This is a genomic window from Micromonospora sp. NPDC005707 (assembly GCF_040631005.1).
Lineage (GTDB): Bacteria > Actinomycetota > Actinomycetes > Mycobacteriales > Micromonosporaceae > Micromonospora.
Genome location: NZ_JBEXYR010000015.1, coordinates 115,343 through 168,040, shown reverse-complemented (window position 1 = coordinate 168,040; position 52,698 = coordinate 115,343). Strand labels below are relative to the sequence as shown.

General features: G+C 74.7%; 57 protein-coding genes and 1 pseudogene (1 of these 58 running past the window's edge). 31 read left to right on the top strand and 27 right to left on the bottom strand.

Annotated elements, in window-relative coordinates:
* Positions 1 to 242, bottom strand: a pseudogene (locus tag ABZ452_RS26380) (hypothetical protein); the annotation flags it as partial.
* Between the two features lie 146 nt (positions 243 to 388).
* On the opposite strand from ABZ452_RS26380, the gene ABZ452_RS26375 reads away from it, so the two are divergent.
* The 3 genes from ABZ452_RS26375 to ABZ452_RS26365 all read left to right on the top strand — a co-directional run bounded on the left by ABZ452_RS26375 (position 389) and on the right by ABZ452_RS26365 (position 2,715).
* The gene (locus ABZ452_RS26375; protein ID WP_357948153.1) at positions 389 to 835 is read left to right on the top strand and encodes an SRPBCC family protein; all 447 of its coding nucleotides are present in this window, start codon (positions 389 to 391) and stop codon (positions 833 to 835) included.
* Positions 832 to 1,833 (top strand): SDR family oxidoreductase, encoded by a 1,002-nt coding sequence (locus ABZ452_RS26370; RefSeq protein ID WP_357948151.1) that lies wholly within the window; start codon positions 832 to 834, stop codon positions 1,831 to 1,833. Before ABZ452_RS26375 ends, ABZ452_RS26370 begins: the two co-directional genes overlap by 4 nt.
* 114 nt (positions 1,834 to 1,947) lie before the next feature.
* Positions 1,948 to 2,715, top strand: coding sequence for a polyprenol monophosphomannose synthase (locus tag ABZ452_RS26365; protein ID WP_357948150.1), 768 nt, complete (start codon positions 1,948 to 1,950; stop codon positions 2,713 to 2,715).
* A 440-nt stretch (positions 2,716 to 3,155) separates the two neighbouring features.
* Here the strand turns inward: ABZ452_RS26365 and ABZ452_RS26360 are convergent, their stop codons facing one another.
* The gene (locus ABZ452_RS26360) at positions 3,156 to 4,748 is read right to left on the bottom strand and encodes an NAD(P)/FAD-dependent oxidoreductase (protein WP_357948147.1); all 1,593 of its coding nucleotides are present in this window, start codon (positions 4,746 to 4,748) and stop codon (positions 3,156 to 3,158) included.
* A 72-nt stretch (positions 4,749 to 4,820) separates the two neighbouring features.
* Between ABZ452_RS26360 and ABZ452_RS26355 the strand changes: the two genes are divergently transcribed.
* Entirely contained in the window at positions 4,821 to 6,254 is a 1,434-nt protein-coding gene (locus ABZ452_RS26355) for an aldehyde dehydrogenase family protein (protein WP_357948144.1), read from the top strand.
* A gap of 60 nt (positions 6,255 to 6,314) precedes the next feature.
* Here the strand turns inward: ABZ452_RS26355 and ABZ452_RS26350 are convergent, their stop codons facing one another.
* Entirely contained in the window at positions 6,315 to 6,719 is a 405-nt protein-coding gene (locus tag ABZ452_RS26350) for a ChaB family protein (protein ID WP_357948141.1), read from the bottom strand.
* A 143-nt stretch (positions 6,720 to 6,862) separates the two neighbouring features.
* On the opposite strand from ABZ452_RS26350, the gene ABZ452_RS26345 reads away from it, so the two are divergent.
* The 4 genes from ABZ452_RS26345 to ABZ452_RS26330 all read left to right on the top strand — a co-directional run bounded on the left by ABZ452_RS26345 (position 6,863) and on the right by ABZ452_RS26330 (position 9,220).
* Entirely contained in the window at positions 6,863 to 7,837 is a 975-nt protein-coding gene (locus tag ABZ452_RS26345; RefSeq protein ID WP_357948139.1) for a YihY/virulence factor BrkB family protein, read from the top strand.
* 86 nt (positions 7,838 to 7,923) lie between these two features.
* Positions 7,924 to 8,340, top strand: coding sequence for a DUF2795 domain-containing protein (locus ABZ452_RS26340; RefSeq protein WP_357948137.1), 417 nt, complete (start codon positions 7,924 to 7,926; stop codon positions 8,338 to 8,340).
* Positions 8,341 to 8,394: 54 nt separating this feature from the next.
* Positions 8,395 to 8,856: an SRPBCC family protein gene (locus ABZ452_RS26335; protein WP_357948134.1), complete on the top strand. Its 462-nt coding sequence runs from the start codon at positions 8,395 to 8,397 to the stop codon at positions 8,854 to 8,856.
* A gap of 100 nt (positions 8,857 to 8,956) precedes the next feature.
* A complete protein-coding gene (locus ABZ452_RS26330; RefSeq protein ID WP_254331147.1) occupies positions 8,957 to 9,220 on the top strand; it encodes a hypothetical protein in 264 nt (87 codons plus the stop codon).
* A 36-nt stretch (positions 9,221 to 9,256) separates the two neighbouring features.
* Here ABZ452_RS26330 and ABZ452_RS26325 read toward each other — a convergent pair whose 3' ends face one another.
* Complete coding sequence (locus ABZ452_RS26325) at positions 9,257 to 10,492, bottom strand: MFS transporter (RefSeq protein ID WP_357948130.1); 1,236 nt, start codon at positions 10,490 to 10,492, stop codon at positions 9,257 to 9,259.
* A 177-nt stretch (positions 10,493 to 10,669) separates the two neighbouring features.
* Here ABZ452_RS26325 and ABZ452_RS26320 point away from each other — a divergent pair, with 177 nt between their 5' ends.
* Positions 10,670 to 10,879, top strand: a complete 210-nt coding sequence (locus tag ABZ452_RS26320) for a hypothetical protein (RefSeq protein WP_151462117.1) — start codon at positions 10,670 to 10,672, stop codon at positions 10,877 to 10,879.
* Here the strand turns inward: ABZ452_RS26320 and ABZ452_RS26315 are convergent, their stop codons facing one another.
* Entirely contained in the window at positions 10,880 to 11,326 is a 447-nt protein-coding gene (locus ABZ452_RS26315) for a hypothetical protein (RefSeq protein WP_357948127.1), read from the bottom strand. It abuts the gene before it with no gap.
* A 164-nt stretch (positions 11,327 to 11,490) separates the two neighbouring features.
* Here ABZ452_RS26315 and ABZ452_RS26310 point away from each other — a divergent pair, with 164 nt between their 5' ends.
* Positions 11,491 to 11,853: a DUF6401 family natural product biosynthesis protein gene (locus tag ABZ452_RS26310; RefSeq protein WP_357948124.1), complete on the top strand. Its 363-nt coding sequence runs from the start codon at positions 11,491 to 11,493 to the stop codon at positions 11,851 to 11,853.
* Between the two features lie 58 nt (positions 11,854 to 11,911).
* Here the strand turns inward: ABZ452_RS26310 and ABZ452_RS26305 are convergent, their stop codons facing one another.
* Entirely contained in the window at positions 11,912 to 12,775 is an 864-nt protein-coding gene (locus tag ABZ452_RS26305; RefSeq protein ID WP_357948122.1) for a hypothetical protein, read from the bottom strand.
* Positions 12,776 to 12,975: 200 nt separating this feature from the next.
* On the opposite strand from ABZ452_RS26305, the gene ABZ452_RS26300 reads away from it, so the two are divergent.
* The 3 genes from ABZ452_RS26300 (at position 12,976) to ABZ452_RS26290 (ending at position 17,276) form a co-directional block, all read left to right on the top strand.
* On the top strand, positions 12,976 to 15,114 hold the full coding sequence (locus tag ABZ452_RS26300; protein ID WP_357948118.1) for a SpoIIE family protein phosphatase: 2,139 nt from the start codon (positions 12,976 to 12,978) through the stop codon (positions 15,112 to 15,114).
* A gap of 40 nt (positions 15,115 to 15,154) precedes the next feature.
* Positions 15,155 to 15,916: an HAD family hydrolase gene (locus ABZ452_RS26295; RefSeq protein WP_357948114.1), complete on the top strand. Its 762-nt coding sequence runs from the start codon at positions 15,155 to 15,157 to the stop codon at positions 15,914 to 15,916.
* Between the two features lie 64 nt (positions 15,917 to 15,980).
* Positions 15,981 to 17,276, top strand: coding sequence for a cation:proton antiporter (locus tag ABZ452_RS26290; protein ID WP_357948112.1), 1,296 nt, complete (start codon positions 15,981 to 15,983; stop codon positions 17,274 to 17,276).
* Here ABZ452_RS26290 and ABZ452_RS26285 read toward each other — a convergent pair.
* Both ABZ452_RS26285 and ABZ452_RS26280 read right to left on the bottom strand, forming a co-directional pair.
* Positions 17,226 to 18,281, bottom strand: a complete 1,056-nt coding sequence (locus ABZ452_RS26285; RefSeq protein WP_357948109.1) for an anti-sigma factor RsbA family regulatory protein — start codon at positions 18,279 to 18,281, stop codon at positions 17,226 to 17,228. The genes ABZ452_RS26290 and ABZ452_RS26285 overlap by 51 nt on opposite strands.
* A gap of 66 nt (positions 18,282 to 18,347) precedes the next feature.
* Positions 18,348 to 19,295, bottom strand: coding sequence for an FAD-dependent oxidoreductase (locus ABZ452_RS26280; protein ID WP_357948168.1), 948 nt, complete (start codon positions 19,293 to 19,295; stop codon positions 18,348 to 18,350).
* A 103-nt stretch (positions 19,296 to 19,398) separates the two neighbouring features.
* Here ABZ452_RS26280 and ABZ452_RS26275 point away from each other — a divergent pair, with 103 nt between their 5' ends.
* Positions 19,399 to 19,623, top strand: coding sequence for a DUF3072 domain-containing protein (locus ABZ452_RS26275; protein WP_357948105.1), 225 nt, complete (start codon positions 19,399 to 19,401; stop codon positions 19,621 to 19,623).
* 1 nt (position 19,624) lies between these two features.
* Here ABZ452_RS26275 and ABZ452_RS26270 read toward each other — a convergent pair whose 3' ends face one another.
* Both ABZ452_RS26270 and ABZ452_RS26265 read right to left on the bottom strand, forming a co-directional pair.
* Positions 19,625 to 20,125 (bottom strand): metallophosphoesterase, encoded by a 501-nt coding sequence (locus ABZ452_RS26270; protein WP_357948102.1) that lies wholly within the window; start codon positions 20,123 to 20,125, stop codon positions 19,625 to 19,627.
* 66 nt (positions 20,126 to 20,191) lie between these two features.
* Positions 20,192 to 22,027, bottom strand: coding sequence for a glycoside hydrolase family 15 protein (locus tag ABZ452_RS26265; protein WP_357948099.1), 1,836 nt, complete (start codon positions 22,025 to 22,027; stop codon positions 20,192 to 20,194).
* Between the two features lie 108 nt (positions 22,028 to 22,135).
* On the opposite strand from ABZ452_RS26265, the gene ABZ452_RS26260 reads away from it, so the two are divergent.
* A complete protein-coding gene (locus tag ABZ452_RS26260; RefSeq protein ID WP_357948095.1) occupies positions 22,136 to 22,723 on the top strand; it encodes a general stress protein in 588 nt (195 codons plus the stop codon).
* 51 nt (positions 22,724 to 22,774) lie between these two features.
* On the opposite strand, the gene ABZ452_RS26255 is transcribed toward ABZ452_RS26260, so the two are convergent.
* Positions 22,775 to 23,359 carry a DUF1684 domain-containing protein gene (locus ABZ452_RS26255; protein WP_357948093.1) on the bottom strand — a complete coding sequence of 195 codons (585 nt, stop codon included), beginning with the start codon at positions 23,357 to 23,359 and terminating at the stop codon, positions 22,775 to 22,777.
* Between the two features lie 126 nt (positions 23,360 to 23,485).
* Here ABZ452_RS26255 and ABZ452_RS26250 point away from each other — a divergent pair, with 126 nt between their 5' ends.
* Together ABZ452_RS26250 and ABZ452_RS26245 are read left to right on the top strand one after the other, a co-directional pair.
* The gene (locus tag ABZ452_RS26250; protein WP_357948090.1) at positions 23,486 to 23,968 is read left to right on the top strand and encodes a MarR family transcriptional regulator; all 483 of its coding nucleotides are present in this window, start codon (positions 23,486 to 23,488) and stop codon (positions 23,966 to 23,968) included.
* A gap of 11 nt (positions 23,969 to 23,979) precedes the next feature.
* Positions 23,980 to 24,966: a pirin family protein gene (locus ABZ452_RS26245; protein ID WP_357948087.1), complete on the top strand. Its 987-nt coding sequence runs from the start codon at positions 23,980 to 23,982 to the stop codon at positions 24,964 to 24,966.
* Between the two features lie 51 nt (positions 24,967 to 25,017).
* On the opposite strand, the gene ABZ452_RS26240 is transcribed toward ABZ452_RS26245, so the two are convergent.
* Positions 25,018 to 25,146, bottom strand: coding sequence for a hypothetical protein (locus tag ABZ452_RS26240; RefSeq protein WP_255474581.1), 129 nt, complete (start codon positions 25,144 to 25,146; stop codon positions 25,018 to 25,020).
* A gap of 137 nt (positions 25,147 to 25,283) precedes the next feature.
* Between ABZ452_RS26240 and ABZ452_RS26235 the strand changes: the two genes are divergently transcribed.
* Positions 25,284 to 26,873: a phospholipase D-like domain-containing protein gene (locus tag ABZ452_RS26235; protein WP_357948165.1), complete on the top strand. Its 1,590-nt coding sequence runs from the start codon at positions 25,284 to 25,286 to the stop codon at positions 26,871 to 26,873.
* On the opposite strand, the gene ABZ452_RS26230 is transcribed toward ABZ452_RS26235, so the two are convergent.
* A complete protein-coding gene (locus ABZ452_RS26230; protein WP_357948083.1) occupies positions 26,822 to 27,577 on the bottom strand; it encodes a hypothetical protein in 756 nt (251 codons plus the stop codon). The two genes, ABZ452_RS26235 and ABZ452_RS26230, sit on opposite strands and share 52 nt — an antisense overlap.
* A 356-nt stretch (positions 27,578 to 27,933) precedes the next feature.
* Here ABZ452_RS26230 and ABZ452_RS26225 point away from each other — a divergent pair, with 356 nt between their 5' ends.
* A complete protein-coding gene (locus tag ABZ452_RS26225) occupies positions 27,934 to 28,758 on the top strand; it encodes a SigB/SigF/SigG family RNA polymerase sigma factor (RefSeq protein WP_357948081.1) in 825 nt (274 codons plus the stop codon).
* Between the two features lie 92 nt (positions 28,759 to 28,850).
* Here the strand turns inward: ABZ452_RS26225 and ABZ452_RS26220 are convergent, their stop codons facing one another.
* Positions 28,851 to 29,582, bottom strand: coding sequence for a methyltransferase domain-containing protein (locus tag ABZ452_RS26220; protein WP_357948078.1), 732 nt, complete (start codon positions 29,580 to 29,582; stop codon positions 28,851 to 28,853).
* A 96-nt stretch (positions 29,583 to 29,678) separates the two neighbouring features.
* Between ABZ452_RS26220 and ABZ452_RS26215 the strand changes: the two genes are divergently transcribed.
* Entirely contained in the window at positions 29,679 to 32,309 is a 2,631-nt protein-coding gene (locus tag ABZ452_RS26215; protein WP_357948076.1) for an ATP-dependent helicase C-terminal domain-containing protein, read from the top strand.
* Positions 32,310 to 32,315: 6 nt separating this feature from the next.
* Here the strand turns inward: ABZ452_RS26215 and ABZ452_RS26210 are convergent, their stop codons facing one another.
* On the bottom strand, positions 32,316 to 33,041 hold the full coding sequence (locus ABZ452_RS26210) for a protein phosphatase 2C domain-containing protein (RefSeq protein ID WP_357948073.1): 726 nt from the start codon (positions 33,039 to 33,041) through the stop codon (positions 32,316 to 32,318).
* Positions 33,042 to 33,243: 202 nt separating this feature from the next.
* Here ABZ452_RS26210 and ABZ452_RS26205 point away from each other — a divergent pair, with 202 nt between their 5' ends.
* Complete coding sequence (locus ABZ452_RS26205) at positions 33,244 to 33,564, top strand: multidrug efflux SMR transporter (RefSeq protein WP_357948070.1); 321 nt, start codon at positions 33,244 to 33,246, stop codon at positions 33,562 to 33,564.
* 27 nt (positions 33,565 to 33,591) lie between these two features.
* Here ABZ452_RS26205 and ABZ452_RS26200 read toward each other — a convergent pair whose 3' ends face one another.
* Positions 33,592 to 34,101 carry a GNAT family N-acetyltransferase gene (locus tag ABZ452_RS26200; RefSeq protein ID WP_357948067.1) on the bottom strand — a complete coding sequence of 170 codons (510 nt, stop codon included), beginning with the start codon at positions 34,099 to 34,101 and terminating at the stop codon, positions 33,592 to 33,594.
* Positions 34,102 to 34,222: 121 nt separating this feature from the next.
* On the opposite strand from ABZ452_RS26200, the gene ABZ452_RS26195 reads away from it, so the two are divergent.
* Genes ABZ452_RS26195 through ABZ452_RS26185 form a run of 3 tightly spaced genes read left to right on the top strand, consistent with a single transcriptional unit; the run spans position 34,223 to position 37,081 of the window.
* The gene (locus ABZ452_RS26195) at positions 34,223 to 35,254 is read left to right on the top strand and encodes a serine hydrolase (protein WP_357948064.1); all 1,032 of its coding nucleotides are present in this window, start codon (positions 34,223 to 34,225) and stop codon (positions 35,252 to 35,254) included.
* Complete coding sequence (locus tag ABZ452_RS26190; RefSeq protein WP_357948061.1) at positions 35,251 to 36,534, top strand: MFS transporter; 1,284 nt, start codon at positions 35,251 to 35,253, stop codon at positions 36,532 to 36,534. The genes ABZ452_RS26195 and ABZ452_RS26190 overlap by 4 nt, the downstream gene beginning before the upstream one ends.
* Before the next feature lie 13 nt (positions 36,535 to 36,547).
* Positions 36,548 to 37,081, top strand: coding sequence for a GNAT family N-acetyltransferase (locus ABZ452_RS26185; RefSeq protein ID WP_357948058.1), 534 nt, complete (start codon positions 36,548 to 36,550; stop codon positions 37,079 to 37,081).
* 4 nt (positions 37,082 to 37,085) lie between these two features.
* Here the strand turns inward: ABZ452_RS26185 and ABZ452_RS26180 are convergent, their stop codons facing one another.
* Genes ABZ452_RS26180 through ABZ452_RS26160 form a run of 5 tightly spaced genes read right to left on the bottom strand, consistent with a single transcriptional unit; the run spans position 37,086 to position 41,653 of the window.
* Positions 37,086 to 37,343 (bottom strand): UBP-type zinc finger domain-containing protein, encoded by a 258-nt coding sequence (locus tag ABZ452_RS26180; RefSeq protein WP_357948055.1) that lies wholly within the window; start codon positions 37,341 to 37,343, stop codon positions 37,086 to 37,088.
* Entirely contained in the window at positions 37,340 to 38,920 is a 1,581-nt protein-coding gene (locus ABZ452_RS26175; protein WP_357948053.1) for a Na+/H+ antiporter, read from the bottom strand. The genes ABZ452_RS26180 and ABZ452_RS26175 overlap by 4 nt, the downstream gene beginning before the upstream one ends.
* A 37-nt stretch (positions 38,921 to 38,957) precedes the next feature.
* On the bottom strand, positions 38,958 to 39,923 hold the full coding sequence (locus ABZ452_RS26170; protein ID WP_357948050.1) for a TIGR03885 family FMN-dependent LLM class oxidoreductase: 966 nt from the start codon (positions 39,921 to 39,923) through the stop codon (positions 38,958 to 38,960).
* 41 nt (positions 39,924 to 39,964) lie between these two features.
* Positions 39,965 to 41,377 carry an NADP-dependent succinic semialdehyde dehydrogenase gene (locus ABZ452_RS26165; protein ID WP_357948048.1) on the bottom strand — a complete coding sequence of 471 codons (1,413 nt, stop codon included), beginning with the start codon at positions 41,375 to 41,377 and terminating at the stop codon, positions 39,965 to 39,967.
* Between the two features lie 12 nt (positions 41,378 to 41,389).
* Positions 41,390 to 41,653 carry a DUF6343 family protein gene (locus ABZ452_RS26160; RefSeq protein ID WP_357948045.1) on the bottom strand — a complete coding sequence of 88 codons (264 nt, stop codon included), beginning with the start codon at positions 41,651 to 41,653 and terminating at the stop codon, positions 41,390 to 41,392.
* Between the two features lie 165 nt (positions 41,654 to 41,818).
* Between ABZ452_RS26160 and ABZ452_RS26155 the strand changes: the two genes are divergently transcribed.
* Positions 41,819 to 42,661, top strand: a complete 843-nt coding sequence (locus tag ABZ452_RS26155; protein WP_357948042.1) for a GDSL-type esterase/lipase family protein — start codon at positions 41,819 to 41,821, stop codon at positions 42,659 to 42,661.
* Positions 42,662 to 42,753: 92 nt separating this feature from the next.
* Here ABZ452_RS26155 and ABZ452_RS26150 read toward each other — a convergent pair whose 3' ends face one another.
* The 3 genes from ABZ452_RS26150 to ABZ452_RS26140 all read right to left on the bottom strand — a co-directional run bounded on the left by ABZ452_RS26150 (position 42,754) and on the right by ABZ452_RS26140 (position 44,643).
* The gene (locus tag ABZ452_RS26150; RefSeq protein ID WP_357948039.1) at positions 42,754 to 43,491 is read right to left on the bottom strand and encodes an EcsC family protein; all 738 of its coding nucleotides are present in this window, start codon (positions 43,489 to 43,491) and stop codon (positions 42,754 to 42,756) included.
* 40 nt (positions 43,492 to 43,531) lie between these two features.
* Positions 43,532 to 43,678 (bottom strand): hypothetical protein, encoded by a 147-nt coding sequence (locus ABZ452_RS26145; RefSeq protein WP_357948036.1) that lies wholly within the window; start codon positions 43,676 to 43,678, stop codon positions 43,532 to 43,534.
* Positions 43,679 to 43,770: 92 nt separating this feature from the next.
* Positions 43,771 to 44,643: a peptidase M23 gene (locus ABZ452_RS26140; RefSeq protein WP_357948033.1), complete on the bottom strand. Its 873-nt coding sequence runs from the start codon at positions 44,641 to 44,643 to the stop codon at positions 43,771 to 43,773.
* 391 nt (positions 44,644 to 45,034) lie between these two features.
* On the opposite strand from ABZ452_RS26140, the gene ABZ452_RS26135 reads away from it, so the two are divergent.
* Genes ABZ452_RS26135 through ABZ452_RS26125 form a run of 3 tightly spaced genes read left to right on the top strand, consistent with a single transcriptional unit; the run spans position 45,035 to position 47,154 of the window.
* Complete coding sequence (locus ABZ452_RS26135) at positions 45,035 to 45,955, top strand: PAC2 family protein (protein ID WP_357948030.1); 921 nt, start codon at positions 45,035 to 45,037, stop codon at positions 45,953 to 45,955.
* Positions 45,956 to 46,013: 58 nt separating this feature from the next.
* Positions 46,014 to 46,811 carry an exodeoxyribonuclease III gene (locus ABZ452_RS26130; protein WP_357948027.1) on the top strand — a complete coding sequence of 266 codons (798 nt, stop codon included), beginning with the start codon at positions 46,014 to 46,016 and terminating at the stop codon, positions 46,809 to 46,811.
* A gap of 22 nt (positions 46,812 to 46,833) precedes the next feature.
* Positions 46,834 to 47,154, top strand: coding sequence for an antibiotic biosynthesis monooxygenase (locus ABZ452_RS26125; RefSeq protein ID WP_357948024.1), 321 nt, complete (start codon positions 46,834 to 46,836; stop codon positions 47,152 to 47,154).
* Between the two features lie 6 nt (positions 47,155 to 47,160).
* Here the strand turns inward: ABZ452_RS26125 and ABZ452_RS26120 are convergent, their stop codons facing one another.
* On the bottom strand, positions 47,161 to 47,364 hold the full coding sequence (locus tag ABZ452_RS26120; RefSeq protein WP_357948021.1) for a hypothetical protein: 204 nt from the start codon (positions 47,362 to 47,364) through the stop codon (positions 47,161 to 47,163).
* 241 nt (positions 47,365 to 47,605) lie between these two features.
* Between ABZ452_RS26120 and ABZ452_RS26115 the strand changes: the two genes are divergently transcribed.
* Positions 47,606 to 47,830 carry a GntR family transcriptional regulator gene (locus ABZ452_RS26115; RefSeq protein ID WP_357948019.1) on the top strand — a complete coding sequence of 75 codons (225 nt, stop codon included), beginning with the start codon at positions 47,606 to 47,608 and terminating at the stop codon, positions 47,828 to 47,830.
* A 262-nt stretch (positions 47,831 to 48,092) separates the two neighbouring features.
* Here the strand turns inward: ABZ452_RS26115 and ABZ452_RS26110 are convergent, their stop codons facing one another.
* Complete coding sequence (locus ABZ452_RS26110) at positions 48,093 to 48,767, bottom strand: class F sortase (protein WP_357948015.1); 675 nt, start codon at positions 48,765 to 48,767, stop codon at positions 48,093 to 48,095.
* Positions 48,768 to 48,775: 8 nt separating this feature from the next.
* Positions 48,776 to 49,411: a hypothetical protein gene (locus ABZ452_RS26105; RefSeq protein WP_357948013.1), complete on the bottom strand. Its 636-nt coding sequence runs from the start codon at positions 49,409 to 49,411 to the stop codon at positions 48,776 to 48,778.
* 122 nt (positions 49,412 to 49,533) lie between these two features.
* On the opposite strand from ABZ452_RS26105, the gene trmB reads away from it, so the two are divergent.
* Both trmB and ABZ452_RS26095 read left to right on the top strand, forming a co-directional pair.
* On the top strand, positions 49,534 to 50,238 hold the full coding sequence (trmB, locus tag ABZ452_RS26100; protein WP_357948010.1) for a tRNA (guanosine(46)-N7)-methyltransferase TrmB: 705 nt from the start codon (positions 49,534 to 49,536) through the stop codon (positions 50,236 to 50,238).
* Between the two features lie 47 nt (positions 50,239 to 50,285).
* Positions 50,286 to 52,698: the 5' portion of a DUF3516 domain-containing protein gene (locus tag ABZ452_RS26095; RefSeq protein WP_357948007.1), read on the top strand. Its footprint extends 92 nt past the window's final position; 2,413 of the gene's 2,505 nt are visible here — the first part of the coding sequence; its start codon is at positions 50,286 to 50,288; its stop codon lies off the right edge, out of view.

Here is a 52,698-nt window from a genome sequence, read left to right as displayed (position 1 = left end):
AACCCGGCCGCGCGCAGCCGGTCCAGCGCCTCCCGGGCGCCGGGCACCGGCCGGACCTTCTCCGGGTCGCCGTTGTAGGGCACGTCCTCGATCAGCGTGCCGTCCCGGTCCAGCAGCACCGCGTCGTACAGGCCGGACGGGAACCGGTCAGCACCCGGGCCAACCCGGGCTGACCTGCACTGATCCCGCTCGTGGTCCCGTCGCACGGGCGGCGGGTTCCCGACCCCCCGAGGAGTAAACATCAACTTCGGCGGAGCCGACTCCGCCGGTGCCGTACGGCCGGTCCGCACCCGCGCCGCCGCCGGCCCGGTCCCGCGTTACCCGCCGCCCCCGAGAAGCTAACCCGGCCGGTCGTTAGCGGAGGTCCAGGCGGGGGTATGGGGTTCCGGTGGCGATTGTGGAGAAAGTGATCGACGCGCCCCCGCAGCAGGTTTTCGACGTGCTCGCCGACGGGTGGACCTACAGCGACTGGGTGGTGGGCACGGTGCACGTCCGGGACGTGGACGACTCGTGGCCCCGGGTGGGCAGCCGGCTGCACCACAAGGCCGGCCCGTGGCCGTTGTCGCTCCAGGACACCTCCACGGTGCTGGAGTGCGACGCCCCGCACCGGTTCGTGGTGCGGGCCGGGCTGTGGCCGGCCGGCGAGGCGGTCGTGGTGTTCCAGCTGGAGCCGCTGGCCGACGGCCGGACGCGGGTCACCATCGGCGAGGACTTCGCCGCCGGGCCGCTGCGCTGGGTCCGGAACAAGCTCAACGACCTGGTGCTGCACCAGCGGAACAAGGAGACGTTGAGCCGGCTCTCCGACATCGCCACCCGGCAGAAGGCGGACCGGTGACCCAGCGGGTGGTGATCACCGGGGCGAGCGCGGGCGTGGGGCGCGCGGTGGCCCGGGCGTACGCGGCGCGCGGCGCGCGGCTGGCCCTGCTGGCGCGGGGCGCGGCCGGGCTGGCCGCCGCCGAACGGGACTGCCGCCGGCTGGGCGCCGCCGAGGTGCGCACCTACCGCGTGGACGTCGCCGATGCGGGCGCCGTGCAGCGGACCGCCGACGACGTGGTGCACCACTACGACGGGCTGGACGTCTGGATCAACGACGCGATGGTGTCGGTCTTCGCGCCCGCCTGGGAGATCACCGCGGCCGAGTTCCGCCGGGTCACCGAGGTCAACTACCTGGGCACCGTGCACGGCACGCTGGCCGCGCTGCGCCACATGCGCGCCCACGGCCGCGGGGCGATCGTGCAGGTCGGCTCGGCGCTGGCCTACCGGGGCATCCCCCTGCAGTCGGCGTACTGCGCGAGCAAGCACGCGGTGCAGGGCTTCAACGACTCGCTCCGGTCCGAACTGCTGCACGACTGCCCCGGGGTGAAGCTGTCGATGGTGCAGCTCCCGGCCGTCAACACCCCCCAGTTCTCCTGGGTACGCACGCGGCTGCCCCGGCATCCGCAGCCGGTGCCACCGATCTTCGCGCCCGAGCTGGCCGCGCGGGCGGTCGTCTGGGCCGCCGACCGCGGTCCCCGCGAGCTGAACGTGGGCGGCCCGACGTGGCGGGCCCGGCTGGGCAACGTCCTCTTCCCCGGGCTGCTGGACCGGAAGCTGGCCCGCGACGGCTACGACAGCCAGCAGACCGACACGCCGATCGACCCGGCGGCCTGGCGCGACAACCTGGACCGGCCGGGCGACGACGAGCGAGACCGGGGCGCCGAGGGCGTCTTCGCCGACTCGGCCCGCCGCCGCTCGGCGGCACTCTGGGTGAGCACGCACAAGCCCGCCGTATACGTGCTGGCGCTCGGCGGGCTGCTCACGGCGGCCGGCGGGCTGGCCCGCCGGTTACGCTGACCGCCCACGCCGGCGAACCGTCCGGAATCCTCCGGGCGGGCGTCTGTGCGGACCGCGCGGAGGGTACTGGCTACCCTCTCAGGTGAACCTGTCGGCCGACCGAGGATGTCCGTGATGATCGAACCCGTGCAGTTGCCCTCCCCGTGGCGCGACGCACGCCTGACCGTCGTCGTTCCGACCTACAACGAGGCGGGCAACCTCCCGATGCTGGTCGAGCGCGTCCTCGCGCTGCCGCTGCCCGGGTTGAAGGTGCTCGTCGCGGACGACAACTCCCCGGACGGCACCGGGGAGGTCGCCGACAAGTTGGCCATCGAGCACCCGGACCGGGTGCTCGTGGTGCACCGCCCGGGCAAGGAGGGCCTCGGCCGGGCGTACGTGGACGGCATCGGGCGGGCGCTCGACGACGGCGCCGAGTACGTGGCGCAGATGGACGCCGACCTGTCGCACCCGCCGGAGGCGCTGCCCGGCATGCTCGGCGCGCTGCTCTCCACCCAGGCCGGCGTGGTCATCGGCTCGCGCTACGTGCCCGGCGGCGAGCTGGACGAGAACTGGCCGCTCTACCGGCGCGCGCTCAGCGGCTGGGCCAACCTCTACGTGCACACCCTGCTGCGGGTGCGGATCCGCGACCTGACCGCCGGCTTCAAGATCTGGCGGGCCGACGCGCTGCGCGACATCGGCCTGGAGCGGGTGCAGTCCAACGGCTACAGCTTCCAGGTGGAGATGCACTACCTGGCGACCAAGCTGGGGCACACGATCCTGGAGGTGCCGATCCGCTTCGAGGAGCGGCGCGAGGGCGCCTCGAAGATGACCACCGCCACCAAGATCGAGAGCGCGCTCATGCCGTTCAAGCTGCGCACCCGGCACCGCAACCTGGACACCTGACCGGCGCTCGCCGTTCGCACGGACACTGGCCTCACGCTGCGTCATGATGGCGCAGCGTGAGGCTTTGTCGTCGGGGCTACCACGACCTCGCACCGCCTTTGCTCTGCAGCCATGACCGCAGCACCCTCCCCACCTGCGCGGCGAGGAACCGCCCGTACGCCGCGCCGGCCGCGGCCGGACACCCTGCGTGACCGCTGCGTATGCGGCTGCAGAGCAAAGGCGGTGTGGGAGGGGTGCCGGGGGGCGGGCGTCGGTCACCAACGGTGACCGGGGACGACGACTGCGCCCTGCCAGGTGGCCGGTCACCGGTAGACGGTTCGGGCGCCACGGGCCGCGCCGACCGGGCTGCCGGTCAGCGGTAGCCGGCCCGGTCGCGTCAGGGCAACGCGGGCGGGGTCTGCGGTAGCCGGCCCGGTCGCGCCAGGGCAACGCAGACGGGGTCAGCGGTAGACGCTGCGGTGCGCGGCGCCGATCACGCCCGCGTACAGGTCGCCGGTGAGCAGGCGGTCGCGGGCCAGGGCGGCGCGGGCGGCGTTTGCCCCGGGCGCGCCGTGCACCCCGCCGCCCGGATGCGCCGAGGCGCTGGCCAGGTAGAGCCGGTCCACCGGGGTGTCCGCGCGGCCCAGGCCGGGGATCGGCCGCAGGAAGAGCTGCTGGTACGCGGCCGCCGTGCCGCCGCCCAGCGCCCCGCCGACCAGGCTCGGTTCGGCCGCCTCCAGGTCGGCCGGGCCGGCCACGTGCCGCCCGACGACCAGCGAACGGAAGCCCGGGGCGGCCTCCTCCAGCACCTCCTCCATCCGCTCCACGTGCCCGATGACCTCCTCGGCCCGCCAGTGCCGGCGGAACGGCAGGTGCGTGTACGACCACAGCGACTCGGTGCCCGGCGGGGAGTGGCTCGGGTCGGCCACCGACATCTGCCCCACCAGCAGGAACGGGTCCCGCGGCACCTCGCCGCGGGCCAGCGCCCCCGCGTACGCGGTGAGCCCGTCCAGGTCGGCGCCCAGGTGCACGGTGCCCGCGCCGGCGATCGCCCGGTTCTTCCACGGCACCGGCGCCGAGAGCGCCCAGTCCACCTTGAGCGTGGAGCCGTCCCACCGGAAGTGCGCCAGGTCCTCGACCAGCCGGGGCGGCAACGCCGCCGGGCCGACCAGGTCCAGGTAGAGCGCCGGGGCGGGGACGTCGGCGAGCACGGCCCGCCGGGCCCGCCAGTCGGCGCCGTCTGCGGTGCGCACGCCCATGGCCCGGCCCCGGGCCGTGAGCACCCGGTCGACCCGGGCGCCGTACTCGATCCGGCCGCCCCGCTCGACCAGCCGGGCAACCAGCGCGTCGGTGATCCGCTGCGCGCCGCCGACCGGCACGGGCCAGCCGACCTGCTGGCCGAGCATGGCGAGCAGCCAGCCGTACACCCCGGAGCCGGCCTCCTCGGGCGACAGGTCGGTGTGCAGGGCGCAGCCGGCCAGCAGCGCGGGCCCGCCGTCGCCGGCGAAGAGTTCGTCGCCGAGCTTGCGCACCGGCACCACGAGCCGGCGGGCCAGCCGCAGCGCGCCGGCGACCTTCAGCCGGCGCAGCAGGGTCAGCCCGCCGCGTACCGGCGGGAACGGGCTGGTGATGGTGTCGAGCATCGGCTCGGCCACCTGGAGCCAGTCCGCGTACGCGTGCCGCCAGCGGTCGCCGTCGCCGGGGGCGAACGCCTCCAGCGAGGCCGCGGTGACGTCGAGGTCCCGGTTGACCACGGCCGCGCGGCCGTCCGGAAGCAGGTGGGCCAGCACGTCCGGGGAGTGGGTCCAGGACAGCCCGTGCCGCTCCAGGCCCAGGCCACGCAGCACCGGCGAGGCGTAGCCGAGCGGGTAGAAGGAGCTGTAGAGGTCGCTGAGGTAGCCGGGGGCGGTCACCTCGGCGGAGCGCACCGCCCCGCCGGGGACCTGGGTGGCCTCCAGCACCAGCACGTCCCAGCCCGCGTCGGCCAGCAGGTTCGCGGCCACCAGCCCGTTGTGCCCGGCCCCGATGACGACGGCGTCCGCGGTGGAAATCATCCGATCCGCCTACCCGGCCGGTTACCGGGCGAAACGCGTTTGCCTCGCCCGGGTCGGGGCATCCACTGCCGCATGTACACGGTTGCGCAGCTCATAGGTGGAGTCTGGGGTGCCGGGGGTGCGGGGGGCGAGCTGGTCGTACACGATCCGGCCGACGGCTCCCCGGTGACCACCGTGCCGGTGGCGACGGCGGACGAGGTGGCCAAGGCGGTCGAGGCGGCCCGGGGCGCGGCGGCGGAGTGGGCGGCGACCGCCCCGGCGGAACGGGCCGCGGCGCTGCACCGTGCGGCGGACGCGGTCGAGGCCGTCGCCGAGGAGCTGGCGCAGGCCACCACGGCGGAGATGGGCAAGCCGCTGGACGACGCGCGCGGTGGGGTGGCGGCGGGCATCGGCACGCTGCGACAGTACGCCGAACTCGGCCCGGTGCGGGGCGGGCGGACCCTGCACGGCGCTCCCTCCGCGCTGGACTTCATGGCTCCCGAGCCGCGCGGCGTGGTCGCCGCGATCACCCCCTGGAACGACCCGGTGGCGGTGTCCTGCGGTCTGCTCGGGGCGGCCCTGGTCACCGGCAACGTGGTGCTCCACAAGCCGAGTGAGCGCACCCCGGCGACCGGCTGGCTGCTGGCCCGGGCCCTGGACTCGGCGCTGCCGGCCGGGGTGCTGTCGCTGCTCGCCGGCGGCGCCGAGGTGGGCGCGGCGCTGGCCGGTCAGGAGGTGGACGTCGTCGCCCACGTCGGTTCCACCGCGACCGGCCGGGCGATCGCCGCCGCCGGCGCGCGCACCGGCGCGAAGGTGCTGCTGGAGAACGGCGGCAGCGACCCCCTCGTGGTGGACGCGGACGTGGACCCGGTCTGGGCGGCCGAGCAGGCGGCGCTGGGCTGCTTCGCCAACGCCGGGCAGATCTGCGTCGCGGTGGAGCGGATCTACGTGCACCGGGACGTGGCCGAGGACTTCGTCGACGCGCTGGTGGAGCGGGCCGAGGCGCTCGTCGTGGGCCCGGGCCGGTCCCCGGGGACCCAGCTCGGGCCGCTGGTCGACCGACGGCACCGGGACCACGTGCACGGGCAGGTCACCGCGGCGGTGGCCGAGGGGGCGCGGCTGCGCACCGGCGGCGGCGTGCCGGACGGGCCGGGCGCGTTCTACCCGGCGACGGTGGTCAGCGACTGCCGGCACGAGATGACGCTGGTCCGTGAGGAGACCTTCGGGCCGGTCGCCCCGGTGGTGGTGGTCGACTCGTTCAGCGAGGGGCTGCGCTGCGCGGCCGACTCCCCGTACGGGCTGGCCGCCACGGTGCTGACCGGCTCGATGAGCCACGCCCACCGGGCCTGGCGGGAGCTGCCGGTGGGCACCGTCAAGGTCAACGCGGTGTTCGGGGGCGCGCCGGGCGGCGCCGCGCAGCCGCGCCGCGGCAGCGGCCAGGGCTTCGGGTACGGCCCCGAGCTGCTCGACGAGTTCAGCACCGTGAAGGCGGTGCACATCGAGGCGCCGGGCGGCGGCCACTGGTGAGCGGCACGACGGGAGCCCGGGACCTGCGCGGTCCCGGGCTCCCGTGTCGTCGCCGGCCGGTCAGCGGCCGCCGCGGGCCTTGCGGGTGGCGTTGTTGTTCGCCTTCTCGATCGCCTTGACCAGCTCGGGCTTGCTCATCCGGGAGCGGCCCGGCACGTCGAGCTTCTTGGCGACCTCCATGAGGTGCTCCTTCTTCGCGTTGGCGTCCACCCCGCCGGCCGTGGGGGCCCGCCGGGCCGGGCCGCCGCCGGCCGCCTGCCGGTCGCTCGGGCCCTTGCGCCCCTTCGGCTCCCAGTGGTCGCCGACCTTCTCGAACTCGTGCTTGACCGCGGCGAAGGCGGTGCGGTGCGCCCGCTCCCCCTCGCCGTACGTCTCGACCGCCGAGTCGTGCGTCTTCTCCCAGGTCCGCTGCGCCTTGTCCGGGGAGCGCTTCAGCGTGCTGGGCAGTACCTCGCGCCCGGGCATCTCGTCCTCCTCCGTCTCCGTGGGATCCACTACGAATTCCCGCCCCCGCCCAGGGCAAACCGGCACCGGTTTGTCGGCTTCCCCCGCGGGGTACCGCCCGGGCCACCTGCCGGAGGTGCGCCGGCGGTGCGGAGGAGGCGGTCATGACGGCGACGGATGCGGCGGCCGGCGGCCGGCAGCGGGCCCGGATCCCCCGGCGGGTACGCCAGTTGAGCTGGGCCACCTGGCGCGGGGTGCTGGTCCGCGCCGGGCGCAGCTTCGTGAAGGACAACTGCGCCGACTGGGCCGCCGCGCTCACCTACTACGGGGTGCTGGCGCTCTTTCCCTCGACCATCGTGGTGGTCGCCCTGGTCGGGCTGGTCTCGGACGGGCCGCGCACCGTGGACACCGTGATCGACCTGGCCCGGGAGATCGGCGCCGGCTCGGTGGTGGGCAACGACGCCTTCGTCGCGGTGGTGCGCGGCGTGGTGGAGCAGCGGGGCCCGGCGAAGGTCCTGCTCAGCTTCGGTCTGCTCGGCGCGCTCTGGTCCGCGTCCGGCTTCATCGGCGCGTTCACCCGGGCCTCCAACGCTATCTACGGCGTCGAGGAGGGGCGGCCCTTCTACCGGCTGCGGCCGGTGCAGATCGGGCTCGCCGGGGTGTCGCTGGTGCTGCTCGCCGTGGTGGCCCTGGGGCTGATCGTCAGTGGCCCGATCACCGACTTCGTGGGCGACCGGCTGCACGCCGGCGGGCTGACCCGCCAGGTGTGGACGGTGGCGAAGTGGCCGCTGCTCGCGCTGGTGGCGATGACCCTGCTGTCCCTGCTGTTCTGGATCGCCCCGAACGTGCGGCAGCCCCGGTTCCGCTGGCTCACCCCGGGCGGCGCGCTGGCCCTGCTGGCCTGGGTGCTCGCCTCCTTCGGTTTCGGCCTCTACGTGGCCAACTTCGGCTCGTACGACGTGACCTACGGCAGCCTGGGCGCGGTCATCGCCTTCCTGGTCTGGCTCTACCTGTCCAACTGCGCGCTCATGCTCGGCGTCCAGGTCAACGCCGAACTCCAGCGGGGCCGGGTGATGCAGGCCGGCGTCGAGGACCCGAGCGAGCCGGTGCTGCCGCCCCGCGCCCCGGCCGAATCCTGACCGGCTTGGCCCGGTTCGGGGGCCGATGACCGGCTCGACCGGCCTCCGCCGGTTTACCGGCGGCCCCCTCGGGCATGTCTGTCGGCATGGAGCGTGGCAGCAGCAAGCACTCACCGAGAGTCGACGAGCAGATGAGCAGCGAGGTGAGCGGCCTCGTCCAGGGGCCGGGCACCGGAGGCTCGCGGGTCGACGAGTTCCGCCAGCCGGAGCCTGCGGGCGAGGACCAGCCGGAGCCGAAGACGGTGACGGCCGGCGCGAGCCGCGGCGGCAACCCGCAGGGCATGAGCATGGACGACGTCGAGGAGCGTAGTCGGCTCGGCCGGTTCATCACCATGAGCGCCCTGCCCGGTGACCGCGACACCCTGGTGGCCAACGCGCGGGAGAACCAGGCGCCCGCCGACATCGTCGCCGCCCTGGAAGGACTTCCCGAGGGCACCAGTTACCAGACGGTTTCCGAGGTGTGGGCCGCGCTCGGGCACAAGAACGAGACGACGCGCTGGTGAGCGGACCGGCCCACGGTCCGCGAGCAACACCGGCGGGACAGGAGGAACACTGACATGAGTGGCGTTATGGAGCACGTGGACGTGGCCGTACCCGTCCGCACCGCGTACGACCAGTGGACGCAGTTCGAGGAGTTTCCGCACTTCATGGAGGGCGTGCAGGAGGTCCGGCAGCTCTCCGACACGATGACCCACTGGACGGTGGAGATCGCCGGCGTGAAGCGCGAGTTCGACGCCGAGATCACCGAGCAGCTGCCCGACGAGCGGGTGGCCTGGCGCTCCACCGGGGGCACCCAGCAGGCCGGTGTGGTGACCTTCCACCGCCTGGACGAGGCGAACACCCGGGTCACACTGCAGATGGAGTTCGAGCCGCAGGGTGCGGTCGAGAAGGCCGGCGACAAGCTGGGCGTGGTCGACCGCCGGGCCAAGGGCGACCTGGCGCGGTTCAAGCAGTTCATCGAGCGGCGCGGTCAGGAGACCGGCGCCTGGCGCGGCACCGTCGACCGGCCGACCCCCTGATCGTCCCCCGAAACACGGACCCCGATGGCCGCCGGTGCTCCGGCGGCCATCGCCGTGTCCGGGGCCGTTTGCGATCATCCGGCCCGGGTACCGCAGGGGAATGACCGACAACGACAGCCACGTGTGGCGCGACGAGGAACGCACTCCCCTGCGCGAGCTGGACCGCGCGCTCGCCGGGTCGTCCCTCGACGGGCAGGCGGACGACGTCACGGGCAACGACGCCGGCGAGGAGTCCGCGTTCGGCCACGGACCGGAGGCGGTGGACCGGGGCGCCGGCCCGGAGGCCGAGCGGCGGGAGATGACCGACGCGGACCGGGCGTACCGGCCGTCGACCACCGGCCGGACCGGCCCCGACAACATGTGAGCCCGTCCCCGGGCGGCCGGAGGGCTCGCCCGGGGTTCAGCCGGCCCGGCGGGCCTGCCGGGCGCCGGCGGCGTGCAGGGCGACGAGCGCCACCGCGAGCACCACGAGCGTCGGGCCGAGCGCGGCCACCGAGACCCGGGCCAGCAGCACCCCGACCGCGGCCGGCACCAGGGCGGCGCCCAGGCCGGCCGCGCCGATCTGCAGCCCGATGGTCCGGTCCGCGTGGTCGGGGCCCACCCGTTCCGCCGTGGTCAGGGTGAGCAGCGGGAACACCGGCGCCGCCGCGAAACCCACCACCAGCAGGCCGGCCACGGTCACCCAGCCCGGGGCGGGCAGCGCGATGAGCACTGCTCCCCCGGCCATGCCGAGCAGGCTCCCCCGCAGCACCCGGGCGCTGCCCAGCCGCTCCGCCACCACCCCCTGCACCACCCGCCCCACGAAGAGGCTCCCCCAGTAGCCGGAAACGCAGAGCCCGGCCACCGCGGCGGACAACCGTCGTCCCTCGGTGAGCAGCAGGAACGCCCACAGGCCGGTGGACACCTCGATCGCCACGTAGACGGCGAAGGCGGCCCCGCCGAGCCACACGGCCGGCAGCCGCAGCGTCGCACCGATCGGGGTGGGCCGCGCCGGCCCGGCCCCGGCGGGCTCGCCGGGCACCACCTGCGGCGCGATCGGGTCCGGCGGCAGGGCCGCGCCGGCCGGCGGGCCGCCGCGCCAGAGCCGCACGGTGAACGCGAACGCGGCGGCCAGGACGAGCTGGGCGGCGGCGACCAGGGCGTACCCCCAGCGCCAGCTCAGGCCGGCGCCGAGCACGGCGGTCATGATCAGCGGCCCGATGGCCACGCCGAGCCCGAAGAACGCGTGCATCCAGTTCATGTGCCGGGGGCCGAAGGCGGCGGCCGCGTATGCGTTGAGCCCGGCGTCGATCGCCCCGGAGCCGAGCCCGAGCACCAGCGCGAAGCCGACCATCACGGCGAGCGCGGGGGTGGACGCGTACCCGGTCAGGGCGACGCCGGCCAGGAGGGTGCTGCCGGCGAGCAGCCAGCCGACGCCGAGCCGGGCCAGGGTGAACCCGGCGAGCACGCTGGAGGTCAGGTAGGCCGCCGTGCCCGCCGTGAGCACGACCCCGACGGCCTCGGTCGGCACGCCCAGGTCGAGCCGGATGGAGGGCCAGCCGACCCCGATCAGGCCGTCGGGCAGCCCGAGGCTAACGAAGGCCAGGTAGGCCAGGAGCAGCAGGGCCGGGCGGGGCGGAGCGGGGGCGCGGGACACGAGACCCCATACTGCCCAGCCCGTGCCGGTCCCGGACGACCGGGGCCGGCCACCCTGGCGCCGAACTCAGCCGAAACGACAAAAAGTGCGATACGGACGGTCGGGAAAACGGACAGCCCATCCAGAATCGGCCGAACGGCTGACGGCGATGCCCCTGCCCCGCGTAAGACTTTCGGGATGCAACAGGGCTCCGGTTTCCTCTCCCAGCGTCAGCGCCGCCTGGCGTGGCTCGGCTTCCTGCTCGCCGCGATCCAGGCCCCCGTCGCCGCCAAGCTGGTCGACGACAGCTCCTGGCTGTTCAGCCTCGTGGTGGCGCTCATGGTGGCGACCGTGATCGTCGCCGACGACGGCGTCCGCCGCACGGCGCAGGCCCGCTCCTCCGACTGATCAGCCCTCGGCGGGGCGCGCCTCGTGCCCCGGCCGACCCGGGCTGCGGCGGCGTTCCTTCATCTCCGCCTCGTAGAGGTGCCGCCGGCCGCCGACCAGTTCCTCGCGGGCCCGCCGGTCCAGCTCCCGGAAGAGCGCGTAGTAGCCGTCGTCGAAGTCCTCGACGATCTGGAAGGTCCAGCGTCCCGCGATCACGTTGCGGCCCAGCAGGTCCTCCTTCACCCGTGCGGCCAGCTCCGGGTGCCCGGCGGAGCGGAACAGCTCCACGGCGTCGTCGAGCATCAGGTCGGCGTGCCCGATCAGCTGGTGCAGCGAGTAGAGGTGCCCCCGGGCCCGCTCGACGCACTCCAGCGCCTCGCTGAGCTTGCCCAGGGCCTCGACCGTGGCGTCACTCACGCCGGCCGGCCGGCGGTGCGCCTGGTCCGGTCCGTCCACCTGCTGTCCCATTCCGTTCCTCCGCGGGGTCGCGTGCGCGGTCTGCGCGGTATCCCTTCTGCCCCGCGGCGCGCCGCTCAATCCCGGCGGGCGAGGCCGCGCATCGCCCGGACGACCCGGGCATCGGCCGGTCGGCCGAGGCCGCCCCGCTCCCGGCAGGGCTAGCCTCGGTCACCATGCGTGTGCCGAACAACCGGGTGGCGACCCGTTCCGCGGCGGTGGCCGCCAGGTCCAGCCTCACCACGCTCACCGCCGCTGTCGGCACCACGGGCCTCGCCGCGGCCGCCGCCAACCCCGGCCTGCTCGCCGCGGTCGACCAGCACGCCGCCGCCGTCCGCGACAGCCTGGACGGCGACCGCCGCCTGCTGACCGTCGCGGCGCTCGCCGGATACGCCGAGGGTGTGCGCGACGCGGCACGGGAGCACGGCTGGCAGCCGCCGGTCGAGCCGGTCGACTGGTCGGAGCCGGACTGGCTGCTCACCCGCCTGCTCGCGGTCTGCCTGCTGACCCGCGCGCTGGACCCCCGCGACCTGGCCTGAGACACGGCGGAGGGTGCCCGCGATTCGCCCCGCGGACACCCTCGTCGCCCCGTTGTGCTCAGCCGTTCGGCCGGCGGAACTGCTGCGTCTCGTCTCCGGCGTTGCCGGACCGGTACGTGCCCTGCGCCCCCGACATCGACGACTGCGGCATGGCCGGGCTGGGCTGGCCGCCCCGGTCGGCCATCTGCCGCTCGTAGTCGCTGCGGCCGGCGCCCTGCGCCTGGCGCTGCTGCTGGAACGCACGGGACTCCTCGGCGGCCCGGTTGAGCCACCCCTCCCAGCGGTTCTGCATCGGCTTCACCAGACCACCGCCAACGCCGATGACCAGGATGCCGGCGATGGTGCCGAGGAACGCGATGAGCACCGGCGTGGTGACCGTGGTGGCGATGCCCACCTGGTTCAGCGCGGCGATCACGCCGAGCGCCAGGATGAAGACCGCCGTCAGGTCGGCCAGCACCCGGCCGTACGAGAGCCCACCGAGGGCGCCCGAGACCAGGTCCCGCACCGCGTTGGCGATGGCGGCGGCGATGACCACGATGACGATCGCCACGAAGGCCCGCGGCAGCCAGGACACCACACCCCGGATCAGGTCACTGATCGCGTTGGGTCCCCACACCCCGAAGGCGAACTGCAGGGTGAACAGCAGGACCGCGTAGTAGGCCAACTTGGCCAGGATGTCGCTGGCGTCGTACCTCGTGCGTTCGAGCGCGCGTTTGATGCCGCCACGTTCGACGGCTCGGTCGAATCCCACCCGTTCCAGTGCCGCGTCCACGATTTTGAGTACGGCTCGGGCGATGAGCCAGCCCACCACGAGGATCGCGATGAACGCGATGGCCCTCGGGATGAAGAGCAGCACCGACCTCCAGAAATCGGTCAGGGCGTCACCGATGTCGGCCTGCCCGACCGCGAGGGTTTTCGGCATGTTGTCCCTCCTGTCGCGTGAACTGCGCCGCCCGCATACCCGGTCGCGTCGGCAGCACGCCGAGCCGACCCGGGGCAATTTCCCGACATGACCGGGCGAACCACCCGTGACCTGCACCAACACCCGCGATCGGACCACTCGGCGGCCGACGCGCGCGCGTGATCGAAACCCGACCGCCAGGCTCCGGTTAGGCTGCGTTCATGCCAGGCACCGTCGGGCGGGTCCCCACGCCATCAGCCCCCACCCCGGGAGCGGGCGCCGGACCGGGCGCGACCGGATCCGGCGCGGCCACCGTCCTGGCCCACCCGTGGGCGGCCACGCCGCTCGGCCCGCCGGACGGCTGGGATCCGGCGGTCCGTGCCGTGGTCGACCTGGTCCTCGCGTCCCCGGTGCCGATGGCCCTGCTCTACGGCGAGGACCTGGTCCTGCTCTACAACGACGGGTACGCGGAGCTGATCGGCGACCGGCACCCGGCGGCGCTCGGCCGGCCGGCCGCGGAGGTGTTCGCCGACCTCTGGCACGACCCCGCCGCCGGCGAGGTGGTCAGCCGGGTCTACCGGCGGGGTGAGCCCTACCTGGAGCGGGAGGCGGTGCTGCCGGTCGACCGGCACCGTGCCGGTTCCGCCGAGCCGGCCGTGTTCACCCGGGGCTACTCCCCGGTCCGCGACTCCACCGGGCGGATCATCGGCGTGCTCACCGTGGCCGCCCAGACCACCCAGGTCACCCAGCAGTTGCAGAGCCTGAGCGACTTCGCGGCGGCGCTGTCCGGCACCCTCACCCTGGACGACGTCGCGCGGGTCACGCTGCGCTACTGCCTGCACTCCTTCGACGCCGACCGGGTCTCGTTCACGGTCGACGAGGGCTCCGCCTGGCGGATGGTCCGCCGGGTCCGGGGCGAACTGCTGGACGAGGCCGACGAGCGGCTGCCGCCGCTGTGGCGCCGGCTGCCCGCCGACTCCGCCCTGCCGATCGCGGTGACCGCACGCAGCGGGGTGTCGTCCTTCGTCGCCGACGGCCAGCCGCTACGGGACACGGCGGCGGACCGGCACGACCAGAAGATCCGGGCGATGGCCTCGCTGCCGCTGCGCTCGACCGTCATCCGTGGCGCGCTGACCGTCGGCTACCAGGCCGCGCACCCCTGGTCACCCGCGGAACGGGCGCTGCTCGCCGCCTCGGCGGAGCTGGTCGGCCAGGCCGCCGAGCGGGCCCGCCGCTTCGAGACCCAGCACGGCACCGCCCAGCTGTTGCAGCGCAGCATGCTCCCGGAGCAGCTGCCCGACCTGCCCCGGCTGCGGATCGCCGCCCGCTACGACCCCGGCGTCGACGGCAACGCCGCCGGTGGCGACTTCTACGACGCGTTCGTGCTGCCCACCGGCGCGCTGGGCGTGGTCCTCGGCGACGTGGCCGGGCACGACGTGCAGGCCGCCGCCCGGATGGGCCAGGTACGCGCCGCGCTGCGCGCGCTGGCCCTCTCCGACCCCCGGCCGGACGCGGTGCTCGGCGGCCTGGACCGGCTGGTCGCCAGCCTGGGCACCGAGGGCGGCACACACGAGCTCTTCGTGACCGTGGTGTTCGGGGTGATCGAGGCCGACCGGGGGCAGGTCACCCTGGCCAGCGCGGGCCATCCCGCGCCCCTGATCCGGCGCTGCCCCACCGACGGCGAGCCGATCGCCGAGTACGTCGAGGTGCCGCCCGCGCCGCCGCTGGGGCTGGGCTGCCACCCGCGGACGGTGACCGTGCCGTTCCGCCCCGGCGACACCCTCCTGCTGTTCAGCGACGGGGTGGTGGAGCGGCGCTGGCAGGACCTGACCGCCGGCCTGACCGGGTTGGGCGCGGCGGTGACCGCCGCCAGCAGCGGCGACCCGCGGGCGCTCTGCGCGGTGGCGACCGCCGCGGTTCCGGGTGCCACCGAGGACGACGTGGCCGTGCTGGCCGTGGAACACGCGGTCAAGCCGAGCCGGTCGGCCGGCATGGAGGTGCCGGCCGAGCCCACCGCGCCGAGCCGGGTCCGGCACTGGATGACCGCCCAGCTCACCGACTGGCAGGTGCCCGAGGCGGTGGTCGGCGCGGCCGTGCTCTGCACCAGCGAGCTGACCACCAACGCCCTGCTGCACGCCGGCACCGCCGCCCGGGTCGAGATCGACCTGAGCCCGGAGCGCCTGCTGGTCTCGGTGGCCGACTCCGGCACCCGGGGGCAGGTGACCCGGGCGCAGACCGACACGCTGAGCAGCCGGGGCCGCGGGCTGGGGCTGATCGAGGAGCTGAGCGACGCCTGGGGCACCGACCCCACGGTGCGCGGTTCGACGGTCTGGTTCGAGATCCTCATCCCGTCCGGGTGAGTCGCGCGTCGGGGCCGACCCGGACGGGTAGGAGGGTGCCATGCCTGACGACAACCGCTGCGGTGTCCTCTTCGACGTGGACGGCACCCTGGTCGACACCACGTACCTGCACACGGTGAGCTGGTGGGAGGCGCTCCGCCAGGGCGATCACCGGGTGCCCATGGCGCGGATCCACCGGGCCATCGGGATGGGTTCGGACAAGCTCCTCGACCACCTGCTCGGCGCCGAGCGGGACCGGGACGCGGACGGCAAGCTGCGCGACACCCACGACGCGCTGTACACCGAGTACTGGGAGCGGCTCGTGCCGCTGCCCCGGGCGGTGGACCTGCTGCGTGCCTGCGCGGCCCGCGGGCTGCGGGTGGTGCTGGCCACCTCGGCGGCCGAGCACGAGGTGGCCGCCCTGCGGGCCGCCCTCGACGCCGACGACGTGATCGACACGGTGACCTCCTCGGCGGACGCGGAGGAGAGCAAGCCGGCGCCGGACATCCTGGCGGCCGCGCTGGCCCAGTCGGGGCTGGCCGCCGAGCGGGTCGTGTTCGTCGGCGACTCGGTCTGGGACGTCGCCGCCGCCGGCAAGCTGGACGTGCCCTGCATCGGTCTGACCTGCGGCGGCACCAGCCGCGGCGAGCTGGCGGGCTCGGGCGCGGTGGCCGTCTACGACGACCCGGCCGCCCTGCTGGACGGTCTCGCCGACAGCGCGATCGCCGCCCTCACCGATCCGACGAGGTCGGTTCGCGCCCCGCGCCGCGCCGGTGCCACGGTGACCGGTCCCACCGGGGAGAAGACGGACACGGAGGCATAGCCGGCACCGCTTCGGGGCACTGGTGACCACCTGCCCGCACCGTGGGCGGCGGAAGGGTGGTGCCGTGGAACCGGTCGATGTCGCGTTCGCCCTGCTGGGCGTCGGTGCGCTGCTGGCAGGGATCCTGCCCCGGGTGCTGGAGCACCGGCCGTTGTCGATGCCGATCGCTTTTCTCGGCCTCGGCATGCTGGTGTTCGTGCTGCCCACCGGGCTGCCGACCCCGGACCCGCTGCGCTGGCCGGAGCTGACCACCCATCTCACCGAGGTCGGCGTGATCGTCGCGCTGATGGGCGCCGGCCTCAAGATCGACCGGCCGTTGAGCTGGGCGCGCTGGTCGTCGACCTGGCGGCTGCTGGCCGTGGCCATGCCGCTGTGCATCGCCGCGGTGGCGGTGCTCGGCTGGTGGTGGGCCGGCCTGGTGCCGGCCGCGGCGCTGCTGCTGGGCGCCGCGCTCGCCCCGACCGACCCGGTGCTCGCCTCCGACGTGCAGGTGGGCGAGCCGACCGACGTGGAGGACTCGGAGGACGAGGTGCGCTTCGCGCTCACCTCGGAGGCCGGGCTGAACGACGGGCTGGCCTTCCCCTTCGTGTACGCGGCCATCGCGATCGCCACCACCAGCCTCGCCCCGGCGGACTGGCTGGCCCACTGGCTCGCCGTCGACGTGCTCTACAAGCTCGCCGTCGGGGTGGGCGGCGGGCTGCTCGTCGGCTGGCTGCTCGGCAAGCTCTTCTTCCGGGCCCCGAGCAACCTGCGACTGGCCCGGCACGCCGAGGGCTTCCTGGCCCTCGCCGCGACCTTCCTGGCGTACGGGCTGGTCGAGGTGGTCGGCGGGTACGGCTTCCTGGCCGTCTTCGTGGCCGCCCGGGCGATTCGCGCGGCGGAACGCACCCACGAGTTCCATTCGGTGCTGCACGACTTCGCGGAGCAGGTCGAGCGGCTGCTCACCGTGCTGTTGCTGCTGCTGCTCGGCGGTGCGGTGATCGGCGGGCTGCTCGCCCCGCTGACCTGGCCGGCGGCCCTGGTCGGGCTGGCCCTCGTGTTCGTGATCCGGCCGCTGGCCGGCTGGCTGTCACTGCGGGGCGCGCCGGGCCGCCCGGCCGAGCACTGGGTGATCTCGCTGTTCGGCATCCGCGGCGTCGGCTCGTTCTTCTACCTGGCGTACGCCACCAGCAAGACGGAGTTCCCGCAGGCGGAGGTGGTCTGGGCGACGGTCGGCCTGGTCGTGGTGGTCTCGGTGGTGGTGCACGGGATCGCCGCCACCCCGGTCATGCAACTGCTCGACCGTGCCGGCGAGCGGACCCGGGACGCCTCAGAGCGGGGCCGGACGGACGAACCCGCCCTGGACGGCGTCCGGGGCTGACCGGGGCGCCGGCACCAGCCGGGCGGCCGGCAGCTCCAGGTGCACCCGCACGGTGGTCATCCCGTCGGCGACGTGCACGTCCACCAGGTCGCAGAGCCGGTGCACCAGCAGCAGGCCCCGGCCACGCACGCCGGTCGCGGGCGGCGGGATCCGGCCGGCCAGGGGATCGGTCAGCTCACCCGGGCCGCTCACCTCACAGACGAGGTGGCCGGCGGCGGCCCAGCACCGGGCGGTGGCCGGCCCGGCGCCGTGGGTGAGCGCGTTGGAGGCCAGCTCGGTGACGGCGATCCGCAGGTCGTCGACGCGTTCCGCGGCGAGCCCGGCGGCCTCGGCGACGGCGGCCACCGCCGCGCGCAGCGACCCCAGGCGCTCCGGCCGGACGGGCTCGGCGAGCGCGTCACCGGGCGGCGGGGGCAGCGGGCGGGCCAGCCGGCGCAGCACCGACCGGGGCGGCCGGTAGCCGGCGCTGGGCCGGGCCACTCCCCCGCTGACCAGCCAGGGGTGGGTCCGGGCGACGTCGGCCAGCGCCCGGGCCGGCAGCCGGGACCGGTCGAACAGGCAGCGCACGGTGATCGACTGGTCGGCGAGGCCGAGGTTGATGATCGCTTCGTGCTCGACGCAGTGCCGGTACGCGGCCGCCCGCCGGCCGGGCCAGAGCGGCTCTCCGACGACGCGGACCCGGCGGCCCGGGAACCGGTGGACGAAACTCCGCAGCGTGGTGGGGATGATGGCCGCCGGGTTCCGCCCGATCACCGCCATGTCGGCCAGCTCGACACCGTCGAGCAGGTCGAGCAGCGGCCGGACCAGGGACAGCCGGTGGGTGGGCACGGCGACCAGCACGGGCTCGCCGGCTGCCCGTCCGGCCTCGACGAACCCGCCCACGGCGGCACGGTAGTCCCGGTCGTCGGCGTAGAACAGGGCGTCGTGGCGCAGCCCATCCTCCGGGAACGGCGACCGGTCGACGCCGGTCCTGCCGTTCCCCGGCCGACTGCCGGCGCCGCTCACTGCCCGTGCACCTCCCCGACGAAGGATACCCGTGGGTGACGAGCCGCCTGCGCGCAGTGGCACCGGTCAGCCACGGTCCGCCATGAGCCGGGCGGCCAGGACGCGGCCCAGGTCCCGGCCGGAGCGCCAGGCGCCCTGCACCCGCGGCCGCCCGAAGGCGTCGCCGGCCAGGCCGATCCCGTCGTCGTCCAGGTGGTAGCCGCCGTCGCCGCCGGCGGCCGGTTTCGCGTACGTCCAGCGGTGCACGTGGGTCAGCTCGGCCGGTTCGGGCAGGCCGAACAGGTCGCGGACGGCCTGCTCGATCGCCGGGCCGGCGGCGGTGGGCTGGAGCAGGTGCCCGGCGGCGAACCCGGAGGTGGTGTGCGCGACCAGCACCGGGGCGCCGTCGCCGCGCCGGTCGCCGTCGTCACAGACCGAACTCAGCACCGGATGCTCGTTGACGAACGCGCCCCGGAAGTCCGGCCAGCGGCGGGCCGGGAAGCGCAGCACCCCGGCCAGCGCGGAGGACCAGCGCTGGGCCGCGACCGCCCGGGTGGCCGCTTCCAGCGCGGGGTCGAGCAGCAGGGCGGCCTGCGGGCCCGGCATGGCGAGCACGACCGCCCCGGCGGCGCGGCCGTCCACGCGGGGGCCCGGCTCGACGGTCATGACCAGGCGGTTGTGCGCCACCGGCAGGTCACCGGCCAGGTGCTCCACGAGCGAGCGGAGCCCTCGCGGGGCCGCCCAGCGCATCGGGCCGGGCACGTCCTCGCGCCCCCGCGGCCCGTACGCGACGAGCGTGTCGGTCCACTCCCGGGCCAGGCCGGCGGCCCGCCACCCGTCGACCACCGCGGCGAAGTCCGGGTCGTCGACGGTGAAGTAGGCGGCGCCCAGGTCGGCGGGGCGGCCCTCGAAGCGCTTGGTGGCCATCCGCCCGCCGGTCACCCGGGCCCGTTCCCGGACCTCCACCGGGATGCCGGCCCGGGCCAGCTCGGTCGCGCAGGCCACCCCGGCGATGCCCGCGCCGACCACCACCACACCCGCCCGGTCCGCAGTCACGCAGATGATCGTAGGCGGCGGCCGGCATGAAGACCGCGCCACGGGGGTAGTGGTACACCTGTTCGAGGGAGAGGTGATCATCATGGCCGAGCGCAGCAACGGCAGCAGGGACAACGTCAACCCGGACGCCGCCGTGAAGGACCCGGACGACTGGGTCACCGGCGACGAGCCGCCGACCGCGGCCCAGGAGTCGTACCTGCACACCCTGGCCCGGGAGGCGGGCGAGGAGGTGCCGGACGGGCTGACCAAGGCCGAGGCGTCCCGCCGCATCGACGAGCTCCAGGCGGAGACCGGTCGCGGCCGATGACTCAGCGCGGGGGCAGGCGGTGCAGCTCGACCCGGTCGAGCCGCCCCGCCGCCACCCGCGCGGTCAGGTAGGTGGCGTGCGGCTGGGCCCGCCGGTCGGTGGGTGAGCCGGGGTTGAGCAGCCGCAGGCCGCCGGGGGCGACTGTGTCCCACGGGATGTGGGAGTGCCCGAACACCAGCAGGTCGCAGTCACCGAACGCGGCGGCGCAGCGCTCCTCCCGGCGGGTCTTCGGCCCGGTCTCGTGCACCACGGCGACCCGCAGCCCGTCCAGCTCGACGCGGGCCACCTCGGGCAGCCGGGCGCGCAGCGGCGGGCCGTCGTTGTTGCCGTACACGCCGACCAGCCGGCGGGACCGGGCCTCCAGGGCGTCCAGCAGCGACACGTCCACCCAGTCGCCGGCATGCAGCACCACGTCGGCGGCCTCGACCGCCGCCCAGAGCGGCTCGGGCAGGTCCCGCGCCCGCTTCGGCACGTGCGTGTCGGCCATGATGACCAGCTCCATCCCCCGATCCTGCCCGCCGCCGGGCCCGCTGTCGCGGTGGCGGCCCCCACCAGGACCGGGTCGGGCTCAGGCGCCCTGGTCCTCCATCTCGTGGGTCGGCCCGGCCGGCGCGCCGGTCCGGCCGCCGAGCCGCCCGGCGGCCGCCGTGATCCGGCCCGCGGCGTTGATCAGGCCGATGTGTGAGAAGGCCTGCGGGAAGTTGCCCAGTTGCTCGCCGGTGGCCTCGTCGATCTGCTCGGCGTAGAGGCCGAGGTCGTTGACCCGCGCGGCGAGCTGCGCGAACAGCCGGCGGGCGCGGTCCAGCTCGCCGGCCTCGGCCAGGCCGGCGGCCAGCCAGAACGAGCAGATCAGGAAGCCCGCCGGGTCGCCGTCCCAGCGGCGCAGCAGGCCGTTGCGGGACAGCTGGCGCTCCATCAGGTCGATGGTGGCGCGCATCCGCGGGTCGGCGGCGGGCAGGAAGCCCACCAGCGGCATGATCAGCACCGAGGCGTCCAGCTCGTCGGAGTCGAAGGCGCCGGTGTACGCCCCGACCCGGTCATTCCAGCCCCGGCGGAGCACCGCCGCGCGCACCTCGTCGCGGGCGGCCGCCCAGCGCGCCACGTCGGCGGGCTCGCCGATGCGGGTGCCGAACCGGACGGCCCGGTCCAGCGCGGTCCAGCACTGCACCTTGGACGACACGTAGTGCCGCTCCACGTCGCGCGCCTCCCACATCCCGGCGTCGGGCCGGCGCCACTCTCCCACCGCCTGGTCGGCGAGGTCGTGCAGCAGCTGCCGCACCTCGGCGGACATCGGGTCGAGGTAGTACCGCATCAGCCACGCCGCGTCGAGCACCTCGCCCAGCACGTCGGTCTGCCGCTGCCGCCAGGCCTCGTTGCCGATCACGACCGGCCGGCTGCCGGCGTATCCGGCGAGGTGGTCGAGGCCGTGCTCGGTGAGGTCCCGCTCGCCCTCGACGCCGTACATGATCGGCACCGGCTCGTCGCCGATCCGGCCCATCGCCCGCGCCACCCAGCTGAACTGCCGGTCCGCCTCGTCGGGGCAGGCGGCCAGCCAGAGCGCCTGGAGGGTGAGGCTGAAGTCGCGGAGCCAGACGAACCGGTAGTCGTAGTTGCGGTCGCCGCCCAGCTTCTCGGGGATCGAGGTGGTGGCCGCCGCGACCACCGCCCCGCTGGGCCCGTAGGTCATCCCCTGCACCACCATCGCGCTGCGGCGGACCAGATCGCGATAGTCGCCGTGGTAGTCGTGCAGGTCGGCCCAGGACCGCCAGCCGGCGACCGCGTCGGCCAGCACCTGGTCGGCGTCGGGCAGCGCCGGCGCGCCGGCCCGGTAGGTCGGGGCGTACCCGAGGGTGAAGTGGTGGGTGCTGCCGGGGCGGGCGGTGAACCGCCCGGACGCGGCGCCCTCGCCGCAGGTCAACGGCACGTTGGCGCGCAGCTCCAGCCGGCAGGCGCCGGCCGTCGCCCCGATCACCCCGTCGGTCTCGGTGAGGTAGGCGTTGACCCGGCCGTACTCGAAGCGGGGCGCGTAGTCGACCCGCATCGGCACCTCGCCGCTGAGCCCCTCGACCACCCGGGCCAGCACCCGGGGTGACTGCAGCCCGATCCGGTGACCGCGCGCGCCGGGTTCCAGCGCCAGGGCGTCGGTGACGGCCGCCGTCCCGGTCGCGGTGGTGAAGACGGTACGCAGCACGAGCGTGTCGTCCAGATAGGACCGGGTGCTGGTGAACTCGCCCGCGGGCCGGATGCTCCAGTGCCCGGCCGCGTCGTCGAGGAGCCGGCCGAACACCGACGGTCCGTCGAAGCGGGGCGGGCACCACCAGTTGACCGCGCCGGCCCGGTCGACCAGGGCGGCGCTGTGCCCGTCGGCGAGGAAACCGTGCTCGCTGATCCGTCCGGTCCGCACGGGGATGGCTACCCGGCCCGGCGGTCGCCATGCGCCGCCATTGGTGCGGACGGGCGCGTTACCGCCCGACGGGGGTGGGAACGCGTCGGGTTGACGAAGGAGGAGCTCATGACCAGTCCCTCGAGTCCGACCGCGGCCTGGCGGCCCGGGATGCCGGGCAGCGACAACCTCCCGTCCGGTCCGGGCGGCCGCCCGTTGCCGCCCAGCGGGGACGGACACGGGCCGCAGGCCGGCCCGCCGACCGTCACGATCGGGTCGTACCCGGACTATCCGTCCGCCCAGCGGGTGGTGGACTATCTGGCCGACAACCGGTTCCCGGTGGAACGCACCGCGATCGTGGGGACGAACCTCACCCTGGTCGAGACGGTGATGGGGCGGCTGACCACGGGCCGGGCCGCCCTGGTCGGCGCGGGCACGGGCGCGTGGTTCGGCCTGTTCATCGGGTTGCTCTTCGGCATCTTCACGGCGGGCAACTGGATCGCGGTGATCCTGGTGGGCCTGGTGATCGGCGCGATCTGGGGTGCCGTGTTCGGCGCGGTGGCACACGCCATGACCGGGGGCCAGCGCGACTTCACCTCGGCCAGCTCGCTGCGGGCCAGCCAGTACGCGGTCACGGTGGACGCGGACGTGGCCGAACAGGCCCGGCAGCTGCTCGGCCGGATGCACCTGACCCCGACCGGCGCCACCGCCCGCTGACCGGCCGGTCCCGACGCCCCGGCGCGCCCGTCGCGCCGGGGCGTCACGCGGTCAGTGGTATGACCGCTCGCCGGCGCGGATCGGGACGTCGACCCGGTTCTCCGGCGGGGCCAGCGGGCAGGCCCACCGGTCGTCGTAGGCGCAGCTCGGGTTGTAGAGGTAGTTGGCGTCGAGGCGGACCCGGTTGCCGGACAGCACGGTCAGGCCGCGCCCGAAGGTCCCCTTCACCGTGTCGGTGAGGTAGCGCCCGCCGCCGTACGCCTCGGCGCCGCAGGTGGCGTCGCGGACCGGCAGGAACAGCCCGCCCCCGTACGCCTCGATCCACCACAGGGTGAGTGGCCCCCAGGGCGTCTCGGCGACCGCCACCCGCCGGTACCGCACGACGCCGTCGGGCCCGCCGGTGTCGATGCTCTCGGTGCCGGAGGCGGGGCGCAGGGGCGCCTCGACCACCGCCGACGGGTCGGGCGGGAACCAGCGCAGCCCCGTGAAGCCGGGCCGGTCGGCCGCCGGCAGGGGGCTGCTGGGGTGGTCGCGGAACAGCTCGTCCCGGGCCGCCCGGAAGGCGGCCAGGTCGAGGTCGGAGAGGTAGAGCCGCGCCACCCGCTCACGCCAGTCCTGCACGTCGAGATCATCCACCCTCCGACCCTAGCCCGACGCTTTGGTTCAGATTCGAAAATCACCGCTGTACGTCAGCACTGTTGCGCGGCTCACCTCGCCGGTGGAGGGGTTGTTTAAATTTTAAGTAGTGCTACTCTCGTAGCCATGACGGACAGCCTGGACCCCGAGCGGTTGGCCTGCTGGCGCGCCTACATCGAGGCGAGCCAGCGGCTGTTCACCCAGCTCGAGGACGACCTGCGCGCCGACAGCGAGCTGAGCTTCGCCGACTACCACGTGCTGGTGCTGCTCTCCGAGGCGCCCGGGCAGCGGCTGCGGATGGGTGAGCTGGCCGGCCGGCTCGTGTTCTCGCCGAGCCGGCTGACGTACCAGATCTCCTCCATGCAGAAGCGCGGCCTGGTGGCCCGGGAGTCCTGCCCGGACGACCGGCGCGGCAGCGAGGCGGTGCTCACCGCCGCCGGGCTGCTGACGCTGCGCGAGGCCGCTCCGCACCACCGGCGCTCCGCGCGCACCCACCTGATCGACGACCTCGACGACGCCGAGGTCGCCTGCCTCACCCGGGTCTTCGAGCGACTCGGCCGGCGCCTCCGCGCCGACCGCGACGCGTCGTCCACCCCGGCCGACAAGTAAGGAGACCCGAGATGCCCGCGATCACCGTCGACGACGTCCTCGTCCTGCCCCGCCTGCCGGAGCTCGGCGAGTCCACCACCTACCGTCCGGTCCGCCGGCTGACGACCGCGCCGAGCGGCTACGAGGGCGAGGGCTTCCCGGTCCGCCGGGCCTTCGCCGGCGTCCCGATGACCGAGCTGGACCCGTTCATCCACCTCGACCAGATGGGCGAGGTCGACTACGCGCCGGGCGAGCCGAAAGGCACCCCGTGGCACCCCCACCGGGGCTTCGAGACGGTGACCTACATGATCGACGGGATCATGGACCACCAGGACTCGCAGGGCGGCGGCGGCACCATCACCGACGGCGACACCCAGTGGATGACGGCGGGTCGCGGCCTGCTCCACATCGAGGCGCCGCCGGAGCACCTGGTGATGAGCGGCGGTCTGTTCCACGGCCTCCAGCTCTGGGTCAACCTGCCCCGGGTGGCGAAAATGAACCCGCCGCGCTACCAGGACATCCGCGGCCGGGAGTCGGCCCTGCTGACCACGCCCGACGGCGGCGCGCTGATCCGGGTGATCGCCGGCGAGATCGCCGGGCACCAGGGTCCCGGCTCGACCCACACCCCGATCACCATCGCGCACGTGACGCTCCAGCCCGGGGCCGAGCTGAGCCTGCCCTGGCGGCCGGACTTCAACGCGCTGGTCTACGTGCTGGCCGGCCGGGGCACGGTGGGCACCGACCGGCGGCCGGTCCACCTCGGCCAGCTCGCCGTGCACGGGCCCGGCGACGCGCTGCGGGTCACCGCGGACGAGCGGCAGGACGCCAACACCCCGGCGCTGGAGCTCTACATCATGGGCGGCCAGCCGATCCGCGAGCCGGTGGCGCACTACGGCCCGTTCGTGATGAACACCCGCGCCGAGCTCGTCCAGGCGGTCGAGGACTACCAGGCCGGCCGGCTCGGGGTGATCCCGGCCGAGCGGCTGCCGCACAGCGGCGGCGAGGGCGACCGCCCCTGACCCGCTCCGTCCGACGGGCGTCCCGGTTCGCCGGGGCGCCCGTCGCCGGTCTCAGGAGACGGCGAAGATGCCGGCCACCCCGAGGATCACCATCAACAGGACCGCCACCAGCGCACCCCGTTCCCCCTCCACCGCCTGCTCGCGGTATTCGGTCACGGTGTTCGGCGTCTCGGCGGGCATGCTGTGGCCTCCTCGGTTTCGCGATCCAGGGGTCCGGTGCACCCCCCGCGAGCACCCCGCCGACCGGGACGGTCGGCGTGCGGGGCCGTGCCGGGGGTCCTACCGTGAGGACGATGTCGACCTCGGGAGGCTGGAACGTGACGATGCGGGACTGGTTCCTCTCCGCACAGGAACGCGCCAACCCGGGGTCTGAGTTACCCGTCTGGACGAGCGGAAACCTCGTCGAGCCGTTGATTCACGGCGGCGCGTACTTCGACCGGCTGGTCAGTGAGGTGGATCACCTCGTGGCCGGCGACCATCTCTTCTTCACGGACTGGCGCGGGGACCCGGACGAGCGGATGCGGCCGGACGGCCCCACCGTGGTGCAGTTGTTCGCCCGGGCCGCCCAGCGCGGGGTGGTGGTCAAGGGCCTCGTCTGGCGCTCCCACCTCGACGCGCTCTCCTACAGCGAGGAGGAGAACCGCGACCTCAGCGAGGTGATCCGCGCCGCCGGCGGGGAGGTGCTGCTCGACCAGCGGGTCCGCCGCGGCGGCTCGCACCACCAGAAGCTGGTGGTGCTGCGCCACCCCGGCGCCCCGGAGCGGGACGTCGCGTTCGCCGGCGGGATCGACCTCTGCCACAGCCGGCGGGACGACGCGGCGCACGGCGGCGACCCGCAGGCGGTCGCCATGTCCCCGCGGTACGGCCCGCACCCGCCCTGGCACGACGTCCAGCTCGCGCTGCGCGGCCCGGTGGTCGGCGCGCTGGACACCACCTTCCGGGAGCGGTGGACCGACCCCATGCCGCTGGACTCGGAGAACCCCATGGCCTACCTGCGGGACCGGCTGCGCGGCTCGGACCTGAGCCCGGACCCGCTGCCCGACCAGCCCGCCGACCCGCCGCCGTGCGGGCCGCAGCACGTCCAGGTCCTGCGCACCTATCCGGCGGTGCGCCCGCGCTACTCGTTCGCCCCGGACGGCGAGCGCACGGTGGCCCGCGGCTACACCAAGGCGGTCCGGCGGGCCCGCCGGTTGATCTACCTGGAGGACCAGTACCTCTGGTCGACGGAGGTGGCCGACCTCTTCGCCCGGGCCCTGCGCGACCAGCCGGACCTGCACCTGGTGGCCGTCGTACCCCGGCACCCGGACGTGGACGGCCGGTTGGCGCTGCCGCCGAACATGGTCGGCCGGTCGCAGGCCCTCGAACTCTGCCACCGGGCCGCCCCCGACCGGGTGCACGTCTTCGACGTGGAGAACCACGAGGGCACCCCGGTCTACGTGCACGCGAAGGTCTGCGTGGTGGACGACGTGTGGGCCAGCGTGGGCAGTGACAACTTCAACCGCCGCTCGTGGACCCACGACAGCGAGCTGTCCTGCGCCGTGCTGGACGACACCCGGGACGAGCGGGCCCCGACCGACCCGGCGGGCCTGGGCGACGGCGCCCGGGTGTTCGCCCGGGAGCTGCGGCTGCGGCTGTGGCGGGAGCATCTTGACCGTGACCCGGACGGCGGGGCCGACCACGACCTGCTCGACCCGGCGGACGCGGTCGCGGCGATCACCTCGGCGGCGGCCGAGCTGGAGCGGTGGCACGAGTCCGGGCGGGTCGGGCCCCGGCCGCCGGGGCGGCTGCGACCGCACCGGCCGGAGCGGTTGCCCTGGCGTACGCGGCTCTGGGCGCTGCCGGCGTACCGGCTGGTCTACGACCCGGACGGCAGGCCGCTGCGGGCGCGGCGCGCCGGCACCTGGTGAGCCGCCGCGACCGGCTCGCCGGTGGGCAGCGGCTCGTCCAGCGCGTCCGGCCGGGCCGGGTACGCGAACGACACCCGGGGCGAGTAGAAGCCCCAGCAGACCTGTAGGGGGTTGGCCGGCCGGAGCGCGTAGACCGGGTGCTCCGGGGCGAGGAACTCCACCGACTCGACCTCGAACGGCGACACCGGCTCGGCCACGTACGGGTAGTCCGCGACGATCAGGTCGCCGTCGCGGGCGGTGAGGTAGCGGTGATGGCCGTTGTGCGCCTCGGTGCCGGTGTGCCCGACCTCGGCGGTCACCTGGATGAGCGGCCGCCCGTCGGCCCACGTCTCGGCGGTGAGTCGCCCGCCCCGCACGTCGACAAGGGTCTCCCCCGGCACGGCCGGAGCGCCCCGGGCCGAGGCGTACTGCCGGACCCGCGGGCTGGACGCGAGGTAGTGGGTCCACCAGCCGCCGGGCGTCTCGCCGTCGGGCGGATCCTCGTCCGCGAGCGAGACACCCAGGAAGGTCAGCGAGTACGCGCCGAACCCGGAGGTCTGGCTCTCGTCGTCCACCACGTACTGGCAGAGGAACACCTGGCGGTCGGGGCGCGGGCGGAGGCCGGCCGGTACGAGCGCCGCGACCGCGTCGGGGTCCGCCGGGACCCAGCTGAACAGCAGGGTCCGGGCGTTGACGACGAGTTGCGGAGCGGCGGGATCCAGCACGGTGCCTCCGTAGACGTGTACACCCTGGACGCTACGGGCGGTCCCGTCTGCGGGACAACGACGGAAAGGCGACAGTGTGAGCCGACTGTCGGGTTTCACGTTGACCGGTCGGCCCGGGACATCCGCCGTCCGGCCAGTCGGGCCCGGCCACCTCGCCCCACCGCGCCGGTCGGCCATCCAAGGGTTTCTGCCCCGATTCAGGCGCTACATGCCAGGGCGCGGCATAAGTACATCGTACTTTCGGCTAGATTTCCTCGGGCCGATCAGGTTAAGGTGGCTTCCGAACGGCCTAACTGAAGCTAAACCACAGCGTCACGTCTTTTTGTTTCGCGGACGAGGTGCAGGGAGGACCACCCATGACCGCGCACACGATCAGCGAGCCGGCGACGACAACGCCGTCCACCTCCGACAAGCTCGACCCGCGGGCGCTCACCGACAGCGCCGCCGACCTGCTCAACGCCATGGCGGCGCTCCCCGCCCACCACCCGTCGCGCGCCGCGCTGCGCGATCGGGCGATCGAGGCCTGGCTGCCTCTCGCCAACCACCTCGCCCACCGCTACAGCGGCCGGGGCGAGCCCACCGACGACCTGGCGCAGACCGCCGCCGTCGGCCTCATCAAGGCGATCGACAAGTTCGACCCGTCCCGCGGCGTCGACTTTGCCGGCTACGCCATCCCGACCATCATCGGCGAGCTGAAGCGCCACTTCCGCGACCGCACGTGGGACATCCGGGTGCCGCGCCGCCTCCAGGAGCTGCGGCTGGCCATCTCCGACGCCAACAGCACGCTGCTGCAGACCCTCGGCCGCTCCCCGACGGTCGCCGACATCGCCGGCCACCTCAACCTCACCGAGGAAGAGGTCCTGGAGGGCCTGGAGGGCGCCCGCGCCTACAACGCCGTGTCGCTGTCCACCCCGACCGGCGACGGCGACCGGGCCACCGAGCTGGGCGACATGCTCGGCGGCGAGGACGGCGAGTTCGAGCTGGCCGAGCTGCGGGTCGCCCTCGGGCCGGCGCTGGCCACGCTCGACGAGCGCGAGCAGAAGATCCTCACGCTGCGCTTCTACGGCAACCTGACCCAGTCGCAGATCGCCGAGCAGATCGGCGTCTCGCAGATGCACGTGTCCCGGCTGCTGGCCCGGGCGCTCACGAAGCTGCGCGGGCAGCTCGACGGAACGTACTAGGGGGTGGCGGCGGTGGCCGGGTCGGCGGGCCCGGCCACCGTTGACGACCACTCGGGCCCGGTCGGCGGTGCGCCGGCCGGGCCGTTCCGTGTTCAGCGCAGCACCAGCAGGTCCAGCGCGTCAACCACCGGGGCGTGCGGGGTCCGCCGCGCCGCCGCCCGCAGCCGGCGCAGCCCCCGGTCGTAATCGGCGTCGTCGAGCAGCACCAGCGGGGTGTGCGCCGCGCGCCGCAGCCCGTCGGCCGCCGCCCGCAGCGACGGCGCGCTGACCTGCGGCACCGGCTCCAGCGCCACCGGGGCGGACCCGGCCGGCTCGAACGCCGCGCACACCTCGGCCACCGAGGGACAGCCCTCCAGCACCCGCAGCGCCTCCGGGAACCAGCGGAACAGCGTGACGCCACCGCCCCGGCCGGGGAAGACCGACCGGATCAGCACCGGCGCGCCCGGCCGCAGCACCCGGCGCAGCTCGGCGGCGACCGCCGGCAGGTCGGGCAGGTGGTGCACCACCGTGGACAGCCACGCTCCATCCAGGCCGGCCGCCGCGAGGGGCAGGGCCTCCGCCCGCCCGGCCACCATCCCCGGGTACGCCGAGCGCGCCCGCATGGCCGCCGCCGGCTCGACCGCCACCACGTCCACCCCCCACCAGGCCCGGAAGGCGGCGGCCCACGCGCCGGTGCCCGCCCCCAGGTCGAGCACCCGGTCGCCGGGGCCGACGGGCAGGTGCCGGGCCACCGCGGCGCGCCAGCTCGCCAGGCCGCCGGACGGCACGTGCCGGGTCGCCGCGAAGGCGGCGGCCGAGGCTTCGTCGTACGCGATCATCGCCATGACCGTCACTCCACGCGAGGAAACGGTCACCGTCAATGTGAGAAGTGGAACAGGACCCCGCGCCGGACGCCCGGCCGGGGGTGCGAGAGTGGGTCCGTGCTCTCCGACGTCTCCCTGGACCTGCCGGTCCGGCCGGTGCTGCCGGCGCTGGTCGAGGCGCTGGACGCGGCCGGCGCGGCCGTCCTCGTGGCGCCCCCGGGCACCGGCAAGACCACCCTCGCGCCGCTCGCGGTGGCCGACCGGGTTCCCGGCCGGGTGGTCATCGCCCAGCCGCGCCGGGTGGCCGCCCGGGCCGCCGCGCACCGGATGGCCGCCCTGCTCGGCGAGAGGGTCGGTGAGCGGATCGGGTACGCGGTACGCGGCGAACGCCGCGTCGGTCCGCGGACCCGGGTCGAGGTGGTCACCACCGGCCTGCTGGTCCGCCGGCTGCACCACGACCCGGAGCTGCCCGGCGTCGGCGCCGTGCTGCTCGACGAGTGCCACGAGCGGCAGCTCGACGCCGACCTGGCGCTGGCGTTCACCGTGGAGGCCCGCGGCACGCTGCGGCCGGACCTGTGGCTGCTGGCCATGTCGGCCACCCCGCGGGCGGACCGGTTCGCCGCGCTGCTCGGCGGGGACGCTCCCGCACCGGTGGTCCGGGCCGAGGCCGCCCTGCACCCGGTGGACCGGATCTGGACGCCCCCGCCCCGCCCGGTCGCCGCGCCCGGCGCGGGACGGGTCGACCCGGCGCTGCTGGACCACGTGGCGGCCACGGTGCGCCGGGCCCTGCGCGAACGCGCCGGGGACGTGCTGGTCTTCCTGCCCGGCGCGGGCGAGATCGCCGCCGTCGCGGGCCGCCTGGCCGACCTGCGCGACGCGGTCGCCGTGCTGCCCTTGCACGGCCGGCTGCCCGGCGCCGCGCAGGACGCCGCGCTCACCCCGCTGGCCGGGCGACGCCGCGTGGTGCTGGCCACCGCGGTGGCGGAGAGCAGCCTCACCGTGCCCGGCGTCCGCGTCGTGGTGGACGCCGGTTTGAGCCGGGTGGCCCGCACCGACCTGGCCCGTGGGCTGGGCGCGCTGGTCACCGTGCCGGTGTCCCGGGCGGCGGCCACCCAGCGGGCCGGCCGGGCCGGGCGGGAGGCGCCGGGCGCGGTCTACCGGTGCTGGTCGGAGGCGACCCACGCCCGGCTCGCTCCGCAGCCCGAGCCGGAGATCGCCGCCGCCGACCTGACCGGGTTCGCGCTGGAGCTGGCGGCCTGGGGCACCCCGGACGGCGCCGGCCTGGCGCTGCCCGATCCCCCGCCCCCGGCCGCGCTGGCCGTCGCCCGGGACACGCTGACCACGCTCGGCGCGGTCGACCCCGACGGCCGGATCACCGCCCGCGGGCGTGCCATCGCGGCCGCCGGCGCGCATCCCCGGCTGGCCCGCGCACTGCTCGACGGCGCGGAGCGGGTCGGCGCCGACCGGGCCGCCGAGGTGGTGGCGCTGCTCGCCGAGGAGACACTCGGCGGCGCCGGTGACGACCTCACGGCGCTGTGGCGCCGGCTGCGCACGGGCGCCGACCCGGCCGCCACCGCCCGCTGGCGCGCCGAGGTACGCCGCCTGCGCACCGCCCTGCCCTCAGGCCGCGCCGGACCCGACCTGCCCGACGACCGCACCCCAGGACGCTCCGGGCGCCCCGGGCGTTCCGGGCGCCCCGGGCGTTCCGGGCGTTCCGGACCTGACCTCCGGTCCGGCGACGGGACGGCGGGACAGCCCGGGCGCCTGCCCGACGATCTGGCGGCGGGGCTGCTGGTGGGGCTGGCGTACCCGGAGCGGTTGGCGCGGGTGCGGCGGGCCGGCGGGTCCGCGTACCTGATGGCCGGCGGGACCGCCGCGGAGCTGGCGGCCGGGTCGGGGCTGGCGGGATCGGCGTGGCTGGCGATCGCCGTGGCCGACCGCTCCCCCGGCGCGCCGACCGCCCGGGTCCGGCTGGCCACCCCGGTCGACGAGGCGACCGCCCGGGAGGCCGGCGGGCCGCTGCTGCGCGCCGCCCGCGAGGTCGGCTGGTCCGGCGGGGACGTGGTGGCCCGGGAGGTGGTCCGGCTCGGCGCGATCGAGCTGGTCGACCGGCCCCTCGCCGCACCCGATCCGGCGCGGCTCGCCGAGGCGGTGCTCGCCGGGCTGCGCCAGGACGGCCTGACCCTGCTCACCTGGACGCCGGAGGCCACGGCGCTGCGCCGGCGGCTGGCCTTCTGCCGGCGGGCGCTCGGCGACGAGTGGCCGGACGTCTCCGACGCCGCGCTGCTCGCCGCCGCGCCGACCTGGCTGGGCCCGGAGCTGACCCGCGCGCGCCGCCGGGCCGACCTGGCCCGGGTCGACGTGGCGGCGGCGCTGCGCCGGCTGCTGGACTGGCGGCAGGCGGCCCGGCTGGACGAGCTGGCGCCGGAGCGGCTCCCGGTGCCGAGCGGATCGCGGATCCGGCTGGACTACGCCGACCCGGCCGCGCCGGTGCTGGCCGTGAAGCTCCAGGAGACGTTCGGCTGGCCGGCCGCGCCGCGGATCGCCGACGGCCGGGTGCCGGTGCTGCTGCACCTGCTCTCCCCCGCCGGCCGGCCGGTGGCGGTCACCGCCGACCTGGCCTCGTTCTGGCGGACCGGCTACCCGCAGGTGCGGGCGGAGCTGCGCGGACGCTATCCCCGCCACCCGTGGCCGGAGGACCCGACCACCGCCGAACCCACCCGCCGCGCCAGCCCGCGCCGGCGCTGACCCGGGCTACTCGTCGACCACGTCGGCGATCACCACGGTGACGTTGTCCGGGCCGCCGGCCCGCAGCGCCAGGTCGATCAGCTTGGCCGCGCACGCCTCCCGCTCCGGGTGGCCGCCGAGCACCTCCGCGAGGGTGTCGGGACGGACCACGTTGGAGAGGCCGTCGCTGCACAGCAGCCAGCGGTCGCCGGCCCAGGGCACCATCGTCGCGTAGGTCGGGGAGACCTCGTCGCCCTGCAACGCCTGGGTCACCACCGCCCGGCGGGGGTGGCTGCTCGCCTGCTCGGCGGTGATCACGCCCTGGTCGACCAGCATCTGCACGAAGGTGTCGTCCCGGGTGACCTGCTTCAGCACGCCCTCCCGGAACAGGTAGGCCCGCGAGTCGCCGACGTGCGCGAGGGCCAGGCAGCTGCCGGTGCGGGCGAACAGCAGCGCGGTGAGGGTGGTGCCCATGCCCTGGCGTTCCGGGTCCTCCTCGACCGCCCGCCGGATCCCCGTCGTGGCCAGCTCGATGCCGCCCTGGAGGGCGGCGACCAGCGCGTCCTCGGGGGTTTCCACGTCCAGCGGCGCGAACGCGTCCATCGCGATGCGGCTGGCCAGGTCACCGGCGGCCATGCCGCCCATGCCGTCGGCGACGGCGACCAGCCAGTTGCCGGCGTGCTGGGCGTCCTGGTTGCCACTGCGGATCAGCCCACGGTCGCTCGCCCCCACGGAACGAAGCTTCAGGGTCATGGGACGCAGCCTGCCAGTTGTAGGGCTCGGTTGTCTCTAGGAGATCAGGACCATGCTACGTGGCGCGGCGAATCTCACTGCCGCCGGCAACACCCCACCGCCACGAGAAGCGCCGCCCGAGATCCTGGTGCCGGGTGGCCCCTCAGGGGGCCGTTTCCTACCAAGATCTCGTCCGCCGTCCGGCCTTCGATACCGTCCCGGGATGGCGTACCTCTTCCTGCTCGGCGCGATCACCGCCGAGGTCATCGGCACCAGCCTGCTGAAGGCGACCGACGGCTTCACCCGGCTCTGGCCCACCGCCGGCCTGGCGGTCGCCTACCTGTCCGCGTTCGGGCTGCTCGCCGTGGCCGTCCGGGACATCCCGGTCGGCGTCGCGTACGCGGTCTGGTCCGGGCTCGGCACCGCGGCCATCATGGCGATCGGGGCGGCCTTCCTCGGCGAGCCGCTGAGCGTCGCCAAGGTGGTCGGCGCGGGCCTCGTGATCGCCGGGGTGGTGGTGCTCAACCTCGGCGGCGCCCACTGACGCCGAGAAACGGCGCCGCGCGGCGGGTCAGGCGACCGGGCGGCGCATGGCGACGCGGTCGGCCGGGTCCAGCCCGAGTGCGGCCTCGGCGGCCAGCAGCGCGGCCAGCCCGGGGGTCACCTCCGCCCCGGTCAGCTCCCGGAACCCGCAACGGGCGTAGTACGGCCCGTTCCACGGGACGCTGCGGAACGTGGTCAGGGTCAGCGCGGGCAGTCCCGCCCCGGCGGCCCACCCGTCCACCTCGTCGAGCAGCCCCCGCCCGATCCCCCGCCGGGCGTGCGCGGGCTCCACGCTGAGCTGCTGGACGTGCGCGCAGCCGTCGACCAGGTCGACCAGCGCGAAGCCGACGGGACGGTCCGCGACGTCGACCGCCACCCGGACACGTCCGTCCCGCTGGGCGGCGGCCAGCACGTCCAGCGGCAGCGGTGGCATGTCGGCGACGTCGGTCATGCCGATCTCCCGGAACGGGGCGCCGGAGGCCACCTCGATCCGCTGCACCTCGGTCAACTCGTCGGCCCGGGCCGTCCTGCTGCGCATCACGGCCCCGACCCTGGCAGAGCCGATCCGCGCGGGCGAGCGGATTACCGTCCGCCGGTGTGACGGGGGTCGCCCGGTTCGGGGCCGCCGGCCCGGCGGCGCCCTGCCTAGGGTCGGGATCATGACCGTCGACGTGGATCTCGGCGCGGTGCGGGCCGCCGTCGCCCGGCAGGCCGCCCGGGTGACCGAGGGCATCGAGGACATGGAGCGCTACCTTGCCGCGCAGGTGGCCGACGAGTCGCACCGGGAGGTGACCGGGCCGCTGCTGCCGGGCACCGGGGCGAGCGGCGTCATCCGGCACCGCGGCGAGGTGCTCGCCACCTGGGGCGATCCGGCGGCGCCGGAGATGTTGTTCAGCGGCACCAAGGCGGTCGTCGCGACCGTCGCCGGGGTGGCCTTCGACCGGGGCCTGCTCGACCCGGACGCGCCGGTGCGGGACACCGTCGATCACCCGTTCCTCGCCGGGCTCGGGGTCGACGGGATCACCTGGGCGCACCTGCTCCAGCAGACCAGCGGCTGGACCGGCGAGCTGTGGGGCAAGCCGACCGGGGTGGACGCGCAGAGCCGCCGGGAGGGCTTCGAGCGGGAGGGTGCGCCGGGCGCCGGCTGGGCGTACAACGACGTGCGGGTGAACCTGCTCTGCCTGGCGCTGACCCTGCTGTTCCGCCGCCCGCTCGGCGAGGTGCTGCGCGAGGCCGTGCTCGAACCGGTCGGCGCCTCCGCGTCCTGGTCCTGGCACGGGTACGCGGACGCGGTGGTTGACGTCGACGGCGTCCCGGTGCCGGTGGTGAGCGGCGGGGCGCACTGGGGCGGCGGGCTGTGGATCTCCGCCGCCGACCTGGCCCTGCTCGGCGAGGTCTACCGGGCGGGCGGCACGTGGCAGGGCCGGCGGCTGCTCAGCGCCGAGTGGATCCGGCGGGCCTGGTCGCCGTGCCCGCTGAACCCGGACTACGGCTACCTCTGGTGGCGCAACGAGTCGGGGAAGGTGCAGCCCGGCGCACCGGCGACGGGACGCTGCGCCCGTGGCAACGGCGGCCGGCACCTGCTGTGGGTCGATCCCGACCGGGACCTGGTCATCGCCTCCCACTGGGGCGACCGGGTCGCCGAACTGATCACCGAGGTGTCCCGGGCGGTGCCGCCGGTCATGCGATGAGCCGCTGGTCGCGCCTATCGCCGATCCCACCGCCCGGGGAGCTGCGCACGCTTGCCCTGGCCACGCTGGCCAACACCGTCGGCTCCGGGCTCTGGCTCACCGGCGGCGCGCTCTACCTGACGCGGGACGTCGGGCTCTCCCCCGCCTCGGTCGGCGCCGGACTCACCCTCGCCGGCCTGGTCGGGCTCACCGCCAGCGTGCCGCTCGGCGCGCTCGCCGACCGGCGGGATCCCCGTACGCTCCGCGCGCTCATCCAGCTGGGCCAAGCCCTCGCCGCCGCGGCGTACCTGCTGGTCGGCTCCTTCCCGGTGTTCCTCGCGGTGGCGGTCCTCGAGATGCTGCTCGCCTCCGGCAACCTGGCCGTCCGCGCGGCGTTGGTCGCCGCGGTCGCCGGACCCCAGGGTCGCGTCCACGCGTTCGCCACCCTGCGTGCCGTGGCGAACCTGGGCATCGCGGTGGGGGCCGGGCTGGCCGGGTTCGCGCTGGCGGCGGACAGCCACCTGGCGTACCAGGTGCTGGTGGCCGGCAACGCCCTCACCTACCTGCTGTCGGCGGCGCTGCTGCTGCGGCTGCCGGCCCACCCTCCGGCGGCCGGCGGCGGACGCGGGCCCGGGGGTGGGCGCCGCAACGGCGCGCTCCGGCCCGGCACGGCACTGCGGGACGTGCGGTTCCTCGCCGTCAGCGGCGCGTCGGCCGTGCTGGCGCTGCACTGGACGCTGCTCGCGCTGGTGGTGCCGCTGTGGACGGTGACCCGGGCCGGGGCGCCGCCGCCGGTGGTGTCGGCGGTGCTCCTGACGAACACCGTGCTCACCGTGCTGCTCGCGGTGCGGCTCGGCCGCGGCGCCGACGACGCCACCCGCGCCGCCCGCTCGATGCGCCGCGCCGGGCTGGTGCTGGCCGCGGCGATGCTGCTGTACGCGGCCACCGCCGGCCTGCCGCCGGCCGCGTCGGTCACGCTGCTGCTGGCCGCGACCGCGGTCTACACGTTCGGCGATCTCTGGCACGGCACCGCCGGGGCGGGTCTGGCGTACGACCTGGCCCCGCCGGACGCGATCGGCGCGTACCAGGGCGTGGACGGCATGTTGGCGGGCCTGTCCCGCGCGGTCGGTCCGGCTCTGCTCACGCTGCTGGTGCTCGACGGCGGCGTGCCGGGCTGGCTCGCGGTCGGGGCGGTCTTCGCCGGCGTCGGCCTGGCCACGCCCGCGCTCACCCGGTGGGCGCTGGCGAACCGGCAGCCGGCCCGGCCGGCGACCGGTGATCGTCCCGCCGCGCCCGTGTAGGAGCATGACCGGCATGACGGACCAGCACACCATCGCCATCCGCCCCGGTGGTCCGGCCGACGCCGCCAGCGTGCTGCGGCTGCTCGACAGCGCCACCGCCTGGCTGGTGGCGCGCGGCCGGACCGGCCAGTGGGGCACCGAGCCCGCGTCGGCCGACCGGCGCCGGATCGCCCAGGCCGACGCGTGGGCGGGCGGCGGCGGGCTGTACCTGGCGATGCTCGGCGACGCCTCGGTGGGCGCCCTGGTCGTGGGGGCGGCCACTGCCTACGTGCCGCCGGCCACCGAACCCGAGCTGTTCGTCAACCTGCTGGTCACCGACCGCGCGTACGCGGGCCACGGGATCGGGACGCGGCTGCTCGCGTACGCGGCGGAGCTGGCCCGGGAGCGTGGCCTGGGGCTGCTCCGGGTGGACTGTTACGGCGGGGACGACCGGGCGCTGGTCCGGTTCTACGAGGGCTGCGGCTTCACCGCGACCGACCGATTCACCGTCGAGCGACCGGGCCGGCCGCCGTGGCCCGGTCAGGTGCTGGAACGCCGCCTCGGCTGAGCGGTCAGCCGATCTCCTCGTCGACGAAGCACCAGCGCCATGTCTCGCCGGGCTGGACCGAGCGCATCACCGGGTGCCCGCTCGACTCGAAGTGCTTGCTGGCGTGCTGGTAGGGCGACGAGTCGCAGCAGCCCACGTGCCCGCAGGTCAGGCACCCCCGCAGGTGCACCCAGTCGTCGTTGCCGATGGCCACGCAGTCCGGGCACTCGGTCGTGGTCGCGAACTCGGCGTCGCCCGCCTCGGTCAGGTGTGCGCAGCTCACTCGTCGGCCTCCTGTCGCAGCAACGACTCCTCCAGGTCCAGGTCGCGGTAGGCGCGGACCAGCACCTCCTCCGGGATCTTCCCGGAGTCGCGGGCGGCCCGGAAGACCTCCCGCTCCGCGTCGATCATCTCCTGCCGCAGTCGACCGTACGCCCGGGAGGGGGTCTCCCGCTCCTCGCCCCCGAGCCGTTCCCAGGCCACGTTGGTGCGGCTCTGCACCAGCCCGCGCAGCCGTTCCACCACGGCGTCCGGCGCCCCGGCGGCCAGTTCCTCCAGCCGTTCCCGGGCGGCCCGGCTGGCCTGCTGCTGCACGGCGGCGGCGGAGAGCGCGTCCTGCACCGGGTCGTCCGGCGCCAGTTTCGCCGCGCGGGCCACGGCCGGCAGGGTGGCGCCCTGTGCGACAAGGGTCACCACGATCACCGCGAACGCCAGCCAGATGAACAGCGGCCGCGGGTACGCCCGGTCGTCGGCCAGCGTGAGCGGCAGGGCGAGGGCGGCGGCGAGGGTGACCACGCCGCGCATCCCGGCCCAGCCGATGACGAAGGGAACCCGCACCGACAGCGGCGTCTCCCGGCGGCGCGCCCGGGGCACCAGCCGGCCCAGGTAGGTGGCCGGGAGGAGCCAGACGAACCGGGTCAGCACGACGGCGGCCAGCACCGCGGCGGTGACCCCGACCAGCCGGCCGGCCGGCTCGTCCAGGTCCCGGAGCACGTCGGGCAGTTGCAGGCCGACCAGCAGGAAGACCAGCCCTTCGAGCAGGAACTGGATCAGCCGCCAGAACGCGCCCACCTGGAGCCGGGAGGCGGCGGACATCAGCAGCGGCTGCTTGTGCCCGATGCCCAGCCCGGTGACCACCACGGCCACCACGCCGGACGCGTGGATCTCCTCGGCGGCGAAGACCACCGCGAACGGCACGATCAGCGACAGGGCGTTGTCCAGCACCGGATCGGTGATCCGCTTGTGCAGGGCGCCGAAGACCACCACGCCGAGCAGCCCGACGAGGACGCCGCCGCCGGCCGACACCAGCACCTCGCGGGCGACCGCGCCGACCCCGACGTGACCGCCGGCCGCGGTGGCCGCCGCGACCGCCACCCGCAGCAGCACCAGCGCCGTGGCGTCGTTGACCAGGCTCTCGCCCTCCAGGATCGTCACGACCCGCCGGGGCAGGCCCACCCGCCGGGCCACCGCGGTGGCGGCCACCGCGTCGGGCGGCGCCACGACGGCGCCGAGGGCCAGACAGATCGCGTACGGGACGTCGGGCAGGATCAGGTGGACGACGGTGCCCACCACGAACGCGGTGAAGAGCACCAGCCCGACGGCGAGCAGCAGGATCGGCCGGAGGTTGAGCCGGAACGCCGGCACCGACGTCTTCAGCGCGGCCACGTAGAGCAGCGGCGGCAGGATGCCCACCAGCACCAGTTCCGGGTCGAGGTGGACCTGCGGGAAGCCGGGCACGAAGGACAGGACGAGGCCGAGCACGACCAGCAGGATCGGCGCCAGCAGGCCGAGCCGGCGGGCCAGCGCCGCGCCGAAGGTCGCGATCGCGAGGATGACCACGACCTCGATCAGAGCTTCCATGGGGTACGAGCCTAGGCGGCCGGCGGCCCCGCCGTGATCACGAGGCGGTACGGAGCTTCGGCAGCACCTCGGTCCCGAACGTGTCGATGAAGGCCCGCTGCTCCTGCCCGACGTGGTGCAGGGCGATCTGGTCGAAGCCCAGCGCGACGTACTCCTCCAGCCAGCCGACGTGCCGGCCCAGGTCGGCGGAGACGTTGACCACCGAGGTGACCTTCTCCAGCGGCACGTCCTCGCTGACCGCGTCGAAGTGGTCGGCCAGTTCCAGGTCCCAGCAGACCGGCGGGGCGAAGACGTTGCTGCGCCACTGGTCGTACGCGATGGCCTCGGCCTCGGCCTGGTCGGGCGCCCAGCTCACGTGCACCTGGAGGTGCAGCGGCCCGCGCCCGCCGGCGTCCCGGTAGGCGTCGATCATGCGCCGCAGGTGCTCCACGGGCGCGTTGACGGTGATCAGGCCGTCGGCCCACTCGGCGCACCAGCGGGCGGTCTCGACGCTGACCGCCGCGCCGATGAGCGCGGGCGGCTCCTCCGGACGGGTCCACAGCTTCGCCCGGTCCACGGTGACCAGGCCGTCGTGGCTGACCTCCTCGCCGGCGAGGAGCGCCCGGATCACGTCCACGCACTCGCGCAGCCGGGCGGCGCGGACGTCCTTACGCGGCCAGCCGGTGCCGGTGATGTGCTCGTTGCTCGCCTCGCCGGTGCCGAGCGCGGCCCAGAACCGGCCCGGGTACATGGCGGCCAGGGTGCCGATGGCCTGCGCGACGACGGCCGGGTGGTAGCGCTGGCCGGGCGCGTTGACCACGCCGAACGGCAGGTTGGTGGCCTGGAGCGCGGCGCCGAGCCAGGACCAGGCGAAGCCGGAGTGGCCCTGCCGGGCGCTCCACGGCGAGAAGTGGTCCGACGACATGGCGGCGTCGAAGCCGGCCCGTTCGGCGTGGATCACCGCCGCCAGCAGCCGGGACGGGTGGATCTGCTCGTGGGACGCGTGGAAGCCGAACACCGTCATGGGGGCAAGTCCTACCCAGGACGGTGTCCGGTCAATCGCGGCTACTCCGAGTGCGCCCCGGCTCCGGCGCCGGCCTCCCCCTCGCCGACCCAGACGGTCTTGGTGTTGCAGAACTCGCGCATGCCCACGGCGGAGAGCTCGCGCCCGTACCCGGAGTTCTTCACGCCGCCGAAGGGCAGCTCCGGATAGGACGTGGTCATGCCGTTGATGAAGACGTTGCCGGCGTCCAGATCGACGGCGAAGCGCTCCTGCTCGGCGGGGTCGCTGGTCCAGGCGTTGGAGCCGAGGCCGAAGTTGGTGCCGTTGGCGACCTCGATGGCCTCCTCGTAGGAGCCGACCCGGTAGAGGCCGGCGACGGGCCCGAACACCTCCTCGGCCCACATCCGCATCTCCGGGCGCAGGTCGGTGACCACGGTCGGCGGGTAGTACCAGCCGTCGCCGGACGGCTTCTCGCCGCCGCACAGGACAGTGGCGCCGTTGTCGACCGCGTCCTGCACCTGGGCGTGGATCTCGTCCCGGCCGCCCTCGCTGGCGAGAGGGCCCACGTCGGTGTTCTCGTCCATCGGGTCACCGACCCGCAGCGCCGACATCCGGGCGGCGAACTTCTCGGCGAAGGCGTCGAAGACGTCGGTGTGCACGATGAACCGCTTGGCGGCGATGCAGGACTGGCCGTTGTTCTGGCAGCGCGCCGTGGTGGCCACCTCGGCCGCCTTGTCGAGGTCGGCCGAGGGCATCACCACGAACGGGTCGCTGCCGCCCAGCTCCAGCACGGTCTTCTTGAGTTCCCGGCCGGCGATCTGGGCGATCGAGCGGCCGGCCCGCTCGCTGCCGGTGAGCGTGGCGGCCCGGACCCGGGGGTCGCTGAGGATCCGGTCCACCGCGTCGGAGCCGACCAGCAGGGTGGTGAAGGCGCCCTCCGGGAAGCCGGCGCGCCGGAACAGCTCCTCCAGGTAGAGGGCGGTCTGCGGGACGTTGGAGGCGTGCTTGAGCAGCCCGGTGTTGCCGGCCATGAGGGCCGGCGCGGCGAACCGCATCACCTGCCAGAGCGGGAAGTTCCACGGCATCACGGCGAGCACCGGACCGATCGGCTGGTGGCGGACGTACGCCCGCTTCGCCTTGACCGCGGCGGCGTCGGCGGGTTCGTCGGCGAGCATCCGCGGGGCGTTGTCGGCGTAGAAGCGGCAGGCAATGGCGCACTTGGTGACCTCCGCCTTGGCCGAGGCGTACGTCTTGCCCATCTCGGTGGTCATGAGCCGGGCGGTCTCGTCCCGCTCGGCCTCCAGCAGGTCGGCCGCGGCGATCATCCACCGGCCACGCTCGGCGATCGTGGTCCCGTGCAGCTGCCGGAAGGCCAGGTCGGCGCGCTCGATCGCCGCGTCGATCTGCTCGTCCGACATGGGGTCGTAGGTCTTGAGCACCTGTCCGGTGGCGGGATTGGTGGTGGCGATGGGCATGTCGTACTCCTGTCACTCGAACAGCGAGTGCCGCACGCCCGGCTCCTCGCGGCGGCGCGCGGCGCGGCGGCGCTGGATGACGACGAGGTCGACCACGGCCACCACGGCGAGGATCGCGCAGACGACGCCCAGCCAGGTCACGCCGGCGGCGAACGCGAGCACGGCGAGGACGGTCATGACGACCAGGCCGAAGATCGCGAGGGTGAGCCGCAGGTTCAGCGCGCTGTACGCGTGGCCGACCGTGCCGCGGGCACGGCGGGGCTGTGATCGCGTCATTCCTACGGGCTACCCCGGCACGGCCCGGGCTAACCAGTTGCCGCCGCTCGTAACACCCTCATGTGAACGACGGTTGTCGATGCCGGAAAGGCGACAACGCCCCCGTCCGGACGGCCGGGGCGCATAGGGTCGACGCGCCGCTTCTGCCGCCGGACGGGGGACGGTATGCCTCGACGTTGGATCGCCGCGCTCGCCTGCCTCGCGGCGCTGGTCGCGCTCGCCTGCGACGGCTCGGGCTCGGCGTCGCCCCGGCCGTCCGGTTCCGCGCCCCCGGGCGCGCCGACGGTGCTGACCGCGCTCGGCGACTCGATCACCAGCGGCTTCGGCTCCTGCCTGGTCCTGGTGAGCTGCGAGCGCAACTCCTGGTCCAGCGGGGACGGCCTCCGGGTGCGCAGCCTCTACCGGCGGCTGCACGAGGACGACCCGACGCTGCGGGCGCACAACCGGGCGGCGCCGGGCGCCCGCGCGGCCGGCCTCGCCGACCAGGCCCGGGCGGCGGTGCGCGACCGGGCCGACCTGGTCACCGTGCTGATCGGGGCGAACGACGCCTGCCGCGACGACGTCGACGACATGACGCCGACGGCAACCTTCCGCCGGCAGGTCGACGCGGCCCTGGCCGTGCTGCGCAAGGGCCGGCCGAAGGCCCGGGTGCTGGTGGTCAGCCTGCCCGACCTGCACCGGCTGTGGGAGCTCGGGCACACCGAGCCCCGGGCGGTGCGGGCCTGGTCGCGCGGCGTCTGCCCGGCGCTGCTGGCCGACGCCACGTCGACCGCGCCGGCCGCGGTGGCCCGCCGGGCCCGTTTCCGGGAGCGGATCGACGCGTACGACGCGCAGCTGCGCGCAGCCTGCCGCGCGTACGGGTCGCGGTGCCGGTGGGACGGCGGCGCGGTGCACCGGACGCGGTTCGGCCTGGACGAGGTGAACGCGCTGGACTGGTTCCATCCGAACGCCGCCGGCCAGGACCGGCTCGCCGACGTCGCCTGGGACGCCGCGGGCTGGGCCGGCTGAGCCCGGCCGGGCCGACCGCCGCGGGCCCCGGGGCCTGCCCGGGCCGGCGCGGGCCCCGGTGTTTGCCCGGGCCGGCGCGGGCCCGGCGAGTGTCAGGGCCGGCGCGGGCCGGGGAGTTGGCGCGGGCCGCCCCGGTAGAGGGCGCGGGCCCGGTCGGCGAGGTCCCTGGTGGCGGACGAGTTCGCCCAGGTGCCGAGGATGATCGCGGCGCCGGGGATCACCTTGGCGAACATCCGCTTCGCGGCGCGCACCCCGGCCATCCGGGCCAGCCGGACGCCGAGCTGGAGCATCACCTTGCCCAGCGGGCGCTGCCCGCCCATGCCGAACAGCGCGCCGGCCCGCTCCCGACCGGCGGCCACCCCCAGGGCGAGCCGGGCGCTCTCGGCGACCTTGTGCACCCGCTGGAGCACGAGCAGGTCGGTGGCCCGGTCGGGGTGGACCGCGTCGACGCCGTACGCGGCGGCCACGTGCAGCACGAGCCGGGCCTGGGTCCACGCCAGCACGCCCACGTCGATCACCGCGCCGGGCAGCCCGGCCGCGCCGGAGACCGCCCCGGAGAGCCGGGCGTGGTTGACGAACTTGCGTACCGCCTGGTCGGCCAGCTCGTCGGCGGGGACGTCCGGTCGCTGCGCCCGCTCCCGCTCGGCCCACTGCGCCGCCTCCGGCCCGAGCCGGCGCACCGCCTCCAGGGCCAGGTGCTCCGGCGCGTACTGCGGGTCGTCCCGCATCCGGTCCCAGAGCCGGGCCGGTGGCGCCTCGGGCGCCTCGACCGGCGGGGCCGGCTTCGGGGGAAGGGTGGGTTCGCCGTCGACGGGGGCGGAGTCGGTCACGAGGGGGCTCCCGGGGGTGGTTGCTGCGGGGGCGGAGCGGTCAGCGCCGGCGCGAGGACAGCCGGTTGGCGAGCCGCTTGAGCTTCGCCTGGTTCTCCGGCCTGGCCAGCTCCCGCCGGCCGCGGTCGACCAGCTGCTGACCGCGGGGCGATCGCAGGAAGGCGGTGAGTCGTTGCACCAGTGACATGTCGTCCTCCTGTCCGCGGTCCCCCCTCATGTGTACCCGGGACCGGCAAGTCCCTGATACCCGGATCGGCCCTGCGGCAACCCGGCCGTGGGTCAGCCCAGGATCTCCTTGACCACCGTGTTGGCACGCCACTCGTGCTGGGCGTACGCGTCGGGGAACGCGGACACCTGGACGGCCTGCGCGGCGACGGTCAGGGGCAGATCCTGCCAGCCGGGGATCTCCTCCAGGGCGGAGAGGAACGCCTTGGTGGCGTACTCCGGGTCCATCAGCTCCTCGACGCTGCCCCAGCCGCTGCTCGGGCGCTGCTGGAACAGCCCGACCGAGTCGTGGTCCCAGCCGATGGCCTGGTGCGGGTAGTTCTGCGACTCCGGCAGCACGGCGCTGGCGTAGTTGAGCAGCGTGCTCTCCTGCATGGCGGTGGCCACCGCGATGACCAGGCCGCGACGCGGCACGCCCATCTCCCGGCCGGCCTGCACGATCTTCTTGGCGTTGTTCATCTGGGTCTGGTCCAGGCCGGCGACCGGGACGATCCGGCGCGGCTTGGGCTTGGCCTTGGGCTTGGGCTTGGCGGTCGCGGAGGGGCTGGCCGAGGGGGCGGCGCTGGGGGTGGCCGGGGCGGTGCTCTCGCGGGTCAGGCCGCGGGAGGCGGCGTCGAGGGCCGCCCGCTGGGCGGCCTCGGCCGCGGCGGCGGGGTTCGGGGTGTCAGCGGCCGGGCGGGCGCCGATCTGGCTGAAGCCGCCGACCATGCCGAGGCAGCAGACCGCGCCGGTGGCCACGGCCATCTTCGTCCGGCCGGGCCGGGCGGAAAGGGGGTTCATCAGGGCGCCGAAGCGGGTACGCAGGGAACCACGGGCAGTGGATGCCTCCGCGCAAGCGGTCGGCTGATCGGTCGAGGGGGTATCGTCCGAACGGTCAGCCGAGCCGTCGAGGCCGTACTGGTCGTCGAGGGTGCCGTCGTCACGCATTCGACGAGGCTAGACAGGGCAAACCGGGATCACCCAGGCCCATCGGGTGGTCCTCGCCACAGTCTGCGCCCGGAAAACCGGACATCCGTCGCGGCCCCGGGTCGGCCGGTGACGGACCTCGCGACCCGGGAAAACCTCCGGTGTGGCCCGGGTCGCACCGCCCCGGGCAGGAACCTCGCAGCCTCCCCGCCGCCACGCAGTGATCGACTAACTCATCCTTTCGGTGGACCCGCACCCGGACCGGGAGGAGGAGCCGATCCGGCGCCGTCGCCGAATTGTGATCATCAGTCGGCCCGTAACGGAATGGACCACGCGTGCCGGTACGTTGGCCGAACGGGGTGCCGTGTGCGCGCGGCCCACCCCGTACGCGTCGACAGGAAGGTCCGAACCGGTGCTCGACCCACACGAGCTCTACGAACTCAGCGACGATCTGCCCGATCTCGGCCAGCCGGTGCTGATCCAGGCCCTCACGGGCTTCGTCGACGCCGGCAGCGCCACCCGGCTCGCCCGGGAGCAGCTGCTCACCTCCCTGGAGGCGCGGCCCATCGCCCGCTTCGACGTCGACCAGCTCTTCGACTACCGCTCCCGCCGGCCGGTGATGACCTTCGTCGAGGACCACTGGGCCGACTACGACGCCCCGGCGCTGGAGCTGCACCTGCTGCGCGACGACGACGAGACCCCGTTCCTGCTGCTCACCGGCCCCGAGCCGGACCTCCAGTGGGAGCGTTTCGTGGCCGCTGTCGCCGCGCTCTGCGCCCGGCTCGAGGTCCGGCTCACCGTCGGGCTCAACTCGATTCCGATGGCCGTCCCGCACACCCGGCCCAGCGGCGTCACCGCGCACGCCACCCGGCGCGAGCTGATCTCCGGGTACGAGCCCTGGCTCCAGAAGGTCCAGGTGCCGGCCGGCGTCGGCCACCTCCTGGAATACCGCCTCGGCGAGCGCGGTCGCGACGCCCTCGGCTTCGCCGCGCACGTGCCGCACTACGTCGCCCAGGCCGAGTACCCGGCCGCCGCCGAGGCGCTGCTCGCCGCGGTGTCCCGCAGCACCGGGCTGCTGCTGCCCCGCGACGGCCTGCGCGCCGCCGCCGAGGTGGTGCGGGTGGAGATCGACCGCCAGGTCGCCCAGACCGAGGAGGCGGCCACCCTGGTCCAGGCCCTGGAGGAGCAGTACGACGCGTTCGCCCGGGGTCGCGGCGAGAAGAGCCTGCTCGCCCCGGAGACCGGCCCGCTGCCCACCGCCGACGAGCTCGGCGCCGAACTGGAACGCTTCCTCGCCGAGCAGACGCGGCCCGGAGACACGCCGGAGCGCTGACGCGACACCCCGCCGGACTGACCGGGCGGGGTGACCGCTGATGGGGCAGGCTGGAGACATGCGCCTGGCGACCTGGAACGTCAACTCGGTGAAGGCCCGCCTCCCCCGACTGCTCGACTGGCTGGCCACCACGAAGCCCGACGTCGTCTGCCTGCAGGAGACCAAGTGCCCCGACGGGGCCTTCCCGGTCGCCGAGGTGGGCGAGCTGGGCTACGAGGCGGCCAGCCACAGCGACGGCCGGTGGAACGGGGTGGCCATCCTCTCCCGCGTGGGCCTGGCCGACGTGGCGGTCGGCTTCCCCGGCGAGCCGGGCTTCCCCCTGCCGGAGGCCCGGGCCATCTCGGCGACCTGCGCCGGCCTGCGGGTCTGGTCGGTGTACGTGCCCAACGGCCGCTCCCCCGACGACCCGCACTACGCGTACAAGCTGGCCTGGTTCGCGGCGCTGCGCGACGCCCTGGAGTCGGAGGTGGCCGGCGGGCTCCCGCTCGCGGTCTGCGGGGACTTCAACGTCGCCCCGACCGACGCTGACGTCTGGGACCCGAAGCTCTTCGTCACCTCCACCCACGTCACCCCGGCCGAGCGGGCCGCGCTGGCCGCGCTGCGCGACCTCGGCCTCAGCGACGTGGTGCCGACGCCGATGAAGGGCCCGCACCCCTACACCTACTGGGACTACCGGGCCGGCATGTTCCACCAGAACAAGGGCATGCGGATCGACCTCGTCTACGCCACCGCGCCGTTCACCCGCGCGGTCACCTCGGCGTACGTGGACCGGGAGGCCCGCAAGGGCAAGGGCCCCTCCGACCACGCCCCGATCGTGGTCGACGCCGACCTGGTGCCGGCCGTCGAGACGTTCTGACCCGGCTCGTTAGGGTTGAGCCATGGCAGTCGTGAAGATCAACGCGATCGACGTCCCGCCCGGCGCCGGCGAGGAGCTGGAGAAGCGGTTCGCGGCCCGGGCCGGCGCGGTGGAGAACTCCCCCGGCTTCCTCGGCTTCGAACTGCTCCGCCCGGTCGGCGGGGAGAGCCGCTACTTCGTCTACACCCGCTGGGAGACGGAAGAGGCCTACCAGGCGTGGGCGCAGGGGCCGTCGCGGGCCGCGCACGCCGGCGGCGAGGGCGGCGAGCCGCGCAAGCCGGTCGCCACCGGAGCCACGCTGCTGGAGTTCGAGGTCGTGCAGCAGGTCCCCGCCAAGAGCTGACCACGCCTACTTCTGGAACATGGTCGACGCCACGTCGGCCATGAGCTTGAGGGCCCAGTCGAGCTGCGGGCACGTCTCCCGGTCGCGGCACTCCAGGCAGCCACCAGCCCGCCACGGCTGGTCGAGGGCCCGGGTCCAGTGCGTGTCGATGATCCGCATCATCGCGAACAACTCGTCGGCGGGCGTGATCTCCCCGTCATCCATCGGCATGGCCGACGCCTTCCCGAGTGAGCGAGAGGGGCCGCCCTGGGCAGCGTCCTTGCTGTCCAGGGCGGGAGGACCGGAAACCCCGGATTGCTGAAGTCCAGGAGCTCCGACCCACTGTCTCACTGTATTCACTGTCTCACTGTAGTCAAGTTCTCACTGTCTCCACTTCGCCGCGTTGTCGCCTTGTCCCGGTCAGGTGCGGGCTGGAAACATGATCTCCGCTGAAGTCCAGGAGAGCCGATTCATGCCGACCAGACCACCGCACTACCGACGCGTCGCCGACGACATCGAAGCCAAGATCCGCGCCGGCGAATACGCCCCCGGGCAGCAACTGCCCTCCGTCTCGGAGATCGGCGAGATCTACAACGTCGCCCGGTCGACGGCCTACCGCGCCGTGAAGGAACTGCACGCGCGCGATCTCATCTACGGCCAGCAGGGCCAGGGCGTCTTCGTCGCGGAGGCGGAATAGCCGACGCTCCTGGCTTGAGTCGTTGCCGACGTCAGCTCGAAAGCGCTCGCAGATGCACGCCCCGCTCGCCGCTCCCCTGTCCAGCGCCTACGAACTTGATGTCGTAGGTGGATCGCCCGGGGCCGCTGGAGGGCAGGCCGAGGTGAGTCACCCACGTCATCAAGTTCGTAGCCGCTCGTGAGCTGTGCCCGGCCCGCCTCGGACGCCGCCAATCGCGTCTCGACGCCGGGGCACGCGGGATCTTGGTGAGGCGCTGTTCGCGTCAGGGGTTGCGGGTGTCGAGGAGAGACGCGAAGGCGATCACGTTGTCCTGGTAGCCGGTGTGGCCGCCGACCCACTCGCCGCCGCAGGTGATCAGCCGCAGCTCGGCCGGGCCCGCGTCGCCGTAGACCCGGTCGGCGGGGAGGTCGGCCTTGTCGAAGTACTCGACAGTGTCGACCTTGAAGGCCACCACGCTGCGGTCCGACCGGGTCACCTCGATCCGGTCCCCCGGCTTGAGCTCGTGCAGCCGGTAGAAGACCGCCGGCCCGCTCTTGGTGTCCACGTGCCCGACGATGATCGCCCGGCCCGGGTCGCCGGGCACCGCCCCGCGGTTGTACCAGCCGGTCTGGTGGTGCTCGGTCAGCGGCGGGACGTCGATCGAACCGTCCCGCGCCTGACCGACCGGGGTGACCGGGGCGCTGATCTTGATGGCCGGCACGGCGAGGCGCACCGGAAGGCTGGCCGGCTCCCGCGCCCGGGCCGGCTCGGTGGTCCGCCTGCTCGACCCGGTCGCCGCGTCGGCCCAGTCGAACGGCCCGGCAGTCCGGCCCAGCCCCGCGCCGGTGGCGAAGACCCCGACCAGGACCAGCAACACGGCGAGCGGCGTCGACCACGGCCGGCGGCCGGCGGCCCGGGCCGCCCGGGGGGTGGGCTGGGGGGTGGGGTTCGCGGCCATGGCGGGGCTCAGCGCCGGGCGGCGCCACGGAGGGTACGGGGCTGCCGGCGGGACGCGGCCACGCCGACCACCGCGCCGGCCACGGTCAGCGCCAGCCCGACCGGCACCAGCAGCCCACCGAGGCCACTGCCGGCGGTGCCGCCGAAGCCGGTCGCCGGCCCGCGGCTGGGCTGCACCCGCTTGACCACCTGGAGCATGGTCGACGCGGTCTGCCCGCCGGGGCACTCCAGCTTCACCCGGTAGTTGCCGGGGCGGGTGCGTTCCCGGACCATCGGCGAGGCCGTGAGCAGGCCGCGCTGCGGCTGCACCTGGATCCGGCCGAACGCGTCGGAGACCACGGTGGCCGGCACCGAGTTGTCCCGGCAGCTCGCCCGGATGCCCACCAGGAAGCCGGCCTCGACGGTGCTCGGCGTGACCTCCACGAAGATGAGGTCACCGGGCGACGGCTGCGGGCCCGGCTGGCCGGGCGCCGGCTCGGCAGCGGGCACCAGGGCGGCGGATCCCACCGCGGCGGATCCCAGCGGCGCCACGGAGGACACCGAGACAGCGGGCGGGCCGGCCTGGGCGGGCAGCGCGCCGACCAGCGGGGCGGTGCACGCGGCGGCCGCGACCAGCAGCGCCGCACGTCCCGTGACTGACACCATGCCCCCTCCCGGCGTCGGGTCGGGCGGCGGGCCACCCGTCCTGCCGTACGGGATGAATCCTCTCACCCCTGGCCGCCCATCACATCCGATCCACTGCGGCGGTCGCGTACGCTCGGGTCGCTGTGACCTCCACCGACTTCAGCGCCGCGCCGCCGGCCCACGCCGCCCGTATCCGCACCTTCCACCCGCGTCGCGGGCGGATGAGCGACCGGCAGCGCGACGCGCTCGCCCGGCTCTGGCCCGCGTACGGCCTGGAGATCGACGACCTGGACGGGCCGTGCGATCCGACGGCGCTGTTCGGACGGCGGGCGCCGCTGGTGCTGGAGATCGGTTCCGGCATGGGCGACGCCACCGCGGTGATGGCGGCCGCCGACCCGGACCGACACTATCTGGCGGTTGAGGTGCACACGCCCGGAATCGCCAACCTGCTCGACCTGGTGGAACGGCACGGCCTGGACAACGTGCGGGTGGCCAAGGGCGACGCGCTGGACCTGGTCCGGGCCATGCCGGAGGGCTGCCTGGACGCGGTGCACATCTTCTTCCCCGACCCGTGGCCCAAGGCCCGCCACCACAAGCGGCGGATCATCCAGCCGGAGCACGTGGCGCTGCTGCGGTCCCGGCTGGTCCCCGGCGGGACGCTGCACTGCGCGACCGACTGGGCCGAGTACGCCGACTCGATGCGGGAGACGCTGACCGCCGACCCGGAGCTGGTCGACGTGCACGGCGGCTGGGCGCCCCGCCCGGCACACCGGCCGGTGACCAAGTTCGAGCGCCGGGCGCTGACCGCCGGGCGGGAGATTTTCGACCTGGTCCACCGGCGGCGCTGAACCCGGTTGGCGCGGGGGCCCATGATCCAGGCACGATGGGAGCCGCCATGACTCTCACCGCCGCGCTGCCGAAGAGCGCCGACCCCGACACCCTCTACGACGCGTTCGCCGGCTGGGCGTCCGAGCGCGGTCTCGACCTCTACCCCCACCAGGAGGAGGCGGTCATCGAGATCGTCTCCGGCGCGAACGTGATCATGAATACGCCGACCGGCTCGGGCAAGAGCCTGGTGGCGATCGCCGCGCACTTCGCCGCGCTGGCCGACGACCGGACCAGCTTCTACACCGCGCCGATCAAGGCCCTGGTCTCGGAGAAGTTCTTCGCCCTCTGCGAGGTCTTCGGCGCGGAGAACGTCGGCATGCTCACCGGCGACGCCAGCGTCAACGCCGACGCCCCGATCATCTGCTGCACGGCGGAGATCCTGGCCAACCTGGCGCTGCGCGAGGGCGCCCGCGCCGACGTCGGCCAGGTGATCATGGACGAGTTCCACTTCTACGCCGAGCCGGACCGGGGCTGGGCGTGGCAGGTGCCGATCATCGAGCTGCCGCAGGCGCAGTTCGTCCTCATGTCGGCGACGCTCGGCGACACCACCCGCTTCGTGGACGACCTGACCCGGCGCACCGGGCGGCCGACCGCCGTCGTCCGCTCGGCCGAGCGGCCGGTCCCGCTCCTCTTCTCGTACGCGATGACGCCGCTGCACGAGACCCTGGAGGAGCTGCTGGCGACCAAGCAGGCCCCGGTCTACGTCGTGCACTTCACCCAGGCCGCCGCGCTGGAGCGCGCCCAGGCGCTGATGAGCGTGAACGTCTGCACCCGGGCCGAGAAGGACATGATCGCGAACGCGATCGGCAACTTCCGGTTCACCTCGGGCTTCGGAAAGACGCTGTCCCGGCTGGTCCGGCACGGCATCGGCGTGCACCACGCCGGCATGCTGCCCAAGTACCGCCGCCTCGTGGAGACCCTGGCCCAGGCCGGGCTACTCAAGGTCATCTGCGGCACCGACACCCTCGGCGTCGGCATCAACGTGCCGATCCGCACCGTGCTCTTCACCGGCCTGTCGAAGTACGACGGCGTCCGGACCCGCCTGCTCAAGGCCCGCGAGTTCCACCAGATCGCCGGCCGGGCCGGGCGGGCCGGCTTCGACACCCTCGGCCGGGTCGTGGTGCAGGCCCCCGAGCACGTCATCGAGAACGAGAAGGCTCTCGCCAAGGTGGGCGACGACCCGAAGAAGCGCCGCAAGGTGGTGAAGAAGAAGCCGCCGGAGGGCTCCATCGGCTGGGGCGAGCCGACCTTCCAGCGCCTGGTCGAGGCCGAGCCGGAGCCGCTGACCTCCAGCTTCCAGGTCAGCCACTCGATGCTGCTCAACGTCATCGGCCGGCCCGGTGACGCGTTCGCCTCGATGCGGCACCTGCTCACCGACAACCACGAGGACCCGGCCGCCCAGCGCCGGCACATCCGCCGGGCCATCGCCATCTACCGGGCGCTGCGGGCCGGCGGCGTGGTCGAGGAGCTGCCCAAGCCGGACGAGCAGGGCCGCCGGGTGCGGCTCACCGTCGACCTCCAGCTCGATTTCGCGCTCAACCAGCCGCTCTCCCCGCTCGCACTGGCCGCCGTCGAGCTGCTCGACCGGGAGTCACCGTCGTACGCGCTCGACGTGCTCAGCGTGATCGAATCGATCCTGGACAACCCGCGCCAGGTGCTCTCCGCGCAGCAGTTCAAGGCGCGCGGCGAGGCGGTCGCCGCCATGAAGGCCGAGGGCATCGAGTACGAGGCCCGCCTGGAACTCCTCGACGAGGTGACCTGGCCGAAGCCCCTCGCCGAGCTGCTGGAGTCGGCGTACGAGATGTACCGGCGGGGCCACCCCTGGGTCGCCGACCACGAGCTCTCCCCCAAGTCCGTGGTCCGCGACATGTACGAGCGGGCCATGACGTTCACCGAGTACGTCCAGTTCTACGGCCTGTCCCGCTCCGAGGGCCTGGTGCTGCGCTACCTCGCCGACGCGTACAAGACGCTGCGGCAGACCGTCCCCGAGGACGCCAAGACCGAGGAGCTGGTCGACCTCATCGAGTGGCTGGGCGAGCTGGTCCGCCAGGTCGACTCCAGCCTCATCGACGAGTGGGAGCGGCTGCGCAACCCGTCCGACGTCGCCGAGGTCGCCGCATCGCTGGACGACCGGCCGCCGGCGGTCACGCGCAACGCCCGCGCGTTCCGGGTGCTGGTGCGCAACGCGCTGTTCCGCCGGGTCGAGCTGGCCGCACTGCGCCGCTGGGACCTGCTCGGGGAGCTGGACGCCGAGCACGGCTGGCACGCCGACGCGTGGGCGGACGCGCTGGAGCCGTACTTCGAGGCGTACGACTCGATCGGGGTGGGACCGGACGCGCGCGGGCCGGCGCTGCTGATGATCGAGCAGGGCCGGGAGCGGTGGACCGTACGCCAGATCCTGGACGACCCGGAGGGCGACC

Bases quoted from the DNA above. Each gene is read 5' to 3' on its own strand.
- ABZ452_RS26365 (WP_357948150.1), top strand. From the start codon at position 1,948: ATGATCGAACCCGTGCAGTTGCCCTCCCCGTGGCGCGACGCACGCCTG.
- ABZ452_RS26360 (WP_357948147.1), bottom strand. From the start codon at position 4,748: ATGATTTCCACCGCGGACGCCGTCGTCATCGGGGCCGGGCACAACGGG.
- ABZ452_RS26355 (WP_357948144.1), top strand. From the start codon at position 4,821: ATGTACACGGTTGCGCAGCTCATAGGTGGAGTCTGGGGTGCCGGGGGT.
- ABZ452_RS26350 (WP_357948141.1), bottom strand. From the start codon at position 6,719: ATGCCCGGGCGCGAGGTACTGCCCAGCACGCTGAAGCGCTCCCCGGAC.
- ABZ452_RS26345 (WP_357948139.1), top strand. From the start codon at position 6,863: ATGACGGCGACGGATGCGGCGGCCGGCGGCCGGCAGCGGGCCCGGATC.
- ABZ452_RS26340 (WP_357948137.1), top strand. From the start codon at position 7,924: ATGGAGCGTGGCAGCAGCAAGCACTCACCGAGAGTCGACGAGCAGATG.
- ABZ452_RS26335 (WP_357948134.1), top strand. From the start codon at position 8,395: ATGAGTGGCGTTATGGAGCACGTGGACGTGGCCGTACCCGTCCGCACC.
- ABZ452_RS26330 (WP_254331147.1), top strand. From the start codon at position 8,957: ATGACCGACAACGACAGCCACGTGTGGCGCGACGAGGAACGCACTCCC.
- ABZ452_RS26320 (WP_151462117.1), top strand. From the start codon at position 10,670: ATGCAACAGGGCTCCGGTTTCCTCTCCCAGCGTCAGCGCCGCCTGGCG.
- ABZ452_RS26315 (WP_357948127.1), bottom strand. From the start codon at position 11,326: ATGGGACAGCAGGTGGACGGACCGGACCAGGCGCACCGCCGGCCGGCC.
- ABZ452_RS26310 (WP_357948124.1), top strand. From the start codon at position 11,491: ATGCGTGTGCCGAACAACCGGGTGGCGACCCGTTCCGCGGCGGTGGCC.
- ABZ452_RS26305 (WP_357948122.1), bottom strand. From the start codon at position 12,775: ATGCCGAAAACCCTCGCGGTCGGGCAGGCCGACATCGGTGACGCCCTG.
- ABZ452_RS26300 (WP_357948118.1), top strand. From the start codon at position 12,976: ATGCCAGGCACCGTCGGGCGGGTCCCCACGCCATCAGCCCCCACCCCG.
- ABZ452_RS26295 (WP_357948114.1), top strand. From the start codon at position 15,155: ATGCCTGACGACAACCGCTGCGGTGTCCTCTTCGACGTGGACGGCACC.
- ABZ452_RS26275 (WP_357948105.1), top strand. From the start codon at position 19,399: ATGGCCGAGCGCAGCAACGGCAGCAGGGACAACGTCAACCCGGACGCC.
- ABZ452_RS26270 (WP_357948102.1), bottom strand. From the start codon at position 20,125: ATGGAGCTGGTCATCATGGCCGACACGCACGTGCCGAAGCGGGCGCGG.
- ABZ452_RS26260 (WP_357948095.1), top strand. From the start codon at position 22,136: ATGACCAGTCCCTCGAGTCCGACCGCGGCCTGGCGGCCCGGGATGCCG.
- ABZ452_RS26250 (WP_357948090.1), top strand. From the start codon at position 23,486: ATGACGGACAGCCTGGACCCCGAGCGGTTGGCCTGCTGGCGCGCCTAC.
- ABZ452_RS26245 (WP_357948087.1), top strand. From the start codon at position 23,980: ATGCCCGCGATCACCGTCGACGACGTCCTCGTCCTGCCCCGCCTGCCG.
- ABZ452_RS26240 (WP_255474581.1), bottom strand. From the start codon at position 25,146: ATGCCCGCCGAGACGCCGAACACCGTGACCGAATACCGCGAGCAGGCG.
- ABZ452_RS26225 (WP_357948081.1), top strand. From the start codon at position 27,934: ATGACCGCGCACACGATCAGCGAGCCGGCGACGACAACGCCGTCCACC.
- ABZ452_RS26220 (WP_357948078.1), bottom strand. From the start codon at position 29,582: ATGGCGATGATCGCGTACGACGAAGCCTCGGCCGCCGCCTTCGCGGCG.
- ABZ452_RS26210 (WP_357948073.1), bottom strand. From the start codon at position 33,041: ATGACCCTGAAGCTTCGTTCCGTGGGGGCGAGCGACCGTGGGCTGATC.
- ABZ452_RS26205 (WP_357948070.1), top strand. From the start codon at position 33,244: ATGGCGTACCTCTTCCTGCTCGGCGCGATCACCGCCGAGGTCATCGGC.
- ABZ452_RS26200 (WP_357948067.1), bottom strand. From the start codon at position 34,101: ATGCGCAGCAGGACGGCCCGGGCCGACGAGTTGACCGAGGTGCAGCGG.
- ABZ452_RS26195 (WP_357948064.1), top strand. From the start codon at position 34,223: ATGACCGTCGACGTGGATCTCGGCGCGGTGCGGGCCGCCGTCGCCCGG.
- ABZ452_RS26190 (WP_357948061.1), top strand. From the start codon at position 35,251: ATGAGCCGCTGGTCGCGCCTATCGCCGATCCCACCGCCCGGGGAGCTG.
- ABZ452_RS26185 (WP_357948058.1), top strand. From the start codon at position 36,548: ATGACGGACCAGCACACCATCGCCATCCGCCCCGGTGGTCCGGCCGAC.
- ABZ452_RS26175 (WP_357948053.1), bottom strand. From the start codon at position 38,920: ATGGAAGCTCTGATCGAGGTCGTGGTCATCCTCGCGATCGCGACCTTC.
- ABZ452_RS26170 (WP_357948050.1), bottom strand. From the start codon at position 39,923: ATGACGGTGTTCGGCTTCCACGCGTCCCACGAGCAGATCCACCCGTCC.
- ABZ452_RS26165 (WP_357948048.1), bottom strand. From the start codon at position 41,377: ATGCCCATCGCCACCACCAATCCCGCCACCGGACAGGTGCTCAAGACC.
- ABZ452_RS26160 (WP_357948045.1), bottom strand. From the start codon at position 41,653: ATGACGCGATCACAGCCCCGCCGTGCCCGCGGCACGGTCGGCCACGCG.
- ABZ452_RS26155 (WP_357948042.1), top strand. From the start codon at position 41,819: ATGCCTCGACGTTGGATCGCCGCGCTCGCCTGCCTCGCGGCGCTGGTC.
- ABZ452_RS26145 (WP_357948036.1), bottom strand. From the start codon at position 43,678: ATGTCACTGGTGCAACGACTCACCGCCTTCCTGCGATCGCCCCGCGGT.
- ABZ452_RS26140 (WP_357948033.1), bottom strand. From the start codon at position 44,643: ATGCGTGACGACGGCACCCTCGACGACCAGTACGGCCTCGACGGCTCG.
- ABZ452_RS26130 (WP_357948027.1), top strand. From the start codon at position 46,014: ATGCGCCTGGCGACCTGGAACGTCAACTCGGTGAAGGCCCGCCTCCCC.
- ABZ452_RS26125 (WP_357948024.1), top strand. From the start codon at position 46,834: ATGGCAGTCGTGAAGATCAACGCGATCGACGTCCCGCCCGGCGCCGGC.
- ABZ452_RS26120 (WP_357948021.1), bottom strand. From the start codon at position 47,364: ATGCCGATGGATGACGGGGAGATCACGCCCGCCGACGAGTTGTTCGCG.
- ABZ452_RS26115 (WP_357948019.1), top strand. From the start codon at position 47,606: ATGCCGACCAGACCACCGCACTACCGACGCGTCGCCGACGACATCGAA.
- ABZ452_RS26110 (WP_357948015.1), bottom strand. From the start codon at position 48,767: ATGGCCGCGAACCCCACCCCCCAGCCCACCCCCCGGGCGGCCCGGGCC.
- ABZ452_RS26105 (WP_357948013.1), bottom strand. From the start codon at position 49,411: ATGGTGTCAGTCACGGGACGTGCGGCGCTGCTGGTCGCGGCCGCCGCG.